The 57,671-nt window shown below is 40.5% G+C and carries 61 protein-coding genes (2 of these 61 cut by a window edge); 50 read left to right on the forward strand and 11 right to left on the reverse strand.

The window, feature by feature from the left end:
* The 24 genes from IF202_RS02085 to IF202_RS02200 all read left to right on the forward strand — a co-directional run.
* Nucleotides 1–1,766, forward strand: the 3' portion of a protein-coding gene (locus tag IF202_RS02085; RefSeq protein ID WP_191593210.1) for a hypothetical protein. 103 nt of this gene lie to the left of the window's left edge; the window shows 1,766 of its 1,869 coding nt (coding positions 104–1,869); the start codon falls outside the window, past its left edge; the stop codon is at nt 1,764–1,766.
* A 267-nt stretch (nt 1,767–2,033) separates the two neighbouring features.
* Complete coding sequence (locus IF202_RS02090) at nt 2,034–3,743, forward strand: SpoIIE family protein phosphatase (RefSeq protein WP_191593211.1); 1,710 nt, start codon at nt 2,034–2,036, stop codon at nt 3,741–3,743.
* 45 nt (nt 3,744–3,788) lie between these two features.
* Nucleotides 3,789–5,579, forward strand: a complete 1,791-nt coding sequence (locus IF202_RS02095) for a flagellar hook-length control protein FliK (protein ID WP_191593212.1) — start codon at nt 3,789–3,791, stop codon at nt 5,577–5,579.
* A gap of 116 nt (nt 5,580–5,695) precedes the next feature.
* Nucleotides 5,696–6,202 carry a flagellar basal body-associated FliL family protein gene (locus tag IF202_RS02100; protein WP_191593213.1) on the forward strand — a complete coding sequence of 169 codons (507 nt, stop codon included), beginning with the start codon at nt 5,696–5,698 and terminating at the stop codon, nt 6,200–6,202.
* 5 nt (nt 6,203–6,207) lie between these two features.
* A complete protein-coding gene (gene fliM, locus IF202_RS02105; protein WP_191593214.1) occupies nt 6,208–7,185 on the forward strand; it encodes a flagellar motor switch protein FliM in 978 nt (325 codons plus the stop codon).
* A gap of 1 nt (nt 7,186) precedes the next feature.
* Nucleotides 7,187–7,651: a flagellar motor switch protein FliN gene (fliN, locus tag IF202_RS02110; protein ID WP_191593215.1), complete on the forward strand. Its 465-nt coding sequence runs from the start codon at nt 7,187–7,189 to the stop codon at nt 7,649–7,651.
* 54 nt (nt 7,652–7,705) lie between these two features.
* A complete protein-coding gene (gene fliO, locus IF202_RS02115) occupies nt 7,706–8,080 on the forward strand; it encodes a flagellar biosynthetic protein FliO (RefSeq protein ID WP_206705342.1) in 375 nt (124 codons plus the stop codon).
* Complete coding sequence (gene fliP / locus IF202_RS02120) at nt 8,077–8,814, forward strand: flagellar type III secretion system pore protein FliP (protein WP_191593216.1); 738 nt, start codon at nt 8,077–8,079, stop codon at nt 8,812–8,814. Before fliO ends, fliP begins: the two co-directional genes overlap by 4 nt.
* Nucleotides 8,815–8,816: 2 nt before the next feature.
* Nucleotides 8,817–9,086, forward strand: a complete 270-nt coding sequence (gene fliQ, locus IF202_RS02125; protein WP_191593217.1) for a flagellar biosynthesis protein FliQ — start codon at nt 8,817–8,819, stop codon at nt 9,084–9,086.
* Entirely contained in the window at nt 9,086–9,868 is a 783-nt protein-coding gene (fliR, locus tag IF202_RS02130; protein WP_191593218.1) for a flagellar biosynthetic protein FliR, read from the forward strand. Before fliQ ends, fliR begins: the two co-directional genes overlap by 1 nt.
* A complete protein-coding gene (gene flhB, locus IF202_RS02135; RefSeq protein ID WP_191593219.1) occupies nt 9,861–10,997 on the forward strand; it encodes a flagellar biosynthesis protein FlhB in 1,137 nt (378 codons plus the stop codon). The genes fliR and flhB overlap by 8 nt, the downstream gene beginning before the upstream one ends.
* Nucleotides 10,998–11,029: 32 nt before the next feature.
* Nucleotides 11,030–13,147 (forward strand): flagellar biosynthesis protein FlhA, encoded by a 2,118-nt coding sequence (flhA, locus tag IF202_RS02140; protein WP_191593220.1) that lies wholly within the window; start codon nt 11,030–11,032, stop codon nt 13,145–13,147.
* 92 nt (nt 13,148–13,239) lie between these two features.
* Nucleotides 13,240–14,523: a flagellar biosynthesis protein FlhF gene (gene flhF, locus IF202_RS02145; RefSeq protein ID WP_191593221.1), complete on the forward strand. Its 1,284-nt coding sequence runs from the start codon at nt 13,240–13,242 to the stop codon at nt 14,521–14,523.
* A 96-nt stretch (nt 14,524–14,619) separates the two neighbouring features.
* The gene (locus tag IF202_RS02150; protein WP_191593222.1) at nt 14,620–15,357 is read left to right on the forward strand and encodes an RNA polymerase sigma factor FliA; all 738 of its coding nucleotides are present in this window, start codon (nt 14,620–14,622) and stop codon (nt 15,355–15,357) included.
* A gap of 55 nt (nt 15,358–15,412) precedes the next feature.
* On the forward strand, nt 15,413–15,793 hold the full coding sequence (locus IF202_RS02155) for a chemotaxis response regulator CheY (protein WP_206705343.1): 381 nt from the start codon (nt 15,413–15,415) through the stop codon (nt 15,791–15,793).
* Between the two features lie 9 nt (nt 15,794–15,802).
* Nucleotides 15,803–16,594, forward strand: coding sequence for a protein phosphatase CheZ (locus IF202_RS02160; RefSeq protein WP_191593224.1), 792 nt, complete (start codon nt 15,803–15,805; stop codon nt 16,592–16,594).
* Between the two features lie 12 nt (nt 16,595–16,606).
* The gene (locus tag IF202_RS02165; RefSeq protein ID WP_191593225.1) at nt 16,607–18,826 is read left to right on the forward strand and encodes a chemotaxis protein CheA; all 2,220 of its coding nucleotides are present in this window, start codon (nt 16,607–16,609) and stop codon (nt 18,824–18,826) included.
* A 26-nt stretch (nt 18,827–18,852) separates the two neighbouring features.
* On the forward strand, nt 18,853–19,917 hold the full coding sequence (locus IF202_RS02170; RefSeq protein WP_191593226.1) for a protein-glutamate methylesterase/protein-glutamine glutaminase: 1,065 nt from the start codon (nt 18,853–18,855) through the stop codon (nt 19,915–19,917).
* Nucleotides 19,917–20,654, forward strand: coding sequence for a flagellar motor protein (locus IF202_RS17655; protein ID WP_191593227.1), 738 nt, complete (start codon nt 19,917–19,919; stop codon nt 20,652–20,654). The genes IF202_RS02170 and IF202_RS17655 overlap by 1 nt, the downstream gene beginning before the upstream one ends.
* A complete protein-coding gene (locus IF202_RS02180) occupies nt 20,647–21,468 on the forward strand; it encodes an OmpA family protein (protein WP_191593228.1) in 822 nt (273 codons plus the stop codon). The genes IF202_RS17655 and IF202_RS02180 overlap by 8 nt, the downstream gene beginning before the upstream one ends.
* Nucleotides 21,469–21,537: 69 nt before the next feature.
* Entirely contained in the window at nt 21,538–22,311 is a 774-nt protein-coding gene (locus IF202_RS02185) for a ParA family protein (RefSeq protein WP_191593229.1), read from the forward strand.
* Between the two features lie 9 nt (nt 22,312–22,320).
* Entirely contained in the window at nt 22,321–23,193 is an 873-nt protein-coding gene (locus IF202_RS02190) for a chemotaxis protein CheW (RefSeq protein ID WP_191593230.1), read from the forward strand.
* A gap of 36 nt (nt 23,194–23,229) precedes the next feature.
* Nucleotides 23,230–23,724, forward strand: a complete 495-nt coding sequence (locus tag IF202_RS02195) for a chemotaxis protein CheW (protein WP_191593231.1) — start codon at nt 23,230–23,232, stop codon at nt 23,722–23,724.
* Nucleotides 23,725–23,745: 21 nt separating this feature from the next.
* A complete protein-coding gene (locus IF202_RS02200) occupies nt 23,746–24,150 on the forward strand; it encodes a DUF2802 domain-containing protein (protein WP_191593809.1) in 405 nt (134 codons plus the stop codon).
* On the opposite strand, the gene IF202_RS02205 is transcribed toward IF202_RS02200, so the two are convergent.
* On the reverse strand, nt 24,141–24,389 hold the full coding sequence (locus IF202_RS02205; RefSeq protein WP_191593232.1) for an EscU/YscU/HrcU family type III secretion system export apparatus switch protein: 249 nt from the start codon (nt 24,387–24,389) through the stop codon (nt 24,141–24,143). The two genes, IF202_RS02200 and IF202_RS02205, sit on opposite strands and share 10 nt — an antisense overlap.
* On the reverse strand, nt 24,389–26,257 hold the full coding sequence (locus IF202_RS02210; protein WP_191593233.1) for a flagellar hook-length control protein FliK: 1,869 nt from the start codon (nt 26,255–26,257) through the stop codon (nt 24,389–24,391). The genes IF202_RS02205 and IF202_RS02210 overlap by 1 nt, the downstream gene beginning before the upstream one ends.
* 108 nt (nt 26,258–26,365) lie before the next feature.
* Here IF202_RS02210 and ccmA point away from each other — a divergent pair, with 108 nt between their 5' ends.
* The 12 genes from ccmA to IF202_RS02270 all read left to right on the forward strand — a co-directional run bounded on the left by ccmA (nt 26,366) and on the right by IF202_RS02270 (nt 36,651).
* A complete protein-coding gene (gene ccmA, locus IF202_RS02215) occupies nt 26,366–26,980 on the forward strand; it encodes a cytochrome c biogenesis heme-transporting ATPase CcmA (RefSeq protein WP_191593234.1) in 615 nt (204 codons plus the stop codon).
* The gene (gene ccmB / locus IF202_RS02220; RefSeq protein WP_191593235.1) at nt 26,977–27,639 is read left to right on the forward strand and encodes a heme exporter protein CcmB; all 663 of its coding nucleotides are present in this window, start codon (nt 26,977–26,979) and stop codon (nt 27,637–27,639) included. The genes ccmA and ccmB overlap by 4 nt, the downstream gene beginning before the upstream one ends.
* Nucleotides 27,639–28,385 carry a heme ABC transporter permease gene (locus tag IF202_RS02225; RefSeq protein WP_191593236.1) on the forward strand — a complete coding sequence of 249 codons (747 nt, stop codon included), beginning with the start codon at nt 27,639–27,641 and terminating at the stop codon, nt 28,383–28,385. Before ccmB ends, IF202_RS02225 begins: the two co-directional genes overlap by 1 nt.
* 22 nt (nt 28,386–28,407) lie before the next feature.
* On the forward strand, nt 28,408–28,542 hold the full coding sequence (gene ccmD / locus IF202_RS02230) for a heme exporter protein CcmD (RefSeq protein WP_235963298.1): 135 nt from the start codon (nt 28,408–28,410) through the stop codon (nt 28,540–28,542).
* Nucleotides 28,543–28,550: 8 nt separating this feature from the next.
* Nucleotides 28,551–28,997, forward strand: a complete 447-nt coding sequence (ccmE, locus tag IF202_RS02235) for a cytochrome c maturation protein CcmE (protein WP_191593238.1) — start codon at nt 28,551–28,553, stop codon at nt 28,995–28,997.
* A gap of 46 nt (nt 28,998–29,043) precedes the next feature.
* Nucleotides 29,044–30,981: a heme lyase CcmF/NrfE family subunit gene (locus tag IF202_RS02240; protein WP_191593239.1), complete on the forward strand. Its 1,938-nt coding sequence runs from the start codon at nt 29,044–29,046 to the stop codon at nt 30,979–30,981.
* Nucleotides 30,982–30,983: 2 nt separating this feature from the next.
* Nucleotides 30,984–31,508 (forward strand): DsbE family thiol:disulfide interchange protein, encoded by a 525-nt coding sequence (locus tag IF202_RS02245; RefSeq protein ID WP_206705344.1) that lies wholly within the window; start codon nt 30,984–30,986, stop codon nt 31,506–31,508.
* Nucleotides 31,505–31,915, forward strand: coding sequence for a cytochrome c-type biogenesis protein (locus IF202_RS02250; protein WP_191593240.1), 411 nt, complete (start codon nt 31,505–31,507; stop codon nt 31,913–31,915). The genes IF202_RS02245 and IF202_RS02250 overlap by 4 nt, the downstream gene beginning before the upstream one ends.
* The gene (locus IF202_RS02255) at nt 31,912–33,120 is read left to right on the forward strand and encodes a tetratricopeptide repeat protein (protein ID WP_235963172.1); all 1,209 of its coding nucleotides are present in this window, start codon (nt 31,912–31,914) and stop codon (nt 33,118–33,120) included. The genes IF202_RS02250 and IF202_RS02255 overlap by 4 nt, the downstream gene beginning before the upstream one ends.
* 65 nt (nt 33,121–33,185) lie before the next feature.
* A complete protein-coding gene (gene zipA, locus IF202_RS02260; protein ID WP_191593241.1) occupies nt 33,186–34,271 on the forward strand; it encodes a cell division protein ZipA in 1,086 nt (361 codons plus the stop codon).
* Nucleotides 34,272–34,365: 94 nt separating this feature from the next.
* Nucleotides 34,366–36,414 carry an NAD-dependent DNA ligase LigA gene (gene ligA / locus IF202_RS02265; RefSeq protein ID WP_191593242.1) on the forward strand — a complete coding sequence of 683 codons (2,049 nt, stop codon included), beginning with the start codon at nt 34,366–34,368 and terminating at the stop codon, nt 36,412–36,414.
* Nucleotides 36,415–36,651: a YheU family protein gene (locus IF202_RS02270; RefSeq protein ID WP_191593243.1), complete on the forward strand. Its 237-nt coding sequence runs from the start codon at nt 36,415–36,417 to the stop codon at nt 36,649–36,651.
* 38 nt (nt 36,652–36,689) lie between these two features.
* On the opposite strand, the gene cysE is transcribed toward IF202_RS02270, so the two are convergent.
* Nucleotides 36,690–37,505 carry a serine O-acetyltransferase gene (gene cysE / locus IF202_RS02275; protein ID WP_191593244.1) on the reverse strand — a complete coding sequence of 272 codons (816 nt, stop codon included), beginning with the start codon at nt 37,503–37,505 and terminating at the stop codon, nt 36,690–36,692.
* Nucleotides 37,506–37,621: 116 nt separating this feature from the next.
* Between cysE and IF202_RS02280 the strand changes: the two genes are divergently transcribed.
* Complete coding sequence (locus IF202_RS02280) at nt 37,622–37,951, forward strand: hypothetical protein (RefSeq protein WP_191593245.1); 330 nt, start codon at nt 37,622–37,624, stop codon at nt 37,949–37,951.
* Nucleotides 37,952–38,009: 58 nt separating this feature from the next.
* Here IF202_RS02280 and mnmC read toward each other — a convergent pair whose 3' ends face one another.
* Nucleotides 38,010–40,034 (reverse strand): bifunctional tRNA (5-methylaminomethyl-2-thiouridine)(34)-methyltransferase MnmD/FAD-dependent 5-carboxymethylaminomethyl-2-thiouridine(34) oxidoreductase MnmC, encoded by a 2,025-nt coding sequence (gene mnmC, locus IF202_RS02285; RefSeq protein ID WP_191593246.1) that lies wholly within the window; start codon nt 40,032–40,034, stop codon nt 38,010–38,012.
* Nucleotides 40,024–40,575, reverse strand: coding sequence for a peptidylprolyl isomerase (locus IF202_RS02290; RefSeq protein ID WP_191593247.1), 552 nt, complete (start codon nt 40,573–40,575; stop codon nt 40,024–40,026). Before IF202_RS02290 ends, mnmC begins: the two co-directional genes overlap by 11 nt.
* Before the next feature lie 92 nt (nt 40,576–40,667).
* Here IF202_RS02290 and IF202_RS02295 point away from each other — a divergent pair, with 92 nt between their 5' ends.
* Nucleotides 40,668–40,949 (forward strand): SelT/SelW/SelH family protein, encoded by a 282-nt coding sequence (locus tag IF202_RS02295; RefSeq protein ID WP_191593248.1) that lies wholly within the window; start codon nt 40,668–40,670, stop codon nt 40,947–40,949.
* Between the two features lie 84 nt (nt 40,950–41,033).
* On the opposite strand, the gene IF202_RS02300 is transcribed toward IF202_RS02295, so the two are convergent.
* Entirely contained in the window at nt 41,034–41,336 is a 303-nt protein-coding gene (locus IF202_RS02300; RefSeq protein WP_191593249.1) for a YciI family protein, read from the reverse strand.
* A 2-nt stretch (nt 41,337–41,338) separates the two neighbouring features.
* Complete coding sequence (locus IF202_RS02305) at nt 41,339–41,875, reverse strand: septation protein A (RefSeq protein ID WP_191593250.1); 537 nt, start codon at nt 41,873–41,875, stop codon at nt 41,339–41,341.
* 66 nt (nt 41,876–41,941) lie between these two features.
* Between IF202_RS02305 and IF202_RS02310 the strand changes: the two genes are divergently transcribed.
* The 6 genes from IF202_RS02310 to IF202_RS02335 all read left to right on the forward strand — a co-directional run bounded on the left by IF202_RS02310 (nt 41,942) and on the right by IF202_RS02335 (nt 47,279).
* Entirely contained in the window at nt 41,942–42,793 is an 852-nt protein-coding gene (locus tag IF202_RS02310) for a PHP domain-containing protein (RefSeq protein ID WP_191593251.1), read from the forward strand.
* A 51-nt stretch (nt 42,794–42,844) separates the two neighbouring features.
* The gene (locus IF202_RS02315; protein WP_191593252.1) at nt 42,845–43,465 is read left to right on the forward strand and encodes an L-threonylcarbamoyladenylate synthase; all 621 of its coding nucleotides are present in this window, start codon (nt 42,845–42,847) and stop codon (nt 43,463–43,465) included.
* 117 nt (nt 43,466–43,582) lie between these two features.
* Nucleotides 43,583–44,485: a 23S rRNA pseudouridine(2605) synthase RluB gene (gene rluB / locus IF202_RS02320; protein WP_191593253.1), complete on the forward strand. Its 903-nt coding sequence runs from the start codon at nt 43,583–43,585 to the stop codon at nt 44,483–44,485.
* A gap of 30 nt (nt 44,486–44,515) precedes the next feature.
* Nucleotides 44,516–44,971 (forward strand): DUF1499 domain-containing protein, encoded by a 456-nt coding sequence (locus IF202_RS02325; RefSeq protein ID WP_191593254.1) that lies wholly within the window; start codon nt 44,516–44,518, stop codon nt 44,969–44,971.
* 64 nt (nt 44,972–45,035) lie between these two features.
* A complete protein-coding gene (locus tag IF202_RS02330) occupies nt 45,036–45,755 on the forward strand; it encodes a response regulator (protein ID WP_191593255.1) in 720 nt (239 codons plus the stop codon).
* A gap of 6 nt (nt 45,756–45,761) precedes the next feature.
* Nucleotides 45,762–47,279 (forward strand): ATP-binding protein, encoded by a 1,518-nt coding sequence (locus IF202_RS02335; RefSeq protein WP_191593256.1) that lies wholly within the window; start codon nt 45,762–45,764, stop codon nt 47,277–47,279.
* A gap of 25 nt (nt 47,280–47,304) precedes the next feature.
* Here IF202_RS02335 and IF202_RS02340 read toward each other — a convergent pair whose 3' ends face one another.
* Both IF202_RS02340 and argF read right to left on the reverse strand, forming a co-directional pair.
* On the reverse strand, nt 47,305–48,231 hold the full coding sequence (locus tag IF202_RS02340; protein WP_206705345.1) for a LysR family transcriptional regulator: 927 nt from the start codon (nt 48,229–48,231) through the stop codon (nt 47,305–47,307).
* Nucleotides 48,232–48,324: 93 nt separating this feature from the next.
* Nucleotides 48,325–49,230 carry an ornithine carbamoyltransferase gene (gene argF, locus IF202_RS02345; protein ID WP_191593257.1) on the reverse strand — a complete coding sequence of 302 codons (906 nt, stop codon included), beginning with the start codon at nt 49,228–49,230 and terminating at the stop codon, nt 48,325–48,327.
* Nucleotides 49,231–49,474: 244 nt separating this feature from the next.
* Here argF and grxD point away from each other — a divergent pair, with 244 nt between their 5' ends.
* Nucleotides 49,475–49,804 (forward strand): Grx4 family monothiol glutaredoxin, encoded by a 330-nt coding sequence (grxD, locus tag IF202_RS02350; protein ID WP_191593258.1) that lies wholly within the window; start codon nt 49,475–49,477, stop codon nt 49,802–49,804.
* Nucleotides 49,805–49,877: 73 nt separating this feature from the next.
* On the opposite strand, the gene IF202_RS02355 is transcribed toward grxD, so the two are convergent.
* Both IF202_RS02355 and IF202_RS02360 read right to left on the reverse strand, forming a co-directional pair.
* Nucleotides 49,878–50,828: a LysR family transcriptional regulator gene (locus IF202_RS02355; protein ID WP_191593259.1), complete on the reverse strand. Its 951-nt coding sequence runs from the start codon at nt 50,826–50,828 to the stop codon at nt 49,878–49,880.
* Between the two features lie 113 nt (nt 50,829–50,941).
* Complete coding sequence (locus tag IF202_RS02360; protein ID WP_191593260.1) at nt 50,942–51,820, reverse strand: LysR substrate-binding domain-containing protein; 879 nt, start codon at nt 51,818–51,820, stop codon at nt 50,942–50,944.
* A 309-nt stretch (nt 51,821–52,129) separates the two neighbouring features.
* Between IF202_RS02360 and IF202_RS02365 the strand changes: the two genes are divergently transcribed.
* The 5 genes from IF202_RS02365 to IF202_RS02385 form a co-directional block, all read left to right on the forward strand.
* Nucleotides 52,130–52,732 (forward strand): YitT family protein, encoded by a 603-nt coding sequence (locus tag IF202_RS02365; protein WP_191593261.1) that lies wholly within the window; start codon nt 52,130–52,132, stop codon nt 52,730–52,732.
* 151 nt (nt 52,733–52,883) lie between these two features.
* Nucleotides 52,884–54,659 (forward strand): ATP-binding protein, encoded by a 1,776-nt coding sequence (locus IF202_RS02370; protein WP_191593262.1) that lies wholly within the window; start codon nt 52,884–52,886, stop codon nt 54,657–54,659.
* Nucleotides 54,656–56,050, forward strand: coding sequence for a cobyrinate a,c-diamide synthase (locus tag IF202_RS02375; protein ID WP_191593263.1), 1,395 nt, complete (start codon nt 54,656–54,658; stop codon nt 56,048–56,050). Before IF202_RS02370 ends, IF202_RS02375 begins: the two co-directional genes overlap by 4 nt.
* 2 nt (nt 56,051–56,052) lie before the next feature.
* On the forward strand, nt 56,053–57,195 hold the full coding sequence (locus IF202_RS02380; RefSeq protein WP_191593264.1) for a cobalt-precorrin-5B (C(1))-methyltransferase: 1,143 nt from the start codon (nt 56,053–56,055) through the stop codon (nt 57,193–57,195).
* Nucleotides 57,192–57,671: the 5' portion of a precorrin-6A/cobalt-precorrin-6A reductase gene (locus IF202_RS02385; protein WP_191593265.1), read on the forward strand. It continues 327 nt past the right edge of the window; the window shows 480 of its 807 coding nt (coding positions 1–480); its start codon is at nt 57,192–57,194; its stop codon lies off the right edge, out of view. The genes IF202_RS02380 and IF202_RS02385 overlap by 4 nt, the downstream gene beginning before the upstream one ends.

The raw sequence follows: 57,671 nt of genomic DNA on the forward strand, positions 1-57,671 counted from the left end.
TTGTTGGCTTGTATATGTTGATAAGTATGAATCTTGAGAAGCAGAATTTACAGAAAGAAGAGCTCAGTGAGTTAATAGGGGTTGTCCATGATGCCGAAGAGCATTGGTTGGGGTGGTTGTTGATAGAGGAAAAAAACCTATATAACGACACTGTTTCGACTCCTACGTATTACCACCATGTATTAGTGAGTGAATATGGATTAATAGAGCAAAAACTCGATGGTTTTGATGTGTTGTTTGATATTTCACGACCGCTAGCTTTGCTCGAGTTACTTGGTCAAAGAGAGTTGGATATTTACTCTTTAGCAAGGGAAGAGCGAGAGACTATACACTTACTATTTTCAATATTAGAGAATTTAGAAAATGACCTTGTGAAAATTGGTGTCGATTTGGACTACGAACGTCAATTATTTATTGATCAATTAGTGTGGGCTCCTGTGGTTGTCCTATTGTTACTTGCCCTTATGATTATTGTAATGACCATTAAGTTTAGTCGACAATTGAGTTCAGGTTTCTCTAGTTTGCATTACATATTGGTTCATCATAAGCATGGGCATGCGCTATTGGTCCCTTCTCGTAAAGTGGCTGATGAATTTACGGATTTAGTCCACTTTATGGATAATGAACTGGCGTCTCGAAACTTTGACCTCAAGCAAAAAGATGAAAGTTTTGACTTGATTGAAAAGTCTTTAACTAAAGTAAGTGAGCCTTTTTTTATTGCTAATAATGAGGGCGACATAGTATGGATGAGCGCAGGTGCCGAAAGACTTTGGTTTAAAAATACAGAGCTATTCGAGACTCTGTTTGGTATTGATTCAGGCCTAGATGATCCCATTGGTGAACGTATAATTGAATCTTTTTTTACTCATGACGAAGAATTAACTTTGAAGTTATCTGACGGGGTTTATTGTTTACAGGTTCACCGTTTAGCGCTTGAGCTAGAAAGTGAAAGTGGAAACTTAGAGTGCTTCATTTCTATTAAATTAAAGTCAGAGGTAGCAGAGCTTCAAATTTTGCATCATAGTTTGAAATTGATGGGGCAAGATGTCTGGGATGTGCCTATTCGCATGCTAAGGAGTGAGTCGCCTTATGAAAGTTTTGCTGTATCTCTAGAGGTCGTGCGACGACGTGTCATTGAGCTTTTCGGTCTAATAAATGAAAGCAATGAACAGACGCCTATATTTGAGAAGATTACTAAACTACAACAAATCGCATCTCTAATTGACGAAAAACCCAACCAAAATGGTGCATTATCAAGTAATGTTGTTATTGCCCCCGAATCTTCTGGTGATGATGTTGAGCTTAGTGAAGTTATCTGCTTGTCTGAGCAGATACGAGATTCGTTGTTGTTAGGTTATGAATTGGTCTTACAGAGGTTGGCGTTAATTGAGAAAGACTTATCATCCGATGTTTTTTTATTAGAAAATGTTGAGCGTTGTCTTAATGAGGTTCGGGCAGGTGTTCTTTCTAGCCTTTCTGCCGCAGAGGGGCAAAGTGATAAGGTTAGGCGTCGTTTTTCCATCGACATAGAGCATGATATTAGCAAGGTTCAAAATCAGATTGAAGGTATGAGAAGTATGGCGGCCTCTACACTGACACTACTTGAGTCGGATAGAAGTGTTGGTTTATCTAGATTGAATCGGGCTAGCTCATCTATTGATGAGATTGTTGAGAAAGTTCATAAGCTAATGGGGCCTAATTTCTCAATTAATAATGAGGCTGGCGGCATCACTAAAACAACTAATAATGCGAGTGATAATTTTTAATTTTGCAGTTATTGTTTTAGGTATGAATAGTGGCTAAACCTTTTTTTGGTGAGAAAATTAGTAGCCTGACCATTCAAGTTGAAGGGTACTTCAATTGCAGTTGTTAAAAAGCGTTTAAAGCAGGTCTTTACTACGAGCCATATTCTACGCTCACATGAAGCTTGATTTGACAGATGTGATTTATCTGGATAGCTCAGTATTAGGTACGTTGTTGCTTGGATATTATGCTGACAGTGGTTATGAAGTGATATTACTGAGTAGGTTTACATGGAACAAGTCTTAACAATATTGATAGCAGATGATAACTTTTCTGATAGAAGTTTATTAAAGTCTATACTTGCTCAGTTTGGGCATAATGTAATCTGTGCTATTGATGGGCAAGATGCTGTTGATAAGTTTGATCCTAAGACAATTCAACTTGTTTGCTTGGATGTCAAAATGCCTCGTAAAGACGGTTGGGAGGCAGCATTAGAAATTCAAAAAAACGCTGGTAGTTTATTTATTCCTATTGTTTTTCTCTCTGGTGTCACTGATCCTATTGCATTGTCTAAATGCCTGCATGTTGGTGGTGCTGATTTCATATCTAAACCTTATAACCCTGCCCTTATTACTGCGAAATTGAATGCTATTGTTCGCCTTTTAGTTATGCAGAAAACGCTTGAAGATCAGCGTGATAAAATGGCTTTGTATAATGAAAAACTACTTCATGAACAAGAAATTGCAAAAGTTGTCTATGAAAATATTACTCATTCAAATTGTTTAAAAGATGCAGCTTTGTCCACGTTCCATTATGGAACTGACACGTTTAACGGTGATGTTATTTTAGCTGCATATAAACCGAATGGTGGAATGCATATTTTGCTTGGAGACTTCACTGGTCATGGTTTGTCAGCTGCAATTGGTGCTTTGCCTCTTGCTGATATCTTCTTTGAATGGACGCGCAAAGGTTTCTTGATGCGACAAATAATTCCTGAAATTAATGCTCGTCTAAAAGGTGTTCTGCCTCCAGATATGTTTTGTAGTGCGGCTTTTATTGATATTAAAGTGAATAATAAAAGCATCGAAGTATGGAATGGTGGACTACCTGATTTACTGTTTTATTCTAAAAATACCAATGTACCAGTTAAATTAGTTTCTAAAAATTTACCCTTAGGTGTTTTATTCCCTGATGCGTTTGAGTGCAAAATTGATACTCTCTCTTTTGTTTCTGGAGATCGTTTGATTGCATTTTCAGATGGCATCTATGAGGCGTTAAGCTTATCCGGGGAAAAGTTTTGCCATTCAATACTGGAATCGCTTTATAGTGGCAAAGTAAAGGCTGCTGAGTCGGTTGGATGGCTGGCTGATCAATTGAAAAACGAAGGGGTTTTGGATAATCCACATGATGATATATCCTGTCTTGGTGTTTGTTTGGACACTAATATTGGTATTGACTCCTCTGAATATGAAGTATCTAGAGGGCATGATGAGGCACCTGCAGACTTTTCTTTTGAATATGTTCTTAATGCAGATTCACTCCGTAATACGGATCCCTTGCCTTATGTTTTACAAATCCTGACTACCGTTCCGGGTTTGAGTAGCTTTTCTAGTCAAATTTTTATGATTCTATCTGAGTTATATTCAAATGCGCTGGAGCACGGTGTATTAAAATTGAGCTCGAATAAGAAAAAATCTAGTGATGGTTTCTCACTTTATTATGAGGAGCGTGAGCGTAATTTGGCTAATCTGATAGAGGGGTATGTCAAAATTTCAGTTCGAGTAACTTCTGATGGTGATGATCGTATTCTTATCTTATATGTCGAGGATAGTGGGGCGGGGTTTGATTTTCAGAGTATTAATTATGATATAGCTAATACTGAACTTTTGTATAATCGTGGTTTAGCTTTACTAGATCAGCTTTGTGATAAACTTGAATTTTCAAAAGGCGGGAGTGCTGCGACCGCCTATTATAGCTGGAGTTTAGGGGGGGAGATTTAGATTGGCCTTGCAATTGCATAGTGTTCTCTATCGTTGGAGGAAATTATGCGAACAGATTCAAATACCGTGCTGTCTTTATCTTCAGGTGTACCGCCTAAAGCTTCGAAACCACCTAAAGCCCCTCAGGAAAATGAGGCGTCTTTTGATCGTGATTTTAATAATGCCAAAGAAATACTTGCTCCCAAACCTGCACCAGAGAAGGCTTTGCGAAAGGCCGATTCAACTGCACCAACACCTCTAGTCGCTACTGAGGGTGTATCGTCTAAAATTCATCAAGGTGATGTGGAGGAAGGTGATCATATCTCCGAGGTCGTAGGTGTCAAATCCTCAGATGCGACTGAAATTGCTACAGAGTTAAGTGATGAAGGTGGCAATGTCTTGCAGTTTGAAGGCGATAAATTACCTAAACCTGTTCCTGTGGCAGTAATTGAAGAAGATACTTTTTTACCTGCTTCTGATTTACAAAGTAATGTATTTCAACCATCAATTTTTTTTGATAAAAAGGAACAGAGTCAGCCTACTGAGATTAAGTTGGATGCTGGATTTTCTAGCTTTGATGGTTCTTTAGTTGCTTTAAGCGCAGATAAATCATCCGCTGATTTGGGTGAGTTTTCAGGGAATTTAGCGGATGATGGATTTTTAGTTGATTCAAGTGTAGATAAATCTTTAGTTAATTTAAATACAGATAAATCTTTAGTCAATTTAGATATTGATGAGTCTTTAGTTAATCTAGGTGCAGATGCCCCTTTGGTTAATGGTGAAAAGGTTAACAGAAGTGGACAATTCAATTCTGACTACTTTAATAGTATTGACTCTAAATCTAGCGTGACTGAAGAGGTTGAGTCTAACGTATTACCTTTGACATTGTCGTCTCTGGTGGTAGAACCATTAAAAGCAAATTCTTTATCGCCAGAAGCGCCTTTTATTGAAACTCAGAATGAAGATGAATTGTCTTGGGTGTTATCTCAAATGGATGGGTCTAATTCTAAGTTGGCACCTACTAATTTAGAGTTTGCTATTAGTCCCGATAAAGCGAAAAGGGATAAGGAATACGGCGTTACTTTATTGGCTGGTGATATTGTTAAAAGTAATCGAGCAGAACCTACTTTATCTTCTTTTTCTATGGGAGGGACAGTTTCTCCTGCTATCGCTGATGCAAGTTTAAATGAAAAACTACTCGATTCTTTTGATGTTGAAGAAATGATCTTCATTGATGAGCCAATTGAATTACGTAAAAAAGAACAAGAGACTTTGATGAGTCGTATGTCTGTACCGATTGATGGTAAAGTGGGTGATGAGGGTTCCACTGGAGGGCTGAATAGTTCGTTACTTAATAATAGTGGTGTTGCACGTCCTGCTTTTAATTTAGCAACAGCGACTAATGGACCTCCGGTCAATTTAGCAATGAATTTACCGCCAAGTCATCCTGGTTGGGCTGGCGAAATAAGTCAAAAAGTGTCTTGGGTTGCTCGCGATGGTGGGCATACGGCTCATATTCGATTAGATCCACCGGAACTCGGGAGTTTAACGGTTAAGATTTCGGTAGATAATGACTCAAATACACAAGTAAGCTTTATGGCTGCTACACCTCAGGCAAGAGACCTGCTTGAAGGGCAAATGAGTAGGCTTCGTGATATGTTAGCTCAACAAGGTATGGACTTGAGTCGTGCAGATGTCGATGTGTCCCAGCAAGATGCTTCTAGTATGCAAAGAGGTATGGAACAAAATAACCGATCTAATCGTGGAGATATTGCATCTCAAGATGAATTAGATGAAGATTTGATATCAAGTAATGTATCCTATGTTTCTGCGACAGGGGTCGATTACTACGCCTAACGTCAAAAAAGATTGATGGTGTGCTGTATTTGATTTTTTGTTGAATGGATAACTCACAGTGTGTAAGCGCGTAAATTACGCTTTATAGAAGAATTTTTTATATCTAAGGTTTTAAGATGGCTGATGAAGACAGTTTAGATATCGGTGAAGACGGTGAGAAATCTGGCGGAAAGAAAAAGCTTATTATTATCATTGCACTTGTTCTAGTTTTATTAGGTGGTGGTGCAGCGGCTTATTTTTTCTTGTTTAGTGGTGCAGATAGTGGTGACTCTGTAGAGACAGAGCAAGAAAAATTGGCTGGTGCTCCGTCTATATATTTAGCGCTAGAGCCCGCTTTTACAGTTGATTTCTTGGTTGATGGTAAGCAGCGTTATGTGCAACTAAGTATGACTGTTAAATCAAAAAGCGCAGAGCAAATCAACGCTGTAACACTTCATATGCCTTTAATTCGAAACAGTTTAGTATTGCTTTTCTCTAGTCAGTCATTTGTAGAGTTACAGACCGGAGAAGGGAAGGTCGCTTTGAAGCAAGCCTCAGTTGATGCGATTAATGGCATTCTTAAGCAAGAAACTGGTCTAGGTGGTGTTGATAGTGTGTTGTTTACCAATTTTGTGATGCAGTAAGTATTATGTCAGCTCAAGATTTATTATCGCAAGATGAGATTGATGCGCTCTTACACGGTGCCGATGAAAAGCCTGTAGAAGAAGACAATAGAGATGCCAATGGCGTGGCATCCTATGATATTACAAGTCAAGAACGGATTGTACGTGGGCGCATGCCTACCTTGGAAATGATTAATGAGCGCTTTGCTCGTTATACTCGTATTAGTCTATTTAACATGCTTCGTCGAACTGCTGATGTATCATCTGGTGGCCTTCAAGTTATGAAGTTTGGCGAGTATGTGCATACACTTTATGTGCCTACCAGCTTGAATCTAGTTAAATTTAGGCCGCTAAGAAGTACTGCTCTTTTTATACTTGATGCTAAATTAGTGTTTAAACTTGTAGATAATTTTTTTGGTGGGGATGGTCGACACGCAAAAATTGAAGGTCGAGAATTTACACCAACAGAAATTCGTATTGTTCAGCTAATGTTGGAGCAAGTCTTTGTTGATTTAACAGAAGCTTGGGCCCCAGTGCTGAAGCTCGAGTTGGAATATATTAGCTCAGAAGTAAACCCTGCGATGGCAAATATAGTAAGCCCTAGTGAGGTTGTAATTGTCTCTACTTTTCATATAGAACTTGATGGCGGAGGGGGAGAGCTACACATCACCTTACCTTACTCTATGATTGAGCCTGTGCGTGAATTGCTTGATGCAGGTGTTCAAAGTGATGTAGATGAAAAAGATGACCGCTGGGGGAAATCACTCGAACAAGATGTAAAAGATATTAACGTTCAGTTATCTGTAAATGTAGTGAACCGAAAAATTTCGTTGGGTGAAGTGATGAAGTTTAAAGCGGGTGATGTAATACCTATAGAGATGCCAGAATTTGTAACGGTTCGAGCAAATAATGTCCCAACGTTTAAAGGTAAGTTGGGTGTTAGTAATGAATGCTATTCAGTGCAAATGGTTGAAAGTCTAAAAACAACTAAGGTAACGAAGTAACATGGCAGAAAATGAATCTCCAGATCAAGAAGGAATGGATGAAGGTCTAGCTGACGAATGGGCAGCGGCCATGAACGAAGCTGGTGAGACTGGTGACGACGAAGGTCTGGAAGATGAGTGGGCAGCCGCTATGACCGAGCAAGATGTTGTTGAGCCCATTAAATTAGAAGAACTGACAGCGCCAGCTGTTCCAGGTGGCGCTGTTGGTTCTGATCTTGATTTGATCATGGATATTCCTGTTACCCTTGCTATGGAATTAGGAAGTACAGAAATAGCTATTCGCACTTTAATGCAACTAACGCAAGGATCTGTTGTGGAACTTGATCGTTTTGCTGGTGAGCCGTTGGATGTTCTAGTAAATGGTACATTAATCGCGCATGGTGAAGTGGTTGTAGTGAATGACAGGTATGGTATCCGTTTGACGGATGTTGTAAGTCCTAGTGAGCGAATTAGACGACTGAAGTAAAGCCAATTGATTTTTTCTTTTTTAAATAGATATATTTTTACAGCCATATTTTGTATGGCTGCTCCTTTTTCGTATTCTGTTGAGATACAGGGCGTATCTGCCGCGTCTTCCATATGGAAGATAGTTATTTCTCTTCTTTTTATTATTGCCTTTATACCTGCTTGCCTTTGGTTAATGAAGCGCTTTCAGTTGGCTCAAATGAAGTTGGGTCAATCGGATATTAAAATTGTTAATGTTCAATCCCTAGGGGCAAAAGAAAAGCTGATGTTAGTGGAGGTCGAGGGCGAGCGTATGCTCATTGGAGTGACTTCTCATACAATTTCTCACTTGAAGAGCTTTTCATCGGGGAGCCATTCATTTGCCTCTGTAATGGAAGATGTAGGTCGAGAAAGTGCAAGCGACTCTAAAAGTGGTGGTAATATTAAGTGATTCGTTTTGTTCTTCTTTTTATATTGCTTGTGCCTAGTCTTTCTTGGGCAGAGGTTGGTTTGCCTGCGGTAAAAGTTATTACCAATGCTGACGGTAGTCAGGATTATACCGTTTCCTTGCAGATACTCTTTATCATGACGGCTCTGACGCTTTTGCCGGCGGCGCTAATGATGATGACCTCTTTTACTCGAATTGTTATCGTTCTTGCGATCTTGCGTCAAGCCATAGGGCTTCAGCAAACGCCTTCTAATCAGATTATGTTAGGCATGGCTCTGTTCCTGACTCTGTTTATAATGACGCCAACTTTAGATAAGGTAAATGCAATAGCATTACAGCCTTATTTAAACGAAGAAATGACATCAGTTCAGGCTGTTGAGGCGGCATCGATGCCTATGCGAGATTTTATGTTGGCACAAACGCGAGAAGATGATATTGCTCTTTTTGTTAAGTTGGCTGGGCGGGAAGGAACGATTGAGTCGATGGAAGCTCTACCGTTTACGATTTTAATGCCTGCTTTTGTAACGAGTGAGCTAAAAACGGCATTTCAAATTGGTTTTATGATTTTTATCCCCTTTTTGATTGTAGACATGGTAGTTGCCAGTGTTTTGATGGCGATGGGTATGATGATGTTGTCACCTGTTATTATCTCTTTGCCGTTTAAAATAATGCTTTTTGTCATGGTGGATGGCTGGGCTATGATTATGGCGACATTAGCAGCAAGTTTTGGGATTTAATTATGAATCCTCAGGTGGTATTGGATTTATACGGTCAAGGATTTTACTTAATCGTTTTAATCGTTGGTGCGGTGATGGTGCCGAGTTTATTGGTTGGTTTGATTGTGAGTATCTTTCAAGCCGCAACGCAAATAAACGAACAAACCCTTTCTTTTTTACCTAGGTTAATTGTAACTATTCTGGTTATTATGCAGTTGGGGCCGTGGATATTGACTAAGCTAATGGATTTTACAACTGGGCTATTTATTAATATTCCTATGATTATAGGCTGATGCTAGAGCTTAATCCTGATCAGTTATTGAATTTGACCATTAGCTTCCTCCTGCCTTTTTTTCGTATTGGTGCTTTTTTTATGGCACTGCCATTATTCGGTAGTCGTTTGGTTAATGCGAGAGTTCGTATTAGCTTTTCTTTTCTTGTTGCTGTTATTGTTACTCCTTTTGTTGACATTCCTAACCATGATCCTATATCGCCAGCGTATATCGTTTTAATTGCTGAGCAGTTAGTTATTGGCTTTGTATTAGGCTTTGTTATTACTATTTTCTTTCAGCTTTTTTCTCTTGCAGGGCAATTGGCTGCTATGGCTGCGGGTCTTGGTTTTGCTATGTCTAATGATCCAGCTAACGGGATTTCAGTTGCAACTTTAGGGCAATATTATCTGTCTATGGTGGCATTGGCTTTTCTTGGTACTGATAGTCATTTGGTAATGATAGAGTATTTGGCAGAAAGTTTTAACTACTGGCCTATAGGTGCAGGTTTTGATAGTCAAAGGTATTGGCAGTTGATTCTACTTGGCGGGTGGATGTTTGAGAAAGCGTTGCTTATTGTGCTGCCCTTGGCGATTGCTGTTCTGGTAATTAACTTGTCTTTTGGTGTTGTTGCTAAAGCATCTCCTCAGTTGAATATTTTTGCGCTGGGGTTCCCGATTATTATGTTATTTTCTCTGTTCTTCTTTTGGATTATGTTAGACGACTTTTTAGATATTTATTTTGTCTTTTTCAAAGAGATTATGGACTGGATGAAATTTACTTGGGGGATTGAGCTAAATGGCTGAGAATGAAGACGGTAGTGAAAAAACCGAAGGTGCCAGTAGTAAAAAATTACAAGATGCCCGTAACAAAGGTAATTTACCTCGCTCTAAGGATTTAAGTTCTGCTCTTTTGTTAATCGTGGCTGCAGCTACTATTTATGGAACAGGGACCTTGTTAGTTCGTGATTTAGCAGATTTGTTTGATTTTAACTTTAGTATTGAGCGAAGGGATTTATTTGATCTAAGCCGTATGATTTTTCACCTGTATGGTTCGGTTGTTGCGATGATGGACTCAATGGTGTTGCTTATGTGTGTTTTAGCGGCAGCCGGCGTTGTTGGAAGTATCGCTCTTGGTGGTTTTAATTTTTCCTGGGAGCCTTTGACGCCTAAGTTAAGTAAGTTGAACCCTATTGCTGGACTGAAAAGAATGTTTTCTGTTCAGTCTTTAGTTGAGCTTCTAAAGTCAATTGCTAAAGTGTCGCTGGTGGGGGTGATTGCTTTTGTGGTGCTGAGCTATTTCTTACCTGAAACCTTAGGTTTAACCTTTCAATCTATTCAGTTGGCTATTGCTCATGGTATCGATATTGTTATTTGGTCTTTTGTTTTTGTTACTCTTGCTTTGGCTTTTATTGCGGCGATCGATGTGCCTTTCCAGGTATGGTCGCACAAAGAGAAGCTTAAAATGACTAAGCAAGAAGTGAAGGATGAGTTTAAGCAGCAAGACGGTGACCCTTTAGTTAAAGGGCGAATTCGTCAAATGCAACGGCAGGCTGCGATGAATAGAATGATGTCTGATGTTCCGCAGGCAGATGTTATTATTACCAATCCGACACATTTTTCTGTTGCTTTGAAGTATGACCAGATTGGTGGTTCGGCCCCTGTATTGCTGGCAAAGGGAGGCGATTTTATCGCATTGAAAATTCGAGAGGTTGGCAATCACTATGATATCCCTGTGATACAATCTCCAGAATTGGCGCGTGCAGTGTATCACCATACCGAAGTGGGTGATGAAATCCCGCAAGGCTTGTTTAAAGTAGTAGCTCAATTGTTGGCTTATGTTTACCAGTTGCGAAATGCTCGTCAAGGGGCTCAAAGACCTGATGTTATGCCAAATTTGGATGTGCCTGATGAGTTTCAGTGGAATGGTGATTAGTCGTGCCTTGTCTTTTTCTATAGGGATTTTTTGTGAATTTTGACCGTGGTCGTCTTGCAGGGCAAGTTCAGGGTGCTTTTAGTGGGAATCTAGGTATTCCTATTTTGTTATTGTCGCTATTGGCGATGATGATTTTACCTATTCCTGCTTTTTTACTCGATGTGCTTTTTACCTTTAATATTGCTTTGGCTATCGTTGTATTACTTGTTGCAATTTACTCTTTACGTCCCCTAGATTTTGCTGTCTTCCCTACTGTGTTGCTTGTCTCAACTTTAATGCGTTTGGCGCTTAATGTTGCTTCTACCCGTGTAGTTTTGCTCAATGGGCATGAGGGCGGCGATGCTGCAGGTAAGGTTATTCAAGCCTTTGGTGAAGTGGTTATTGGTGGTAATTACGTTGTCGGTTTTGTTGTTTTTGCTATTTTGATGATTATTAATTTTGCAGTAGTGACAAAGGGCGCGGGTCGAATTTCTGAAGTAAGTGCCCGCTTTACCTTAGACGCAATGCCAGGTAAACAGATGGCAATTGATGCTGATTTAAATGCAGGGATGATAGATGCAGAGCAAGCAAAAACACGTCGTGTGGAGATTGCTTCAGAAGCTGAGTTCTACGGTTCAATGGATGGTGCTTCTAAATTTGTAAAAGGGGATGCGATTGCTGGTCTATTGATTTTAGGGATTAATATTATTGGCGGTCTATCTATTGGAATGGCACAGCATGACCTTTCCTTTACCGAAGCAATTGAGCGTTATTCTCTACTAACTATTGGTGATGGCCTTGTTGCTCAGCTGCCTTCGCTTATGTTGTCTACAGCAGCTGCGATTATGGTAACTCGAGTGAATGAAACCGGTGACATGGGTTCGCAAATTATGCGGCAAATGTTTGGTTCCTCAAAAGCTTTGTACGTTGCTGCTGGGGTGATGGTTATCATGGGGATCGTTCCTGGTATGCCTCATTTCTCGTTCTTGTCGTTGGCTGCTTGTTTGGGTGGTCTTGCATATTTTCTTGATTACCGTAAAAAGCAAAAGCCTAAGCAAAAACAAACTAGTTCGAAGAAGGCTGTCTCTGAAGATGGTGCGCCTGCAGAAGTTAAAGATCTTAGTTGGGATGATGTGGCTCCAGTAGATATGCTGGGTTTGGAGGTTGGTTATCGCTTAATACCTCTTGTGGATAAGACTCAAGGTGGGGAGTTGCTTGCAAGAATAAAAGGCGTGCGTAGAAAGCTTTCTCAAGATTTGGGTTTTCTAGTGCCAAGTGTGCATATTCGAGATAATTTAGATTTAATGCCGAATGCTTATCGAGTGACTTTGATGGGTGTTAGTTTGGCTGAGGCTGAAGTGCACCCTGATAAAGATTTAGCAATTGACCCAGGGCAGGTGTTCGGTACTATTGAAGGTGTGGCAGGCAAAGATCCATCATTTGGATTGGACGCGGTGTGGATTGATCCTAAAAAAAGAGATCAGGCGCAAACCTTTGGCTACACTGTTGTTGATGTGAGTACTGTGGTTGCAACTCATATAAATCAAATTATGCACAAGCATGCTTATGAATTGATTGGGCACGATGAGGTCCAGCAGTTATTGAGTTTATTGAAGCAGTACAATCCTAAGTTAGCTGAAGAGTTAGTGCCAAATACGGTTCCTCTTAGCGTGCTTTTGAAAGTGCTACAGAACTTATTGATAGAAGGTGTGCCCTTACGAGATATGCGAACTATTGCGGAGTCTATTATGGGGGTTCAGCCTAAAACTCAAGACCCTATGATATTGACTGCTGCGGTTCGAACTTCTTTGTCTCGATTGATTATTCAGACATTGGCTGATGGTATTGAAGAAATTCCTGTGTTGACGTTAGAGCCTCAACTAGAAAAAATGCTGATGCAGACAGTGCAGCAAAGCCAGCAATCTGGTATTAAGAATGAAGAGGCATTAATCTTAGAGCCTCAAATGGCTGAACAATTACAGAACTCTTTGAAGCAGTCAGCGGAGCAGCAAGAAGCCATGGGAAATACACCAATCCTTATTGTTTCCGCGCCTATAAGGCCAATGTTGGCACGTTTTATGCGTTATGGTATGGTCAATATGTCAGTTCTTTCGTATCAGGAGGTGCCAGATCATAAGCGGATTACAGTTGTTGGGGTGATTGGTCAATAAAATACGCATAGATTAATGCGCTGTATTTGTTTAGAATTTTCGGGTAAGCTATGGATTTTTAAGAAAAATAAACTGGAAGGATTGAGTTATTCATGCAAATTAGGCGGTTTCGAGCACCTGACATGCGGCAAGCGATACGGAAAGTTCGTGATGCGGTAGGCCCTGATGCGGTCATTTTGTCAAATCAACGCCTACCAACTGGCGAAATAGAAATAGTTGCCGCTTTAGACTACGACGGATCTTTACCTTCAGGTATGTCATCTAAGCGTTCGCCATCTCCTTCCGAGCAAGACGGTCCTAGTGCAGACTATTTAGAACGAATAGAGAGGGCTAAGCAACAAGTACCTCCTGTTGAGAATATTAAAACTCCATCTAGCACTGAACACCGTCCGACTACCCAATTTGAAATGCCTCCAATTTCTGAGGACAAAACAGACCCTAAAGTTGAAGAGGCGTTATCAATACGGAATGCTGAGAACGCAAAACAATTCAGAGACATGAAGTTAGAGCTTGAAAATGTTCGTGCTATGCTTGAACTTCGTCAGCAGGCTTCACCACAATCTGACAGCAAAGTGAATGAAATTGAGATAAGAGCGGGTGATAAGCTTAAAAGTCTAGGGTTGTCTGATTTTGTTGTTTCTAGGCTTATTGATGATATTGATTTACAAGGACGTGAAGACGATTGGAATCGTTTGCTTGCGCACTTGGCTGATTATATTCCGGTTCGCTCGGGATCATCAGAGCTTCGAGGTTGTATCGCTTTTATGGGACCTACAGGCGTAGGGAAAACAACTTCTATTGGTAAAATCGCTGCGCAACATGTTCTAAAGCACGGCTCTGATGGTGTTGTTTTAATTACAACAGATACCTATCGTATAGCGGCACATGAGCAATTACGAACGTTTGGTCGTATTTTAAATGTCCCTGTTGAAGTGGTTAATGAATACTCAGATTTAAATGATGTATTGGCTAAATATGCAGATTACTCATTAGTGCTTGTAGATACTGCAGGGATGAATCCAAGAGATTCAAACCTTGAACGTCAGCTTTTAATGATTAAGCGGGCGCGAGGAAATCTTAAAAAATTATTAGTGTTACCTTGCACTAGTCAAAGGCAAGTTTTAAAAACAGTCATCGATGTTTACTCTCAAGTGCAATTAGATGGTTGTGTATTAAGTAAGCTAGATGAATCTGCTTCACTTGGTGAGGCAATTAGTGTAGTTATTGAAGAAGGGTTGCCTGTTGTATATATAGCAGACGGCCAACGTATACCTGATGATATTGAACCAGCCCGAGCACATAACTTAATTAGTCGAGCTGTATATACAGCGGAACATTATAGTCAGCTCTATGGGTCACTAAAGTATGGTAGTTAGTAAAGATATGTTATTACTGAAAGCGTTGCGCCTAACTATGTAGTACAGTTAATTGGTGCAACTAACTTAAATAGTAAAGGTTGCTTAGAATATTTTATGCAGACCAAGAATGGATATAATACATACTCAAAAAAAGCAGTACAGTCGATTGACTCGATTGTTGAGCAATATGGGTATTTAGTAAAAAAAATTGCCTATCACCTATTGGCTCGTTTGCCGGATAGTGTTGATGTTGATGATTTAACTCAGGCTGGCATGATGGGATTGATTGAGGCGTACAAACGCTTTGAATCGACCAAGGGTGCTAGTTTCGAGACGTATGCCGGTATTCGTATTCGTGGCTCCATGATGGATGAAGTGCGAAAAACAGACTGGGCGCCTCGCTCTGTTCGTCGAAATGGTAGGGCGGTTGCTAATGCGATTAAAGAATTAGAGTCTAAATTCGGACGCGAGGCTTCCGATATGGAAGTGTCAGCTCATATGGGTATTGGATTGGATGAATATCATGAAATGATACACTCTTCTATGTCTACCCAATTATTTAGCTATGAGGAAATGCTGGATTCTGATACTAATAGTTTAGATGGTATCGAATCAGGAAGTGAGAACTCTCCCTATTCTTTAGTAGAAGAAGGTGATTTTCAAAGTGGATTGGCAAGTGAAATAGATAATCTGCCAGAAAGAGAAAAATTAGTATTATCTCTTTATTATAATGAGGAGTTAAACTTAAAAGAAATTGGCGCCATTTTAGGTGTTAGTGAATCAAGAGTTAGTCAAATACATAGTCAAGCGGCTATGCGCTTACGAGCTCGATTAAGTAATTGGCGAGATTAAATTATGAATTTTGGAATATTACCTTTGGGGTGTGGAGGTTGCATTGGATAAAAACATGAAAATCCTGATTGTTGATGATTTCTCGACAATGAGACGAATCATTAAAAATTTACTGCGGGATTTGGGTTTTACCAATACTGTTGAAGCGGATGATGGAACGACTGCATTGCCAATACTTCAGGCTGGGTCGATCGATTTTCTTGTGACGGATTGGAATATGCCTGGCATGACTGGCATAGAATTACTTCGTGCTGTTCGAGCTGACGATAAACTGAAAACCATTCCTGTTCTTATGGTAACGGCTGAAGCAAAACGTGATCAAATTATATCTGCGGCTCAGGCCGGAGTGAATGGTTATGTTGTAAAACCGTTTACCGCAGTGGCTCTCAAGGAAAAAATTGAGAAAATATTCGAACGAATAGACGCTGCTAAATAGGGAAGCTTGATGTCAAAAGTATTGGAAACTGGGCTAGTGGACTATGAGAACATAGTTAAAGATGGCACTGTAGAGCTTTTGAAGAATATTGAAGATAGCGATTTTAATAGCGCAATTCAAAAAATTCAAGAGTTGAGCGAAGCTCGACATAAGCTTTTTTACAATGAAGTGGGTCATTTAACCAGAAGTTTGCATGATGCTATTCGCGACTTCCAAGTTAGCTCTGTCGACTTGGTCAATGATGAAGGTAAAGCTGAAGTTAATAAAATTACAGATGCTTCTGATCGATTAAATTATGTTATCGAAACGACTAGCGCAGCAGCCAATAAAACAATGGATATGGTTGATAGTAGTGTTCCTGTAGCCAGTGAGCTTCAAAATCAGGCTAGAGGTTTACGGAAAGATTGGAGTCGCTTGATTCAAAGAGATTTATCACCTCAAGAGTTTCGAGACTTATACAAACGAATTGACATTTTTTTAGGTTATACAGACGAAAGTGCGACTACCTTGCATTCAAACCTCAACACGATTCTTCTAGAGCAGGGTTACCAAGATCTGACAGGTCAAGTAATTGCTAGAGTGAATGATTTAATTCGGGATGTAGAAGTTAAACTTGTGCACCTCGTTGCTGTTGCTGGACGCGTTGATAGTATCTCTGGGATTGATCATAAAGAGAGTGAGAAAGAACCTGATGATGGTGATACTCGTGGGCATGGGCCGGCTATTGACAAACAAAACAACCCTGAAGTACTGGGTAGTCAAGACGAAGTAGACGACTTGCTATCAAGTCTTGGTTTCTAAAAGGAGCAGGGTATGAGTTTCGAACTCGATGAAGAAATTTTACAAGATTTTTTGGTAGAAGCTGGTGAGATTTTAGAGCAGCTTTCTGAACAATTAGTAGATTTAGAGAACAATCCTGAAGATAAGCCTTTGCTTAATGCAATATTTCGTGGCTTTCATACCGTTAAAGGTGGTGCAGGATTTTTACAGCTTACAGCTTTAGTGGATTGTTGCCATTATGCTGAGAATGTTTTTGATATTTTAAGAAATGGTCAACGCCATATAGATTCAGATTTGATGGACATCGTTTTGCAGGCGCTTGATGCTGTAAATGAGATGTTTGATGCTGTACGAGCTGGCGCTGAGCCTGAACGCGCATCTCCTGAGCTGATCGAAGCTTTGAAAGCTTATTCTACGGCACCAACAGAAGAAGAGCTGTCAGGTGGTAGTGAAGAAGCTGATGTTCCGGCAGGGCATGATGTTGATTTAGAAGAGGTTAGTGTCTCTGATTCTACAGACGCAGAGCCTGCTGACATTTCTGATGATGAATTTGAATCTTTACTAGATGCGCTAGGGGATACATCGAATGATGCTCCTAAGGTAAGTGAAGCGCCTAAATCTGATGATGACATCACAGAAGATGAGTTTGATGCGTTATTAAATCAATTGCATGGTGGTAATGCGCCGGGTATAGAAGATAAAGCAGCTGAGAAAAAAGCAACTCCACCAGAGTCTTCTGACGATATTACGGAAGACGAGTTTGAACAGCTATTAGACAAACTTCATGGAGAAGACGGCTCTACAGAGAAAAAATCTTCAGGAAAAAGTAAAGACTCAGATGGTGCTTCAGTACCGCCTCCAGGTGCTGGTGATCTGATAACAGATGATGAATTTGAGTCATTGTTAGATAGCTTGCAGGGACAAGGGGATACTAAAAAAGCTGACAGTCCATCTGTCGCTAAACCTACACCTAAAACTGAAAAACCAAAACCTGCGCCTAAACCTATACCTAAAAAAGCTCCGGTTAAAGCCGCTGAACCAGATGTAGCTGCCACTAAAGAAAAAGGGCCAAATGTACCTGTTGTGCAAGAAGCAACAGTTCGTGTTGATACTAAGCGTTTAGACGATATTATGAATATGGTTGGTGAGCTTGTACTAGTTCGAAACCGTCTTGTTCGTTTAGGTCTTCAAAGCGAAGATGAATCTATGGGTAAAGCTGTATCCAACTTAGATGTGGTTACAGGTGATTTGCAGAATGCGGTTATGAAAACGCGTATGCAACCTATTAAAAAGGTTTTTGGTCGCTTCCCACGAGTGGTACGAGATCTTGCTCGTAACATGAAGAAAGAGGTCAATCTTATTCTTCGTGGTGAAGACACAGACTTAGATAAAAACTTAGTTGAGGCATTAGCTGATCCACTAGTACATTTGGTGAGAAACTCTGTCGATCACGGTGTTGAGGGTCCTGATGCACGTGAAGCTAAAGGTAAGCCTCGAGTCGGTACGGTTATTTTATCTGCTGAACAAGAAGGTGACCATATACTATTGTCGATCGATGATGATGGTGCAGGTATGGACGCTAACCACCTTCGCGGTATTGCTGTTAACAAGGGGTTAATGGACGCTGATGCTGCAGATCGATTGTCTGATGAAGAAGCATTTAATCTGATTTTTGCACCTGGTTTTTCTACAAAAGTAGAGATTACCGATGTTTCCGGCCGTGGTGTTGGGATGGATGTGGTGAAAACCAAAATATCCCAATTAAATGGTACTCTAGAGATTAAATCGGTTCTTGGTCAAGGTTCGCGCTTTATTATTAAAGTGCCATTAACTTTGGCAATCATGCCAACTTTAATGGTTACTCTTGCAGACCAAGCTTTTGCCTTTCCTCTCGTTAGTGTTAATGAAATATTTCATCTCGACTTGAAAAAAACCAATATTGTTGATGGTCAACAAGTCGTTGTGATTCGAGGAAAAACATTACCGATATTCCACCTTAAAAGTTGGTTGGTTAAAGGAAGCAGTAAAGATGATTTACCTTCAGATGCTCATGTTGTTGTTGTTCAAGTTGGCATAAATGAAGTGGGCTTTGTTGTTGATCAATTGGTTGGCCAGGAAGAAGTGGTTATAAAACCATTAGGTAAAATGTTGCAGGGTACTGCAGGTGTGGCTGGTGCAACAATCACAGGTGATGGTCGTATTGCATTGATTCTGGATGTTCCTAGTATGCTTAAAACTTATGCATCAAGGTAATACGGTTTTCGTTTAGGGGATTTGCTATGCCTGTAAAGGTACTGGTTGTCGATGATTCGGGTTTTTTCCGTCGTCGTCTTGTTGAAATATTTGAAGCGGATCCAAGACTTACTGTAATTGGTACAGCCAATAATGGGCAAGAGGCGATTGATAAGGTTCAATCATTATCGCCTGATGTTGTTACTATGGATTATGAGATGCCAGTGTTAAATGGCATCGATGCCGTAGCTAACATCATGAAAGTTAAGCCTACGCCAGTTCTAATGTTTTCTTCATTAACTCATGAAGGAGCAAAAGTTACTCTAGATGCTTTAGAAGCTGGTGCAGTTGATTTTATGCCAAAGAATTTTGAGGATATTTCTCGTGATTCTGCGGTAGTAAAACGTGCATTGGTTGATCGAGTCTTGGCTGTATCAAGAACTCGTCTTGCAGGTAGTCGTGGCCCTGTAGAGGCCCTTGCTCCGCGAGTTGCACCTAAACCGATTGTTACTGCGCAAGGGGTTATTATTCCTCGCGTAAGAAAGCGAGTTAGTCTTATTGCTATTGGTACCTCTACTGGTGGTCCAATGGCCCTTCAAACTGTATTAAGTAAGTTGCCAGCCAGCTTTTCAGTGCCACTTGTGCTTGTTCAGCATATGCCAGCAGCTTTTACTGGTGCTTTTGCTGAGCGTTTAAATAATATTTGTCAAATTACAGTAAAAGAAGCCCAAGATGGTGATCGCTTACAAGCTGGTGTTGCTTTATTAGCTCCAGGCGGTAAACAGATGATGATAGATCCCCGAAACGGTGGTTGTGTTCGCATACTAGATGGCGATGAGCGCCTGAACTATAAACCATCTGTTGATGTGACATTTGGTTCTGCATCCAAATGTTATCCTGGTAAAGTCTTATCGGTAGTGATGACTGGGATGGGTGTTGATGGACGTGAAGGTGCTCGTATGCTTAAAGGCTCCGGTTCTCGAGTTTGGATTCAAAGTGAAGAATCATGTGTTATTTACGGTATGCCTATGGCCGTAGAAAAAGCAGGTTTATCTGATGATGTTATTGACTTAGAGCATATTGGTGAGCGTATTGCACGTGAGGTGAATTAGTGGACTTTGTTACTTTAGCTGGTCTTCTTATTGCCTTTAGTTCGGTGTTTTTAGCGAACTGGTTAGGAGGAGGGGAAGTTATTCTCCTCCTCAACCTACCCTCTGCAATTATTGTTATCTTAGGTAGTCTTGGGGCCACATTAATTCAAAGTAGTATACAAGAAGCCATTCGAGCTCTTGTCCTTTTAAAATGGAGTTTATTTCCTCCAATTTATGATTTTAATTCTTCTAAAGCAATTCTAAATAATCTTGCTCTTAAAGCCAGGCGTCTTTCATTGCTTGCATTAGAATCCGATGTAAATGCTTTTGGTAATCATTTTTCCAGTCGTGCATTACAAATGGCTATAGATGGAACTGATCCCGATTTATTGGAGGATAGGCTTCACGACGACGCGATTCGAATTTACGATAAACGAATGAAAAGTGTGGCTTTCATAGAGTCAATAGGAGGGTATGCTCCAACTTTGGGTATTATGGGGTCGGTGCTTGGTTTGATCCAAGCTATGGCTAACTTAGATAGTCCTGAAGCCTTAGGGCAGGGTATTGCTGTTGCATTTGTATCAACACTTTATGGCCAAGGTTTTGCTAATTTAGTTGTCTTTCCTATTGCTAAAAAACTTTCTGGCTATGTTGATAGAGAGCTTCTTTATCATCAATTCATCATTGATGGTGTATGTGGTATTGCTGTAGGTAAACATCCATATCGATTAGAGTTAGAGCTTAATACCTATGAGTGATAATCCTACTCGTACTTCTAAGCGTCGGAGAATTACTAAAAAAAAATCTTCTTCTTCTGACGCTCAAGGTCGAGATCGTTGGATATTGTCCTATGCGGATTTTATGACACTATTATTCGCTTTTTTCGTCGCTCTTTATGCATTATCGGAAAAAAACTCAGGTGATGAACGTCGTTTAAAAGAAACTCTAAATGGCGTTTTTGACGCGGTTCAAAAGTCTATTAGGCCTATTAATGTCGGAGACCCTATTGTTGGGGAGCCGAAAGATATTGATGTTGTTGAGTCGAAATCTATTCCAGTTGTTTCTCCAATAATTGAAGATAGTCACTCATCGGCCATTTACTCTTTATTAAGTCAAATCGTTGAGAAACAATTTTCTGGATTGCATCAATCAGGGCAAATCTCCGTCTCTGAATCTGCAGAGTGGGTCAGTTTAGAGCTGAAGTCTGGTCTGTTATTTAGTCAAGGTGAATATGATTTAACAAATGAAGCAGTGGCTTTGTTAATTTTAGTCGCTGATATTTTAAAGATGCATCCATCCGTCGTATTGATTGAAGGTAATACAGATGATACGGCAGTTAATTCTAGAAATTTAGTGTCGAATTGGCATTTATCTAGTTTACGGGCTTCGTCTGTGGTTGATGAATTAGTTTATAGAGGTGTGGATCCAAAAATGATCGCACCTATTGGTTTCTCTAGTGAGCATCCAAAGGTAAAGAATACCAGTGACTACGCTCGTCAGCAAAACCGTCGCGTGATTATGAGAATCAGTAAGCGCGAAGCGGAAAATGTCTATGATTACTTGTTTAAGTAGCGCGTTACTGTATATGATTACAGGGAATTGGTAAGAATAATAATAGCATAGGATACTAGGGGAGTCGGTGTGCACATTTGGGCAGTAGCAAATCAGAAAGGTGGGGTAGGTAAAACAACAACAGTTGTTTCCTTGGCAGGTTTGTTAGCAGACGCTGGACACCGAGTGTTGATGCTTGACCTTGACCCACATGGGTCATTAACCAGTTATTTTCGTTTTGACCCAGATACTATTGAACTGAGTGCTTATAACCTCTTCAAAGTTACAGGTAAAATACCTGAAGACCTACCTGCTTCATTGATTCTTGAAACGGGTCATCCAAATTTATCCTTGTTGCCTGCATCAACTGCGTTGGCGACATTGGAGCGACATGCGCAAGCACAAGGGGGAATGGGCCTTGTGATTTCTAAAATGTTAACCATTTTATGGGATGACTATGATTATGTTTTGATTGATAGCCCTCCAGTACTAGGTGTTCTTATGATAAATGCCTTAGCCGCTTGCCAGCAATTAATCATTCCAGTACAAACAGAGTTTCTAGCCATGAAAGGCTTAGAAAGAATGGTTCGGACATTGACTATGATTAATCGGGCGAGAAAACGACCTGTTCCTTATTTAATCGTTCCAACTTTATTTGATCGACGTACACAGGCTTCAAATAAAAGTTTGCGTGATTTACAAGATACTTATGAAGAATTAGTTTGGCATTCAGTTATTCCGATCGATACAAAATTAAGAGATGCAAGTACGGCAGGAATTGCTCCATCAGCATTAGATCCTAATGGTCGGGGGATTAAAGCCTACACAAGTCTGGTGGATTCTTTAATGAATCCAGTGGGATAGTAACTACTTATGAAAAATGTAAAGAATAAAGAGCCTACATTAATTGGGCCTCAAGCAGCGGTCCAACGTTATCTTGATGATTTATTACAAGAAGCGACCAATAAGCCACTAGTAGAAAGTGATGAGACTCTTGAGCAAGAATTAAGCGGGGAAAACTCCGAAGTCCAAAAGCAAGAAGAGTCGACTTTTAGTAAAGATGAACTATCTTCATTAGATGCTTCTTTTAAAGAGTTTGAAGACGCTATTTCAATTGATGAAAGTGATTCTTTTAATAATAATGTTATTGAGCCAGAGCCAGAGCCAGAGCCAGAGCCAGAGCCAGAGCCAGAGCCAGAGCCAGAGCCAGAGCCAGAGCCAGAGCCAGAGCCAGAGCCAGAGCCAGAGCCAATAATTCGAGCTTCAAAAACAGACCCTTTACCTTGGGCTGTTGGACGATTTGAATGTTTGCTTTTTTATGTTGGTGGTTTAAAAATGGCTGTGCCTCTTATTGAATTAGGCGGCATTTTCCAAAGTGAAAAAGAGAAGCTTACTTCTCTTTTTGGGCAGCCGGATTGGTTCATGGGAATTGCCAATGTTGGAGACTTTAACCTCCGAACAGTGGATACTGCACTTTGGGTTATGCCTAATCATTATGAAGGCGAATTAAAAGAAAATTTCAAATTTGTGATACAGCTTGATAGATCTGATTGGGGTGTTGCCTGTGATCATGTTGCAGAAGCAATCACCTTAGAACCATCTCAAGTTAAATGGCGAAATGATAGAAGCAAGAGGCCTTGGCTGGCAGGTACGGTTATTGATCATATGTGTGCCATACTGGATGTACAGGGTTTTATAGAATTGTTAGATGATCCAATAAATGGATTTAAGAACACACTTAAATAATTGTAATGATCATGTTTTGGTCTTGGGAGATTTATAATGGCAACGACTAGCTTAGCGATAAAAAGTGAAAAACAATCAGAAGATCCGATGTTGCAATGGGTCACATTTCGCTTAGAAAATGAAATCTATGGCGTTAATGTTATGCAAGTCAAAGAGGTTCTTCGTTATTCAGAGATAGCGCCTGTTCCTGGTGCGCCGAATTTTGTTTTGGGTATTATTCATTTACGTGGAACCGTTGTTACAGTAATTGATACTTGCTTACGTTTTGATTTGCCTTCTGGTGAAATCACTGATTCAACTCGTATCATGATTTTAGAAGTAGATGGTTATGTGATTGGTATTCTTGTGGATGCTGTTTCCGAGGTTGTTTACCTTCGACAGTCTGAAATTGAAGTGTCTCCAAACGTAGGTAATGATGAGTCTTCTAAGTTTATTCAAGGAGTTTGCCATAAGAATGATGTTTTATTGATTCTGGTTGATCTTGATAAACTATTATCTGAAGATGAATGGTCAGAAGTAGGTTCAATGTAAGTAATAGGGCAGTTGTACTTGATGGAATCTCAATGGTTATTTAACCTATTATTGACACTTCAGTTCGTAATTATCGTTGCGCTCGTTGTGTCTGCTTTTCGTTTTTCAAAACGTTTGAAGAACATGAAGCAACAACACCTAGAAACTGAAATAAACCAGAAAAAGCAAGTGCAAGTGCTTGCTTCTGGTTCTATAGGTATGGGCAGACGATTGGTCGCTATTGAAAAAAAATTGAATCTAGCTGTGGAAAAACAATCTGAAATTCTATCTAAAGAAGGCGGTGTTTCTTATAACCGTGCAATGGAACTTTTAGAAATGGGCGCAACGATTGATGATCTTGTTTCTAAATGTGGCCTTATACGAGCAGAAGCTGAATTAATTAGCTTATTAAAAAAAGAGTCTCATAGAAACTCTGATTACCATTGATGATCTTTGACTTGATGGGCGAAGGCTATTATTTCTGCCACTGCTAGATATAACGCTTCGGGTATTTCTTCTCCTAACTCCAAGGTACTCAGCATCTCTACTAGTTCAGGGCTTTGGTGTAGCATTACATCATTCTCCTTTGCGACCTCCATTATTTTCTCTGCTAACGCGCCACTCCCTTTTGCGGTAACAACTGGAGCGGTGTTGTAATCGTATTTGAGTGCAATGGCTTTTTGCATTAAGTTCTCACGTCAATTAAAGGCTTGTTTTGAATTTGGTTACTTGTTTCTTTTTGAATTAGTTTGGCTTGGAAGGTATCTAGCCTTTCTACATCGATATCTTTATCTGTTAGTTGTTTTTTTAATATAGGTATATTTTGCTGTAGCTTTTGTAAGGTTTCTTTGTCTTCTGCTACAAAAATAATACTTACTTTGTTAGCTTGAATACTAGTTCTTGCTTCAAATTTTCCTGTCTCTTCAAAATCAAATTTTAGCTTTACTAACCAACGCCTGTCTTGCTTTTTATCTGAATCAGAGTTTGCGTCTTTATTTATTTCTATCTGAACTAGGCTGTGCGTTGTTGCGTCTCTGATAGGCAGTTCAATATGTAGTGGATAAGAGGCTGTGCTTATTTGGTTCGTTTCAGAAAAATGACGTAATTGACTTGTTGTTATACGTTCAACTGCATTGCCAATCTGTTCAGTTGGAATACTTCCCAAACGTAATGCTCCTGTCATTTCTTGAGTTTCTTTCAGTCTACTTAGGTTTAATTTCAAATCTTCAGGGAGCTGAGTTTTATTATCCTGTAATAAAAGGGATTCTGAAAAAATACCACTGGTTTGTATGGCTTGTTTCATTGCTTCTGGTGATGTCGTTAAATAGTTAAGGTTTGGCATTCCCTGCATAAGTTGCTTGAGAGCTTGTTGTGTTTGAAGCGGCAAGGTTGAAGGTGTGGATTCATTAGCAGTATGTAACTGTTTAATTAACTGAGACATATCGCTGAAGGACAGCTGTTTAGGCAAGCTTTGTTTTAGCGCTTCTGTATGTGATGAAGCCGAAGCAGGTACTGTTTTAGGTGGTAGTGCTTGCATGTCATTATTCATATCAACAAGCACACGAACGACATCGCCTCTTTTCAATTCTGTTTGACTCAATATTGGAAATTCTGCTTTTCCATCGGTTACGGTTGCAATATATGGTGTGTTTTGTCGTATCGAATTAGCAGGTGTCGAATTAGTGGGTATCGAATTGGCAGGTGTCGAATTAGTGGGTATCGAATTAGCAGATGTCGAATTAGCAGGTGTCGAATTATTAGCAGGTGTCGAATTATTAGCAGGTGTCGAATTATTAGCAGGTGTCGAATTAGCAGAGGTCGAATTAGCAGGTGTCGAATTAGTGGGTGTCGAATTAACAGGTGTCGAATTAACAGGTGTCGAATTAATAGATATCGAATTAGTAGGTGTGTTACTGGTATTTATTTGTGTTGCACTAGGCTGAGTTGTATCAGGTTGAACTGAAGGTTGAGCAGTACTGATTTGTGTTGTACCTGTTTGTATAAGGTTGGCAGGCGTTGTTTTTATTTGATATGTAACTGTTTGTGTTGTATTTGCTTGGACTGTATTGACTGGCAAGTGTGCTAGTGCTGTTTGTTGAGGTGTTGTGCTTGCCGAGTTATTTGTAGGAAGAGGAGTCGATATGACCGTTAAATTTAAGACGCGAGAGGCTAATATTAAATTATCCGCACGACTAACTTGAGGCGAAGTGTTGCCTTGTATTGTTTGACTCGGCAATTTTTCTTTGGTTGTTGTTAATGTTGCCTGAAGTGGGTTTGTTTTATTGAGTTGAGCACTTTTTAGGTCATTTATATCAACCGGAGCACCTGTGTTGATAATTGTGAAGGGTTGTTGACCGCTAAGGGCATGTAATAGCTGCGCTGGTCTGCCTTGATGGTTGAGTGTTTCGCTACCTTGTATTTTTATTAGACTCAGGTTTTCTATAAATTTTATTTCACTGATCAACTTAGTGAGTGTGGCGGTATTGTTCAAGACAGGGCCGTTATTTTGTTTGTTAGATGTTTGGTTAAGCGTAGAACGAATATCGGATATCATGTAGCTTGCCTATCAGTTCGTTATTTAAGAAAGAATCTCATATAATGTGCGAGCTTTACTGTGTAATGCCTATCTAGATTATTGTATCGGCCTGAATGGATAAATCTTTTGCAATCACCTGCTTTTTTAACAATATCAGATCTTTGGATCGAACGTGGAGAAAGGGTCCTTTGTAAAGGTCTTAACTTTAATGTTTCCGTAGGGGAGATTGTTCGTGTTTTAGGTGACAATGGCGCAGGTAAAAGTTCACTGCTTAAAGTGATTGCCGGAGTTATTCCGTCATTGGAGGGCTGTATATATTATTTCGGGCAAGACATCACCCAAGACCATAGTAGATTACAACAAGATACACTTTATATAGGACATTTGTCAGGCGTAAAAAACATGTTAACCGTAGAAGAAAATCTGCGCTGGCATTGCCCAGATGTTACGACAGATAAGCTTCATTCTACTTTGTCGATTTTAGGTCTTTTGCCTTTATTAAGTACTTCGATAAAATCCTTATCAGCAGGGCAAGTTCGCCGTGTTGCCTTATCTCGTTTATGGATACAGAGAAAAAAACTATGGTTGCTAGATGAACCTTTTGTCTCTTTGGATGCCGAAGGCGTGGCTATTTTAGAAAGTCATATGAAACAACATGTGGTGGCAGGTGGTGTTGTGATTTTGACAACGCATCAAGCTTTAACCTCTATTCATTCTCGCGATATTGATTTGCTATCATGACGTATACTTCTTTTTTAAAATCTGAATGTTTAGTTTTATGGCGGCGTAAGTACGACATATTTAATGCATTGTTATTTTTTATTATGGTTGTTGTTTTATTTCCACTAGGGGTGAATGCGTCACCAGAATTTTTGGCCCCAGCAGCTGGCGGTATTATTTGGTGTGCTGCTGTATTAGCTATTTTAATGTCTATTGAAAGTATGTTTAAAGAAGATTACAGCGATGGCTCTTTAGAGCAATTGGTTGTTAGTGGCTTGTCTCTACCTTTATTGGTACTAATTAAAATTAGCCTGCAATGGGTTGCGGTTATATTTCCTTTACTCGTTATGATGCCTTTATTAAGTGAAATGCTTTATTTGTCAAGTGGCATTTTTTGGGTGTTGGTGGTGACCTTAATAATTGGTACACCCAGTTTGTTTTTAATCGGTGCTATAGGTTCGGCTTTAACGGTTTCTATAAAACAAGGAGGGGTGTTGCTGATGCTTTTGATTTTACCGTTTTATTTGCCCGTGATTATTTTTGCAACGTCCGCCATACAGACCGCACAATCGGGTTTACCCTATTCTGGACTATTGGCTCTGCTATTAGCTATTTCCTTATTATTTTTGGTCGTGTCTCCTTTCATGACGGCTATTTCTATAAAAGCGAGTGTAAACTAATGAACTGGACGTGGTTTCATAAGCTGGGATCCCCTAAATGGTTTTTTCTTTGGTCTAAATCGTATGCTTTACCGCTGTTTTTCTTAGGTAGTGTTGCGCTTGTTGTTGGCCTTATTTGGGGACTTGCTTTTACCCCAGCAGATTATTTGCAAGGTAATAGCTTTCGTATCATCTATATTCATGTGCCTGTGGCAATACTTGCGCAATCTTGTTATCTCGGGCTTGGATTTTCTGGTCTTATTTTTCTTATCTGGCAAATGAAAATAGCACCTATTTTTATCCAGTCTATCGCACCTATTGGTGCGGTAATGGCACTGATTGCTTTAGTGTCGGGAGCTGTTTGGGGAAAGCCAACATGGGGAACATGGTGGGTTTGGGATGCTAGGTTAACATCTGTACTAGTGTTGTTTTTACTCTATATGGGTATTATCGGACTGAAAAATGCATTGGACGATGTTGCTTTAGCAAATAAATCTGTCGCTGTGATTGGTGCGGTAGGCTTGATAAATTTACCCATAATTAAATATTCTGTGATCTGGTGGAATACCTTGCATCAAGGTGCAACTTTTACTCTTACTGAAAAGCCTGCCATGGCGGCTGAAATGTGGATTCCTTTGTTAATCTCCGTGATCGGGATGTATTGTCTGGTCGCGAGTCTTGTTCTCTGGCGAATGCAGTCCATTATATTAGAGCGGGAGCATAGGTCTAATTGGGTGAAGCAAGAGGTGATGAATAATGGCTTTTGATACTTTTACGGATTTTCTTACCATGGGAAAGCACGGTGCCTATGTATGGTCTGTTTATGGTTTTAGTTTTCTTGCCTTGCTAATATTGATTTGGAATACTCTGTCGAGGCGAAATAAGGTGCGACAAAAGTTACGCCGTCGCTTTCTAAGGGATTAAATACTCTAATGCACCCAGTAAGAAAAAAACGTCTATTTGTTATTATGATAATTGCTATTATTTTAAGTACGGCAATTGGTTTGGTTATGTACGCTTTACAGCAAAATATTAATCTTTTTTACTCTCCTTCTCAAATAGCTTTAGGAGAGGCTCCTCGAAATGCCAGTATACGTGCTGGTGGTATGGTGGTAAAAGACAGTGTAAAGCGCCACTCAGAAAACTTGTCTGTTTCTTTTGATGTGACAGACTTTCAACACAAAGTAACCATTAATTACAGAGGGATCTTGCCTGATTTATTTAGAGAAGGGCAAGGTGTGGTAGCTCAAGGTAAATTAAATGATGAAGGTGTTTTTGAAGCCTCACAAGTGCTAGCGAAGCATGATGAAAAATACATGCCACCAGAAGTGACTGAAGCATTGAAGAATGCTAACGGTATAGTCAAAAAAAGGCCGTAGTGGCTTCACATATTTACTTTTTATTTTGTAGGTTTTTAGGCTTTTTATGCTTCCTGAAATTGGTCAGTTCTCACTGATATTATCGCTTTTTTTTGCTATTTCTTTAGCACTGGTTCCATTGCTCGGTTATTGGAAAAACAATCAACTTTTGTTAGCAACGGCTCGGCCACTAACGTTTATTATGTCGACCTTAGTCTTGATGAGCTTTATTGTGCTTAGCCTGTCTTTTTTGATGGATGACTTCTCTGTTTTATATGTAAGCCAAACATCAAACAGCCAATTACCTATCTATTATAAATTCAGTGCATTATGGGGTGGACATGAAGGTTCATTATTACTTTGGGTGCTTGTTCTATGTGGTTGGAGCTCTGCTGTAGCGCTTAAAATAAGAAACTTGCCAGAAGATATTGGCCCCGTTGTATTAGCTATATTAGGAATGGTGTGTTCAGGCTTTTTATCCTTTTTGATCTTCACGTCTTCTCCTTTTATTCGTTTGTTACCTGACTCTCCTATTGATGGAGGTGATTTAAATCCATTGCTGCAAGATTTCGGTTTAATTGTCCATCCACCTGTCTTATATATGGGGTATGTCGGTTTTTCTGTGGCATTTGCATTCGCTGTAGCCGCTTTGATTACAGGTAATTTAAATGCAGCCTGGGCTCGATGGGCACGTCCTTGGACAACAGCTTCATGGGCATTTTTAACCTTGGGAATAACATTAGGAAGCTGGTGGGCTTATTACGAATTAGGCTGGGGCGGTTGGTGGTTTTGGGACCCTGTAGAAAATGCTTCTTTTATGCCTTGGTTGGCAGGAACCGCATTATTGCATTCACTAGCAGTTACAGAGAAGCGGGGCGTGTTTAAAAGCTGGACAGTGTTATTGGCTATTTTTACGTTTAGCTTATCTCTGCTCGGTGCCTTTTTAGTTCGTTCTGGTGTACTCACATCTGTACATTCTTTTGCTGCCGATTCCACTCGTGGGATTTTTATACTTGTCTTACTTTTAATTTTTGTAGGTGGTAGCTTGTTGTTGTACGCCATTCGAGCGGTACAAGTTCGATCTAGCGTTTCATTTGGTGTGACAGGCCGGGAAGCATGGTTGTTACTTAATAATATTCTTTTAACTGTGCTAACTCTCACTGTGTTGTTAGGAACACTTTACCCTTTATTGTTTGATGCTTTGGGGTTAGGGAAAATTTCAGTAGGGGCTCCTTATTTTAATAGTGTCTTTACACCAATTGCTTTGTTGTTGATTGTTTTTATGGGGGTCGGTCCCTTGTCAAAATGGCACAACACTAAATTAAATGTATTTTTACTACCTTGTATTATATCGATGGTAGTGTCGGTGTTAATCTCAGGTTCATTGGTTTACGCCTACGATTTAGGGTTGTTAGCTTGGCTGAGCTTATCAATTGCGTTCTGGGTTGTGTGTTTATCTTTCTCTGATTGGTTTAGTAAGGTTTCTGTTGGTACCAAAGGTATTATTCCGCGAGCTCGCCAGTTACCTAGAAATTATTACGGTATGTTACTAGCACATCTTGGTATTGTGGTTAGCTTGGTAGGCGTGGTATTGGTTAGCATAAACAGTCAAGAATCTATGGTGCGGCTTTCACCGGGAGAGCAGACTAGTGTGGCTGGCTATGAGTTTAGGTTCGATAGATTGGAGCAAGTCCAAGGGCCTAATTATGTTTCAGATAAGGCGCAGTTTACCGCTTATAAAAATGGCCAAGTTGTGGCATTGCTTTACCCTGAAAAACGTTTATTCAACGCTCGTCAGCAAGTGATGACTGAAGCTGCATTGGATGCAGGGTTTACCCGTGACTTGTATATTTCTTTAGGGGAAAAACTAGACGGTGATTCTTGGGGGGTGAGAGTGTATGTGAAATCGTTTGTGCGTTGGATATGGCTTGGCGGTTTGTTGATGATGGTTGGCGGATTATTGGCAACATTGGATAAACGATATCAGCGAAGAGCCGGGGTGTGACAATGAGACATCGATTGATTAAAAAAGCTCTGTTGTTTATACCGCTCGTGTTGTTCTTGATATTGGGTATAGCTTTTTACTCTCAGCTTGGGAAAAACACACAATACATGCCTTCCGCATTGATTGGTCAAAAAGTACCTGCGTTTAACTTAATTTCATTAAACTCAGATCAAATTATAACTCAGGACGATCTACCTAATACGCCTTACTTGATCAACTTTTGGGGAACTTGGTGTCCTGCTTGTCATGTAGAGCATCCTTTTCTAACAACCTTAGCGGATGATGGCGTTGTTATTGTAGGCATAGATTATAAAGATGAAAAAGCTTTAGCTAAGCAGTGGTTGGAAGAAAAAGGTGACCCTTATCTAATGGTGTTGATGGATGAAATTGGTCATTTTGGTGTAGATATGGGCATTACGGGAGCACCAGAAACCTTTGTTGTTAATAGCTCCGGAGCTATTGTTTATAGACTTCAAGGAGTGGTAAGCGAAAGTAATTGGTCAACAATACAGGGCTACCTAAAATGATAACTGCTCGAATAGTATTTTGTTGGGTTGTGTTATTTTTCGCTCTTCCTGGAATAGCTCAAGAATTACTGACATTTAGCTCTACACTCAATCAAACTAGGTATCAAAATTTGATTGAAGAATTACGTTGTCCTAAGTGTCAAAATCAAAATTTAGCCGATTCAGCTTCTGGTATTGCGGTTGATTTGCGAGAGCAAGTTCATCAAATGATAGAGGCAAATAAATCTGATCAAGAAATTGTAGACTACATGGTTGCGCGCTATGGCGAGTTTGTTTTATACCGTCCTATTCATTCGTCTGCGACTTTTTTACTTTGGTATGGGCCGTTTATTTTACTGGGAATCGGCTTATTCACTTTTGTATTAGTGGTCATGGCAAATCGCAAAAAACGTGGAGCGAAATTATGATCTTTGCGTATCTGATTATGGTGTCCATGATTACGTTAAGTATTTTTTATCTTTATAGGTCAGTGTTCCAGCATCTTAATCAATCCTTTGATTCTGATGAGATACAGGCTTTTTTGAATATTCGACGTACTGAAATTAATGAAGAGCAAGAAGCTGGACGGCTAACGTCAAATGAGTCCTTACAGCTATTATTAGATGTTGATCATGAAGCCAATTTATTGAGTTTAAATTCCGAGTATTCTCCTTTGTTGCATAGACGGTTTAATATGGAACTCGATGTTCACTTGGCTCGTTGGGTGATGCTTGGGGTTATAGTCGTTACTGTTTTAGGAAGTGTGAGTCTTTATTACAAGATAGGTTATTCAACTGAGGTTTCTTTTACACAAGATTTGCAAAGGCAAGAATTAACGCCGCAAAAGGTGAGTGAGTTTCTTCATTATCGTAGTCAGCGATATGACCGAATAGAGGATTGGTATTATGAAGCGACCGATTCTCTTCGTGCTGGCAAGTATCAAGATGCAGTTGTCGCATTTGAAACTGCGATTAGCAAAATACCAGATGGTGCTGAAAACAGAGTGAGTTTATTGGTGGAATATGCCCAAGCAATTTTTTATGCGAACGGTAACCAGAGTTCAGAAACGATGCTTCGCGTTGTAAATGATATTCTTCGGGACTCACCTACTCAAGCAATTGCATTAGGCCTCAAAGGTGTCGCAGAATTTGACCATAAAAATTACTTAGGAGCTGTACTTGCTTGGCAAGAAGCAATTCGCTACAACCCTAATTCGACTGAGCGAATTGCATTATTATCAGCTATCAATAAAGCTCGTGATGCGGGAGGTATTGATTATAAAAAAATCGCTCCGATCATTACTCACCAACTAGCTATTCAAATTGAATGGGATACAAATAATATTCAGTGGCAATCAAATGATGTTCTGTTGGTCTATGCATTAGCAAAAGGTGAAAAGATGCCTGTTGCAATTCAAAGAGTTCATCCAGAGGATTTAAAAAAGCCTATTTTACTGACGAATCTTGATGCCTTGATGCCAACGATGACATTAGCAGAAATCGAGAAAGTAGATCTTGTCGTGAAATTATCGAATATTAATGACAATGATCTGACAAAAGGCCAAATTATCGGTATAAAAGAAGGCTTATTTGTAAATAGTAAAGAGATTATCGGAATCAAGGTGTCCTTGTAATTGAATCCTAAGGCGCTTCGTTTGATAATAACGTCAACTTTAATAGATGTAATACGGAATGTGTAATGGAATTTAGCTTGCGTGAGTGGCTAATCTTGATTGGGGTCGTCATTATTGTCGCTATCCTCATAGATGGATTTCGTCGATATAAGAAAGGGCAAGCATTTGCTCAACTAGATGATGAATTTGACGAGTTTGATAGTTCAGATGATAGCGAGATAGTGCAAAAAGATACTATCTCAGCGTATCGTAAAAATCCCTCAAGAGAGAGGGGTAGTGTTGCACAGGAGCCTACTGCGAATGCGTTTGAAAATGCACGAAAGACCGCAAAATCACCTTTAGCAGAAGTTCCTCATACGGTTGATTCTGGACCAGAGCTTGATCGGGGTGAAGAAATGCATCTTGATGAGCTGGCTTCCTTAGTGCCTGATAGAGCCTATGGAGACTCTGCAATCTCTGAACAAAATTATTCAGATGATGGCTTTTACGAACAAGATGAGCTTGATTTAGATTTTGGGGCAGAGACAGATAGTAGAGAAGGTAATACTAGAGAAGAAGACTTTACGAGTGAGTCAGAAGAGCCTGATGTTTTAGATACTCATGATAATGAAGATTATGAGCGAAGCTATTCAGAAGTTGATATTGGTCAAGTCACTCCTCAAGGTATTGTTGACGATATAGACGATGACTTTGAAGATGACGATAATGTTGCTGAGATTGAAGAAGTTATTGTTATTAATATTTTGGCACCAGAAGATCAAAATTTCTCTGGAATGGAACTTCTTCAACTTATTTTAAATTGTGGTATGCGTTACGGTGAAATGGATATTTTCCATCGTCATGAAGACGGATTTGACCGCGGTCGAGTGCAATTTAGTATGGCTAATGCTATTGAACCCGGAACATTTGACCTAGATACCATGGGGGAAGGTGAGTGTCCTGGTGTGAGTTTTTTCATGGGATTACCTGGCCCTAAAAATAGCATGAAAGCGTTTGATTTTATGCTTGAAACATCACAAACATTAGTACGTAATCTAGGTGGCGAATTACGTGATGAGCGTCGAACACCAATGAGTGATCAAACAATTGCCCATTGCCGTCAGCGAATACGTGATTTTGAACGCCGACGTTTAATGCGAACCAAACAGTAGAAAACTAGATTTAAGCATAAACAATCAGGGCCCTAACGGGCCTTGATTGTTTATGCTTGATACAAGCCTGCAGAAAATTTGAGTTTATTCCTATATGAGTCAAGAGAGCCAAGAAACAAATATTACACATCAGCAAATGCTGGATCTGATTCAACAACTTAATGATTACAGTTATGCTTATCATGTAAAAGACACCCCCATCGTCCCTGATGCGGAATACGATCGTCTTTACCGTCAGCTGCAAACAATAGAAGCAGATCACTCAGATTGGATTCAAGCGGATTCACCGACTCAACGTGTCGGTGAAAAGCCAGATAATGGTTTTGCTAATGTGGCTCATACGGTTCCTATGTTGTCTCTAGATAATGCTTTTGATAATGAATCTTTAGCCGATTTTGATCAGCGTATTCGTAAATTACTTGGTGCTGATGGTCAAATTACTTATTGCTGTGAACCAAAATTAGATGGCTTGGCGATAAGTCTACGTTATGAAGAGGGGCGTTTAGTCCGGGGTGTGACTCGAGGTGACGGTTTGTCTGGTGAAGATATTACCTCTAATATAAAAACCCTTTATTCAATTCCTTTAACATTACGTACGCAAACACCGCCAACCGTCTTGGAAGTCCGTGGCGAAATTTATATGCCGAAAGATGGTTTTGAAAAACTGAATAAACTGGCAGTAGAAAAGGGCGATAAAGCCTTTGTTAATCCTCGAAATGCAGCCGCAGGAAGTTTACGCCAATTAGACCCTAAGATTACCGCGTCTCGTCCTCTGGTTATGTGTGCTTACTCGATTGGTTATGTAGAAGGTTGGGAACAACCTGAAAGCCACTATAGTGGCTTATTGCAATTGAGTGAATGGGGATTCCGTACCAATGATCTTATGCAAAAAGTTGAAGGTGCAGAAGGCTGTATTGAGTATTATGAAATGCTTAATAAGCAGCGTGCTGACTTGTCTTACGATATTGATGGCATCGTTTATAAAGTTGATCGAATTTCTCTACAAAATCAACTGGGTTTTATTGCGCGTGCACCACGTTGGGCGATTGCCAGAAAGTTTCCTGCTCAAGAAGAAATGACACAAGTATTAGGTATCGATTTTCAAGTCGGCCGTACCGGAGCTATTACGCCTGTAGCAAGGCTTGAGCCTGTCTTTGTTGGAGGTGTTACGGTTTCGAATGCCACGTTACACAATAAAGACGAAATTGCCCGTCTAGGTGTTCGGGTGAACGACTATGTAATCATTCATCGTGCTGGTGACGTAATTCCGAAGGTCGTTCAAGTTGTTGTTGAAAAGCGCCCAGAGAATGCTTTTGAAGTTGTGTTTCCAAGTACTTGCCCTATTTGTAATTCAGATGTGGAGCAAGTAGAGGGTGAAGCGATTATTCGCTGTACCGGTGGCTTGGTCTGTGGTGCTCAGTTAAAAGAATCCTTGAAACATTTTGTTTCACGTAAAGCCATGGACATTGATGGACTTGGAGATAAATTGATCGAACAACTGGTGGATCTGGAAATGGTCAAAACACCAGTCGATATTTTTACCTTACATGAGAAGAAAAAAGCCCTTTTAGAAATGGAGCGTATGGGGCAAAAGTCAGTAGAAAAACTACTAAGCTCAATTGAAAATGCGAAAAAAACGCAATTTAATCGCTTCATATATGCTTTAGGAATTCGTGAAGTGGGTGAAGCAACGGCTCGTGCATTAACCAGTTATTTTAACGAGCTAGAAGACCTGATGGTAGCGAATCAAGAAACCTTAATAGAAGTGGAGGATGTCGGTCCGATTGTTGCGCAGCACGTTAGAATGTTTTTCGATCAAGAAGCCAATCGAGAGACTGTTGATGGATTGCTTTCTGTTGGTGTCATCTGGGAAAGAAATCAACAGGCATCTCTAGATGAGCTTCCGTTATCTGGAAAAGTCTATGTGGTGACCGGATCGTTGAATCAGTTCAGTCGAGATCAAGTAAAAGACAAGCTATTGGCACTAGGCGCTAAAGTGAGTAGTTCTGTGTCAACTAAAACAGATTGTTTGGTCGCTGGTGAAAAGGCTGGGTCAAAGCTCACTAAAGCCCAGTCTCTTAATATACAAATCATTGATGAAGCCGGTGTAATTTCTTTGTTTCATCAACATGGAGCACTTTAATTGGACACATTAATTCCTTATGATTCATTGTCCCCTGAAACTTTAGAAACCATTTTAGATGATATCGTATCACGTGATGGAACCGATTATGGAGAATACGATTTATCCGTTGCGCAAAAACGTCAACAAGCGTTGAAGGCATTGGGGAAAAGGGAGGCTGTATTATTATTTGATACAGAGAGCGAAACCATCAAAATGATTCCTAAAGACACATTGAGCAATTACGACCTTATTTAAGGTCGTTGTTGCTCAATAACTTTACATTTTTCAGTTCACTACTCGGCACAATCTCGAAGACAATGGTTGATGTTATGATCCATTTCCAGAGCTGGTTCCCCTTCGGTATTACGGCCAACCACTTTGGCAGGTACGCCGGCTACAGTCGTATGATTTTCAACGGCTTCTAGTACAACACTACCGGCACCAATTTTAGCACCGACACCAATTTCGATATTGCCTAAAATTTTCGCCCCTGCACCAATTAAGACACCAGAACGAATTTTAGGATGACGGTCGCCATGTTCTTTTCCTGTACCACCAAGCGTTACGGATTGTAGGATGGATACATTGTCTTCGATTATGCAGGTTTCGCCGACAACAAGACCTGTCGCATGATCTAACATGACGCCACAGCCAATAGTGGCTGCTGGGTGAATATCGACACTGAATACCATCGACATTTGGCCCTGTAAATACAAAGCTAAGCTCTTTCTGTTATTTTTCCATAGCCAGTTTGCAACACGGTAAGTTTGCAATGCATGGAAGCCCTTAAAAAATAACAAAGGTGTTGTTAAAGTATCGCAAGCCGCGTCTCTGTCTTTTATTGCTAAAATATCTTGCTCGATGCATCTGACAATGCCAGAGTGGGAGTCAGCCATGGCTTCTTCGAATACTTCTCGTAATACCATGGCAGGAATTGATATACTGTCCAGTTTACTGGCCAGTAAAAAGCTTAATGCTGAGCACAATGTTTCATGACGTAAAATGGTAGTATTGAAATAACTGGCTAAAATGGGTTCGTCTGTTGCAAGCTTTTCAGCTTCTGCTTGTAAGGATTGCCATAGGTTGTCATTAGTTACGTCATTTTTCATTGTTGTGCTCAAAGGGTATTCACCTATATTTATTCATGTGTAGAATGTAGGTTATAAGTTTAGGGTTAAACATTACAAGGGGCAATGCGAAGTTTGCTCAAAAAGATGGAGATAATATGTCTAAAAAAAATGTTGCAGATGCACTACATATCTTTTACGAGCTAAATGAGTGTTTTTCTGATGCTTATTGGGAAACTAATGACATTAACCAAAAAGATAGTTTCTTTGCGATGAAGTCTATTCTACAAGATGAGTTAGATGAGCTACACAAACTTAGCTTACAGGATCACGCTTATCCTTATGAACCAATGAATCCTAGTTTGTTGAAATTAAGCGGAAAATTACGCGCTTTATTACCAGAGCTTAATCGACACGTTTATCGTCAAAAAACAGAAGATCGTTTTGTTGAGCTGATTCCAGATGCTTGTGAATTGTTCGAGTCATAATATAAAGAACAATATAAAAACGCCGTTAAATTTCAGTAATTTAACGGCGTTTTTATATCTAAATACCTTGGCTGCGTTTTAAATTGCGAATAATAAAGCGACTAGGGTGAAGTGAATAACTGATTTCTTGTTCTAAAGGCGAAGGCGTATTGGTAATCAGGCTAGCAATATATTGGCCGCTTAAAGGTGTAGAAATCAGCCCTCTCGAACCATGCCCAATGTTTATATAAAGCTGACTTATCGGTTCTTCTATAGTGTTGGTTTTCCATTTTGCATTTTTAGTAAGTGCTGAATAGGCTGTTTGATATATTTGGTCTGACTGAGCTGGCCCTACTATTGGTGAATGATCTACAACGGTGCAGCGAAATGAGACTCGTCCAGAGCAGTCTTTGCTCTCGAATACTCCGTCTGATAAATCCAGTAGGCCTCTTAAAATAGTGAGGTTTTTTTGATGATCTGATTCACGCACTTCTTGATCGTCATCTTCAAAATTATAAGTCGATCCAAAGTGTATCTGTCCATCAATCGGTGGCGACACATAACCAAATTCACACAGTACTTTTTCAATATCTATTTTTTCAGCGGGTTCATCTTGTGATAAACAGTTTTTTCTTGCTGTTTCCACATCAAGATAAGAAACCTGACCGCGTACTGGGATAGTGGGTGTTTTGGTTGTGATATTAAGATTGTCGGTCTGATTTGCGGTACAAAGTACAACGTGAGAGAAAAAATGCTCTTGTAAACCTGTAGTCGCTTTCCAGTGATTTTTTGATTCGTCACTTTCTGATGTGATTTCTGGGTCAATAGACTCAAGGCTACTTAATAAAGTATTGAGTTGAACGCTTATGTTTGGGTGAGACAAAAGAGTCTCACAAAGTTTTTTAGGTGCAACCCAACCAGATAAAGGTAGAAGGATACTACCGTTTTTGTCTGTAGAAGCTTGGAGGACCGCTTCTGGGTACAATTGTTCGTCTAATAATTTTTGGAAACGCAGTGCTTCTTTCTCATTTTTTGGAATTTGTATTAGTCCACATTGATCCCAAAAAACTTGTTTTTGATCCAGCTTAGAAAACAAACGTGTGGCGTACAGATAAGCAGCAAGGTAAAAGCGATTCACTTCAGAATCCTGCGCTGTAAATTTTGGATACAGCATCCCTTGAGGGTTGCCTGACGCTTCACAAGCAATCGTTTTGCCTTGTTCCCAAACGGTTACTGAAACGCCTTGTGCTGCTAATGCATAGGCCGTATTTGCGCCTGCTAAGCCAGAGCCAACAACCAAAACTTTTTTAATAGGCACAGATATTTTTTGACGTAAATTGAACCAAGCTTGACCTTGGGACATTCGTTCAGGAAACGAAGTGGTTAGCTGATTAAGTTGACCGACCGCCATTTCTCTTTTTTGCCCAAACCCTTTAACTTTTTGAACATCAAAGCCAACGGCCTGCAACCCACGACGAACAATACCTGCCGCGGTGAACGTTGAAAAAGTTGTGCCTTGATGACTAAGGCGGTGAATATGCTGAAAGAGCTTCTCTGTCCACATTTCTGGATTTTTACTTGGTGCAAAACCATCTAAAAACCAAGCGTCGATGTTGGCATTTAACGCAGCGAATCCTTCTTCGGCTTCGCCAAACCAAAGTGTCAGTTGAATACGACCTTGTGCTAGTTCAATACGGTGCAGTCCATGACACACAGTAGGGTAGGCCTCGATAAGTTCTTTGCTATAAGCGGCAAGCGAGGGCCACATATTTAAGGCGGCTGTTAACATGTCTTTAGTAAGAGGGTATTTTTCAACTGAGATAAAATGCAGTTGCTTGTCGTCAGAGGCCTCGCTGTCTAAAAATGCTTGCCAAGCACATAGGAAGTTTAACCCTGTCCCAAAACCTGTTTCTGCGATAACAAAAACATTTTTCTGGAGCGCTTTCCAGCGTTCAAGGAGCTTGTTGTGTTGTAAAAAGACGTAGCGTGTTTCTTCTAAACCAGACTCTTTATCAAAGTAAACATCATCGAACTGTGAGGAGTGTGGCGCGCCATCTTCCCCCCAGTTCAAATCAGGGCGTTCTAATTTGTAACTAGTTAACACGAGTGATGCTCTGGATAATCATAGGTGTCTCAGGTACATTTTGATAAGGGCCAACAGATGTAGTTGGACTTGCGGCTATTGTGTCTACCACTTCCATACCAGATACAACTTCGCCAAAAACCGTATAACCTGCGCTGCCGCGAGCGCCATCGTTCAAAAAAGCATTATCGACGTGGTTAATGAAAAACTGTGACGTTGCGCTGTTTGGATCTTGCGTCCGTGCCATTGCCAATGTTCCACGATTGTTTGCTAAGCCGTTATCGCCTTCGTAAGCGACCGCTTTATGGGTGCTTTTACGTTCTAAGTCTTCTGTGAAACCTCCACCTTGCACCATGAAACCACGAATTACGCGGTGGAAAATTGTATCGTTATAAAAACCTTCATCAGCGTAACGTAGAAAATTCTCTACGGTTTTTGGAGCTGCTTTTTCATTCAAGTCAACTCGAATCGTACCCTGGCTTGTTAAAATATCCACTTCAGTTGCATTCACTTGTGAACAAAGAGTGAGTAGGGCAAGAGCGGTCATGATAGGTTTACGCATAGAACGGTTTCCTTATGTATTTTGTACCCCAATAATAGGGCGTGTGTAATAGGGTGCCAAGACGTTTTGTTAATATATTAGGGAGTAAGTAAATGAGAATGGCGAATGTAGAGATCGAATACTGTACTTTATGTGGTTGGATGTTACGAGCGACTTGGTTGTCTCAGGAGCTATTAACGACTTTTACAGACGATATTAAAAGCGTGACCTTGCTGCCGACGCAAGGTGGCATTTTTAAAGTGAGAGTGAACGGTCAAGAAATTTGGTGTCGTAAGGCTGAAGAAGGCTTTCCTGAAGCTAAAGTGTTGAAGCAACGAATGCGTGATGTGATTGATCCCGAGCGAGATCTTGGGCATTCCGATGTTAAACCCTAACAAACTAGAAGATTGGGAGTTCTTGGATTCAGATAAAATACCGTAAGAGTGATTACCTCCTACGGCATTCTCAATTTTTCTAGATTAGTTCGGAAAAACTTGTTTAAAAGGCTGAACGGTAACGTTTTTATAAACGCCAGCCGCCACATATGGATCTGCTTCAGCCCAAGATTTTGCTGCTTCAAGACTAATAAATTCGGCGACAATTACACTGCCTGTAAACCCTGCATCACCGGGGTTATCAGAATCAATCGCAGGGTTTGGCCCTGCTAAAACTAATCGGCCTTCGTTTTGTAACGCTTGTAAGCGAGCCAAGTGCTCTGGACGAGCTGATTGACGTGCTGATAGGCTATTTTTAATGTCTTCGCCGACAATTGAGTAAAGCATGCTTATTCCTTATTTTGTATGTGAGATGAAAGATAAATACCTTGTAACAGAATAAAGACAACCGTCATGCCTAATAATCCGAAAAGCTTAAAGTTTACCCATACATCTTCACTGTAAGAAAATGCGACATAAAGGTTTGTCGCACCAGAAACTATAAAGAAACACACCCAAGCTAGATTCAAAGAACGCCAGACTTTAAAAGGCAGTTCTAATTTATCGCCCATCATGCGTTGGATAATATTTTTGTCACCAATAAATTGGCTGCCTAAAAAGGCGATAGCGAATAAACCATTTACGATAGTTGGCTTCCATTTTATGAAATCACCGTCACCTAGAAGAACCGTAGTGCCGCCTAATAAAACCACTAAAGCCAAAGAAATAATGTGCATTTTCTCGATAGTTTTGTGTTTAAACCAGGTGTAGCCAACTTGAATAAGAGTTGCTGGAATTAAAACAGCCGTTGCCGTAATAATATCTCCTGTCATTTTATAGGCAGTAAAAAAAACAATGATAGGAAGAAAGTCGAATAGTATTTTCATATAAAAACCAATTTATGTATGCTGGTCTCATGATAACCATCATTCCTTTTAAAGAACAGTCTATCTATGCCTGAAGCTGCGAGTTACCGTAAAGTCGATTTACATACACATTCTACCCGTTCAGACGGGCGTCTTTCGCCCACTGAATTAGTTGACCTTGCAGTGGAGCAAAATGTATCTCTGTTTGCTCTTACTGACCATGACACCTTAGACGGTATTGAGGAGGCAAGCCAAAGAGCCTCAGAGTACGGACTTAGTTTTGTTAATGGTATAGAGCTATCTACTCAATGGAATGGTATTCCTTTGCATATGGTTGCGTTGCATTTTGAACGAGATAATTCAGCGCTTTTGTCTATCGTGGCAAAAAATCAAGCAATACGGCTTGATCGAGCGCGACGCATTGCAGATCTATTGGTAAGACAGGGATTGCCTGATTTATTTGATGAAGCGGTTGCCCTTGCTGGAGAGAGCCAGCTTGGTCGACCTCATTTTGCGACCTTGTTAGTCGAAAAAGGGTTGGTAAAAGACTCGAATAAAGCGTTTGATCGTTATTTGGGTAATAAACGTTTGGGGCAGTTGCGCGATGTTTGGCCAGAATTGGAAGATGTTTTAACCGATCTTTCTGGCGAAAATGTAGAATTAATACTAGCTCATCCAAAGCGTTATCCACTTACCGTAACCAAGTTAAAACGCTTATTGAGTGATTTTAAAAAATGGGGTGGCACAGGTATTGAAATTGCTTCTGGTAATGAGCGTCCGGACAGTGTGCGATTATTAGAAAGGTTATCTCAAGAGTTTGGGCTAAAAGCTTCCGTAGGAAGTGATTATCACGGCCCTTTCGGGCCTTGGATGCAAGTGGGTAAGTTCACACAAATACAGGAAAGCAAAGTAGATTTAGTCTGGCAAAATTGGGCCTAATTTTTTATTGATATACTTTTTTTTATTTGAGTATTATTAACGGAGTTCATGTTGAGTCAATTTTTCCAGATACATCCAGAAAATCCGCAGGCTCGTTTGATAAAACAAGCAGCAGATGTAATTCGCAGTGGTGGTGTTATAGCCTATCCAACTGATTGTGGGTATTCGCTTGGTTGCCATCTAGGAGATAAAGCGGCACTTGATAGAATTCGAGCGATTCGTCGTTTAGATGATAAGCATAACTTTACTCTGGTATGCCGAGATTTATCCGAAATATCAACATATGCACGGTTTGATAATCGCTTGTATCGACTTTTAAAACAAAATACGCCTGGGCCTTACACTTTTATTTTTGGGGCTACATCAGAAGTGCCAAGAAGATTATTGCATCCAAAAAGAAAAACAATTGGTATTCGTATTCCTAATAATAAGGTTGTGGCGGCTTTGCTTGAAGAGCTAGGCGAACCTATTATGAGTGTTTCTCTTATATTGCCAGGAGAAACTGATCCATTAACGGATCCTTATGATATTCGTGATACATTGGAACATACGTTAGATTTAGTTATTGATGGTGGTTTTTGTGGGTTATTACCGACCACTGTTGTTCAAATGGATGCGGACAAAATAGAAGTTATTCGAGTTGGTGCTGGTGATCCAGCCCCATTTTCGTAAAATGTTTAATATTCAGCTGTCAAGGCCGACACTGAGTGGCTTATAATACGAAACACTATAGATTTATATTATTTTTAAAAAATGGGTTGCTGAGAAGCATTCCCCTAAGAGGTCGTAATGGACGAGAAGTTACAAAAAGTATTGGCAAGAGCAGGTCAGGGTTCACGTCGCGAGATGGAGAATCGTATCCGAGAAGGCCGAGTCTTAGTCAATGGTGAAGTTGCAACATTAGGTGACCGTGTCAGTTTAACTGATGCTATTACAATAGATGGTTATGCCATTGTCGTAACAGAAGCTGGCGAAAATCGTCGAGTAATTATTTATAACAAACCAGAGGGCGAGGTATGTACTCGTAAAGACCCTGAAGGTCGTCCTACTGTGTTTGATAAGCTACCTAAATTGCGTGGCGAGCGTTGGATTGCAGTTGGTCGTTTAGACATTAATACGTCAGGTTTACTACTTTTTACAACGGACGGTGAATTAGCTAACAGATTAATGCACCCATCTACTGAAATAGACCGTGAATACCTTGTGCGAGTTATGGGTGAAGTAACTGAAGAAAATATTGCGACACTGAAAAAAGGCGTTAATTTAGAAGATGGTGTTGCTAAGTTTACAGATGTAGTTGATGGCGGTGGTGAAGGTATTAACCGTTGGTTTTATGTTTGTGTAATGGAAGGTCGTAATCGTGAGGTTCGCCGTCTCTGGGAGTCACAAGGCGTAAAAGTGAACCGTTTGAAACGTGTACGTTTTGGCCCAATATTTTTACCTTCAAAAGCCAAAGTTGGTCGTTGGGTTGAAATGGAAGATACAGATGTGAGTTCTCTGTGTAAAATGGTAGATCTTAAAATTGCGGACATGAAGCCTAAAACACAACAAGAAAAACTTGAATTGAAGCGTCATAAAAACAAAGCAACAGCGGGTGGTGCACGACGCGCTGCAGCGAAAAGCTTTGACTGGCAGAGTTCTGATAAACAAGAATTTAAGCCTAAAAAAGCAGGTAAAAGATCGTTTCGATAAAATAAAAAATAGGTTGGGAGTTGTAGAAGCATGGTTCGCTGGATAATCGCAGTAATAGTTGTCTTGATCATAGGCCTTTGTGTTTATGTTAGCTTTAGTAATAAGTTACCTGATGGGCTTGGCGTTACAGATGGCTTATTAAAAGCTTGTCCTGCTTCTCCTAATTGTATCTCTACTCAAGCAGAGCCTAGTGATACTATTCATTATATTGAACCAATTGTATTTACAGGCGAATCTAAAGACGCACAGCTATTGATAGAATCTTATATGCTTGCTAAGGAGCACGGTCGTCTTGTAACGAGTTCTTTTGGTTATGTGCATTTTGAAGTGAAAAGTCAGTTAATTGGCTATATCGATGACGTAGAGTTTTATTTTCCAGAAGCAGACAGTGTTGTACATGTGCGTTCTGCTTCGCGTGTAGGTTATTCAGATATGGGCGTTAATCGTAACAGGGTTAGACAAATACAAAACCTTTTAGTAAATTAATTTTTAGTATATCGATTCTTAACCATTAAAATTTCAAATGATAATTTCTGGACGAGGACTGTTCATGAACATAGATGATAACCAAACTATTTTGATTGTTGAGGATGATGAGCGTTTAGCGCTTCTAACCCAAGAATATTTACAAAAAAATGGGTTTAAAGTAGATATTGAAGGGGATGGTCGCAAGGCTATTTCTCGTATTATCACTGAACAGCCTTCACTTGTTATTCTCGATCTCATGTTACCTGGTGCTGACGGCTTTACTGTATGTCGAAATGTCCGCAGTGAGTACAAAGGGCCTATTTTGATGCTTACCGCTCGCAGTGATGATGTTGATCAGATTTTAGGCTTGGAAATAGGGGCTGATGATTACGTATCAAAACCAGCTAAACCTAGAGTGCTATTGGCTCGAGTTCAATCTTTGTTGCGCCGCAGTACGCAAGATGTTGATTTATCAGCTTCTTCGTCTAAAGAAGAGCAAAATTTAACATTTGGGCCTTTGGCGATTGATAACTCTCGCCGTGAGGCTTGGTTGTTGGAAGAAGAAGTTGAGCTTACCAGCGCTGAATTTGACTTGTTGTGGCTATTGTCGAGTAATGCTGGCCGTATTTTAAGTCGAGAAGAGATCTTTGGTGAATTACGTGGTATTGAATATGACGGTCAAGATCGTTCTGTTGATGTCAGAATTTCTCGTATTCGCTCAAAAATAGGTGATGACCCTATACATCCTCGTCGAATTAAAACGATTCGAAGTAAAGGCTACTTGTTCGTTAAAGAAGTATAAAGCCTAATGCGTGAAGAAATGTGGCGCTTATATCGACACCTCATTATTTGGGGTGTCGGAGTTATTGTATGTTGTTACGCTGTCATGGAATTCACTCAAGTTAGGTTTGATACTGAGAAAAAAAAACAATTACTTTGTATAGATGCTGAGATTAGCTCGGCTCTATTATTATCTGGTGCTGCTCAGCAGCTCCCAGAATCCCAATTTAATTGGACGCTCCCACCTTCTGATGCTTTACCTGTTGCCGCTATTTCTTCCTTTATAGCGAAAAAGAAATGGCTTCAGCTCCCTGATGACAGTTATCAATTAACGCTTGGAGAGACTGATCAAGCTTTGTTAATTGGACATGTACCTGATAACCCTCCATTTTTTATATTTGAATCTTTGCTTAGCCGTTTCTTATTAAGTGATCAAATTAGCTATTCAGATAAAATGTTTTTGATCGAAAATATGTCTTGTCTTTCAGTCAAACGGGTAGCTTTAGCAGTAATGTCCCCGTTAACAAGTGTTTCACTTGTTCATGGTGCTCATTATGAATATGCTTTCTTATGGAAAGATGAGAGTGCTGAAAAGGCTATCTTGCTATCCGTTGTTCATGAAAATCATACTTCTTTTACATTAGTTGTTGTTTTGACCGTGGCTATTGGAGTTGGCATTATGCTTCTGCTTATTTGGCGGGAGCTAGTTGCCCTAGATGTGAAGCGAAAAACCTTCGAAAGCATTACTCGACAAATAGCTCGTGGCCGAAGTGGTGGTTTATCTAAAGACATTCCAGACAGTAATGGTACGTTGAAAGAGTTGGCTTATTCTTTTGATTCTATGTCTTCTCATATTGAGCGCTTGTTAAAAGTTCAACGTGAAATGACAAATGCTATTTCTCATGAGTTGAGAACACCGATTGCACGCCTTCGCTTTGGTCTTGAAGTTATGAAGGACGAGGTGGATGAATCTGCAGCAGCGACCATTGAGGCATTGGAAGGTGACGTTGAAGAGCTTAATACACTGGTTGATGAGGTATTAACCTATGGCAAGCTTGAAGCCGGTTCAATGGAGCTCAACTTCAGCGATTTGTCTATTTATCAGTTAGTTGATGGAATTTTACAACATAACCACTTGTTACTTCAGCATTTAACGGTGAATTTGAATATTGATGAAACCTGTATTGTTTCGGCGGATGAGCATCATTTAAGTCGAGCGTTGCAGAACCTTATTTTGAACGCATCAAAGTATGCGACAAGTAGCATTACTATCTCATTCTCTCATGATGAAGACCGCTGGCAGTTAGACATCGAAGATGATGGGCCCGGTATCGCGTTTGAAGACAGAGATAAAGTTTTTATCCCATTCCAGCGACTAGATAACAGCCGAACACGTGCCTCAGGTGGCTATGGTTTAGGTTTGGCTATCGTTCAGCGTATTGCCTTCTGGCATGGCGGGGCGGTTCTAATCGATGCAAGTGAGTCGGGTGGGGCTAAGTTTAGTTTAATTTGGTCACGTAACCAGCGTCAGAAAACCTTAGCCTGATGCTGGTGTAGGATTGTTATGCAGCCTAAAGTTCTGGCGACAAAATTCCTTTTAAGTTTTTAAAACAGGTTTTTGATGCTGTAGAAATAAGGTCTTCCATATAAGCATTGTTCCGTTGATCCTTCCGAATCGCCAAATACAGTTTGCACCAAATACCTTCTTCTCCTAACGATTTAGTAATCACATATTGTCGATTTGTATATTCCGTAAGAGCCCAGTTAGGCAGGCAGCAAACACCGCGACCGCTTGCGACCAACTGCATCATCATCAGAGTTAATTCGCTATGACGTATCTTAGCTGGCGACACATCTGCTGGATTTAAGAAGTGCTTAAATATATCCAAACGTTCGGTTTCAACAGGGTAAATAATGAGCGTTTCTTTTTTAAAATCATCTGGTGTTAAAAATTCTTTCTTTGCTAAATGATGATGTCGAGATAAAGCTACTTGAGATTCATATTGGAATAAGGGAATGTATTCAATGTTTGGAATATCTTGTGGGTCTGAAGTAACGACAAGGTCTAAATCCCCACGGGCTAGTGCTGGTAAAGGCATAAAGCCAAAAGCAGTAGAGAGATCTAGTTCAACGTCTGGCCAATGTTCACGGAAATGATCAATGGTTGGCATCAACCATTCATAACAGCTGTGGCATTCGATAGCGATGTGCAGTCGACCGCTTTCCCCTTCAGCGAAGCGTTGTATGTCTCTTTGTGCAGACCGAAACGAAAGAAGCACATCATCTGCGAGTTGCAATAATCGTAGTCCTGCACTGGTGAAGCGAACTGGCTTAGTTTTTCGAATAAAAAGAAGGCATCCTAGCTTTTCTTCAAGGTCTTTTAGCTGATGAGATAGTGCGGATTGGGTTAGATGAACTCGTTCTGCAGCTTCAACCAGACTGCCTGTTTCTCTTAGGGCAGACAGTGTTTTTAAATGTCTAACTTCAATTATACTCATGATATTTCACATTAAATGAATGGTTTTCAACGACTTGAGTGTAAAAAAGGCCTATTGGAGAAATACTCAAAACAGGCCTAATCACTTGTTGTATCAATTACACAGCAAAAACTCTAGTAATGCTTTTTGTGCATGTAAACGGTTTTCCGCTTCATCCCAAACAACAGAATCTGCTTTATCCATTACATTAGCAGAGACTTCCTCGCCACGGTGGGCTGGAAGGCAATGCATAAATAATGCGTCGGAATTCGCTTCTGCCATTAATGCTGTATTTACTTGAAATCCATCAAAATCCTTTACGCGTTGATCTTGCTCGTCTTCTTGTCCCATGGAAGCAAATACATCGGTAACAATTAAATCGGCATTTTTCGCAGCTTCATGAGCATCGTGTAAGACAGTAACACGATCTTTATGTTCTGCAACGAGCTCTGCGTTCGGCTCGTAACCAACAGGGCAAGCTACAACAAGTTGAAAATCGAGTAGTGCAGCTGCATTGATATAGGAGTTGCACATGTTATTGCCATCACCAACCCAAACGACTTTTTTACCTTCAATAGAGCCGCGATGCTCTTGAAAAGTTTGCATGTCAGCAAGTAATTGGCATGGATGGTAATCATCTGTTAATGCATTAATCACAGGTACAGAAGAATATTTAGCGAAAGTCTCAACGGTTTCATGATCAAATGTTCGGATCATTACGGCATCAACCATACTAGATATAACGCGAGCGCTATCCTCTACAGGTTCGCCGCGGCCAAGTTGAGTGTCGCGAGAAGAAAGAAAAAGTGCGTGACCACCAAATTGAGCCATGCCCGCTTCAAAAGAAACGCGAGTACGTGTCGATGACTTTTCAAAAATCATCGCTAAAACACGTCCGGTTAACGGTTGAAATAGTGTGCCTTCTCGATGAATTTTCTTAAGCTCAGACGCTCGTATTAATAACTGTTTTAACTCATCGGAAGATAGATCTTTCAGAGTAAGAAAATGTCTTGGCGACACGCTAGAGCTCCTTAATTGTCTTTTGAAAAGGGAATCGACCAATTTAATACACTCAGGTAAGCGAGTAAAGGGTAATTAACAATAGAAAGAGCAAAGGAAAGCGTCTTTTTGGGGTTGTAAATGCACCACCAGACCCAATAAACTGATGCAAGTTTAATGAATTTAATAGTCGTGAGTTTTATGGTGGCGTTGTTGACGCACTTTTTACGATAGTCGGCGCAATCCAATAACGAGGTTTTTTAACATGAGTAATACAATCGAAACAATTAAAGAACAAATTAATAGCAACGATATTTTGCTTTATATGAAGGGTAATCCTCGTGCGCCACAGTGTGGTTTTTCCTCTCAAGCGGTTCAGGCTCTTATGGCCTGTGGAGAGCGCTTCGCTTTCGTTAATATTTTGGACAACCCAGATATTCGTGCCGAGCTACCTAAATTTGCTAACTGGCCAACTTTTCCCCAGCTTTGGATCAAAGGCGAGTTAGTAGGTGGTTGCGATATTATTGTTGAGATGGCGGGTAATGGCGAGCTACAAACGTTAATTACAGCCGCTGTTGGAACGACAGAAGAATAAGTTTTATAATTTAATTTATAGAGCATTAGCTTTTAAAAAACGCGTATTACCTAATAGTAATACGCGTTTTTTGTTATTTACTTTTAGTCGCAAGCTCATTGGCCACATCAATTACCTGTCTTCTAAACCAGATATGACTCGCATCATGATGAAGTAATGGACTCCAAATCATTTTTAGCTCAATTTCGGGAATATTAAATGGTGGGTCTAAAATAACAAGATCAGGATCTCTTTTGTTTATCATGGCGACTTTTTTGGGCAAAGTAGCAATAAGGTCCTGTTCAAGCGCCAAATGCATCGCGGTATGATAGCTGCGTGTAAATACCCGGATACTGCGTTTGTGCTCAAGAGCTTGAAGGGCTTCATCTACCCATCCTAATTTTTGTACATCATTTGGGTCCATACCGACGCCAATACCAAAACCAGTTTTGCTGACCCAAATATGCTGAGCCTTTAGGTAAGCATCAATGTCGAAATGGTTTTTGATTGGGTTTTTGGCGCTCATTACACAAACAAATGTATCGAACCAAACGCTTTTCTGGTGAAAGGATTGTGGAAGTTCTTCAAAGCGATTAATGGCCATATCAATCTTACCCGCTTCCACATCATGAAAAGTCACGTCGCTTGGGGTCATTATATCTAGGGTAATGCCTGGGGCCTGCTCACGTAGTCGATTCAATAATTTTGGAATGACAGTTGAAGTGGCGTAGTCACTAGCCATTATTCTGAAAACACGAGTACTGGTAGTTTCGTTGAAGTCAGCTTCTGGTTGTAATGCTTCTTCTAACTCAAGTAATACTTTTCGAACAATAGGCTGTAAACGAAGAGCTTTTTCTGTTGGTTTCATGCCTTCGCTGGTGCGAACGAGCAGTGGATCGCTTAATAAATCTCGTAATCTTTTTAGTCCATTACTCATAGCGGGTTGAGTAATATTAAGTTTGTTTGCAGAGCGAGTTACATTACATTCTCTCAATAAAACATCGAGATAGATAAGAAGGTTAAGGTCAATTTTATTTATATTCATGTTTGATGAGATTCACACTGTTTATGAATGAATTGTATTTACCCTTCTTTAAAGTATAACGCTTACACTACCAATTCTATAGTGCATAAAAAGTGTACCTGTGTTTGATATTTTTAACCAACGGGTACTGCACGGCACAAGTCGATAAAGTGCTGAGCGTTTTGTGTTAAAGCTGTGTTTTTAGGGGTTACAATCAACAAATTTCGATTTAGCTCAAGGGGCGTTTTATAAAGTCGGATCAAGCCTGAACTAAGTTCTTGAGATATTGCCATTCTAGACAAACAACCTAAGCCCATTTGATGAATCACAGCCTGCTTAACCGCTTCCATATGAGCAAGTGAAAGAGCCACGTTAAGTTGAGGTATTCGTGCTGCGGTTGCTTGCTCTAAAATATTACGAGTGCCAGAGCCAGCTTCACGCATTACCCAGTTGGCTTGTTGCAAGTCTTCCCAAGATAAGTCTTCTGGACGCTCTTCTTCAGTGGAGCCAAACACGACAAGTTCATCTTTTAGCCACACTTGAGTCATCAGCTCTGCGTGCTGGCAATAACCTTCAATGAAGCCGACTTCAGCTTTACCTGTCAATAATTGTTGGATAACACTTTGTGTATTACCTATGTCTAAATTAAAGCGAATATTAGGATGCTGGCGTTTAAAAGTAGACATTTGTTTTGGCAGTAAATAGTTGCCCACACTAACGCTAGCGGCTAAGTGTAAAGATCCACTTAACTCGTTTTCATTCCCCATGCTCTCTATTTGTTCAATCTGACTCAGAACTGCACGAGCTTGGGGCAAAAGGTTTCTGGCTTGGGGTGTTATTTGTAAGCGCTTACCATGACGGCGAAAAAGTGGCCGCCCAAGTAAGGCTTCCAATTCTCGTAAGGCTTGGCTGGCTGCTGGTTGGCTAATAGAAACCATTTCTGCGGCAGCAGTAACCGAACCCGTATGCACAACAGCTTCGAAGATTTGTAATTGTCTAAGTGTAATTCTCATTTGTTCATTGTAGCGCCGTTTTTGTTTTTAGGAGTAGCGTTAATGCTCGCTGAAACCAAAAATAACGGAAGACAAAAACGAAATCTAAGAAAATAGAATAAGAAAAAACATTATGAGTTAGTTTTTGGTTCTTCTGGTACGAAAAATGCTTTAAATTTATCGAGAAACACCGTATAAGGTGCTATCTGTTCGTACGACATACTAGTGCAATTTGTACTATACTGTTCGCACATCGGCTTCCACAAGAAGCGAATGATACAACCTCTGTTATTAACCAAAAGTTAAAACAGCTCTTGTTAAGGACTTATTATGAAAACTACCCATCGTTGGCTTTCTATTGTTGAGGGCTGCTTGCTCGTTGCTTTAGGGTTACATATCTTGAACTCTGCTGGACTACTTATTAGTGGAACTGCGGGTGTTGGTATGATACTCCTCAGAGTCACAGACTTGTCTTTCGGACAGTTATTTTTTCTATTAAATATTCCCTTTTATATATTGGCTTGGTACACGCTAGGTCGAGATTTTACCTTCCGTACTTTTTTCAGTATCAGTTTGTTATCTGCATTATCTGAGTTGATGAATCATTATGTGTCCTTGTCTATTAACCCTATTTTAGCCGCCACGCTAGGCGGTTTGTTAGTTGGCTTTGGGTTGATTATCTTATTTCGTCATAACTCCTCTTTGGGGGGGGTAAACATTCTAGCGGTTTATTTAGAGCGTCGGTTTGATATTCATGCGAGCAAAACCACATTGATTGCGGATATTTGTGTGCTAATTGCTGCCGTCGTGTTTCTTGAGCTGAGTAGTTTGATGTATTCGTTATTTGCCTTCTTACTTTTAAGCTCGGTGGTTGGGCGTTATCACCGTCCACCAAAATGGGCGCAAATACCTGTTATAGAAATAAAGCGCTAATATTGGTTTTATTCAACATTACCTGAGTCCTTTGCGTTTGACACTGTAATGGGGCAAGGATAAGGTCAAACAAGACAAAACATAGGGAGAACGCCTACAATAGAAGGCTCGTTTTCCCTTTTTGACCTTAACATATGACACAGGTAGTTTCATGACTCGTCTCGCCCATAACAACTTTCCTTTTACTGCGGTAGCTGGGCAAGACACGCTTAAATTAGCACTAATTCTATGTGCAATTAATCCACATATTGGCGGTGTTCTTATTAGTGGCCCGCGAGGGTCTGCTAAATCTACTTTGGCTCGTGGCTTATCTGGTGTTATGCCAGCGCTAGACAATGAAAAACTGGCTCCTTTTGCGACACTACCTCTTGGCGCGAGTGAAGACCGTCTAATTGGCGCGTTGGATCTAGAACAAGTATTACAAGACAAGAGTGTCGCGTTTAAGCCCGGTTTATTGGATAAAGCTCATGGTGGCGTATTGTATGTAGATGAAGTGAATTTACTCTCTGATCACCTTGTCGATAAGCTATTAGACGTAGCTGCTAGTGGTGTTAACCGTATTGAGCGTGATGGCATTAGCCACGAACATGAGTCTCGTTTTTTATTGATTGGTACCATGAACCCAGATGAAGGGGAGTTGCGTCCGCAGTTACAAGATCGTTTTGGCCTAATGGTCGAATTAGGTAATCAATACAGCCTTGAGGAACGCGTACAAATAGTAAGACTTAGAGACGAATTCGATCAAGATTCAAAATCCTTTTGTGATGCCTTCAAGTATAAACAACGTAATCTAAAAAATAGTATTCGATTAGCTCGTCAAGGGTTGAGCAAGGTGCGTTGTTCTGATGAACTAAGAATGGAGGTCGCGAGACATTGTCAACAAGCCAATGTTGACGGTGTGCGAGGTGATATTGTTTGGGTTCGTGCTGCAATGGCGCATGCTGCTTGGCGAGGTGTTGAACACGTAACATTAGAAGATATCAATGCGGTTGCAGAGCTTGTATTAGCACATCGTCGACAAGCGCCATCTGCTAACTCACAGCAACCTGAACAGCTGCCTTCGCGTCGTCCCCAAGAACCAAATCAAGATAATCACAATCAGCCAGATACTAAACCTGACAATAACACTCCGTCAGAAAGTGGAAAAAAGCAAAGTAGTGATGGCGATTGGGGAAGCATGACACCGCAAACTCAACCCAACAGCGCACCAATAGAAATATCTATCCAAAGTAAGATAAACCAAAATAGCCCCCCAGCGTCATCAGCTGAGGGAATCAGCGAGGTGGCGCCGGGAAAGTCTAAAGGTAAGCACCGGGATGGCTATCGACCTGATGCTAATCAAACTGGAAACGGCATAGACTGGTTTCGAAGTATCACACGTCAGCCACAAGAGTGGCCGCCGAAAGAACTCACTCACAAAATGGAAAAGACAGGTCAAGCGGCATTGCATTTGGTGTTGCTAGATACGTCGGCATCGACACTTAGCCAAGGCGTTTTCGTGAAAGCCAAAGGCGTGATTTTAGACATTGCTCATCGTGCGTATTTAGCTCGTGAACAAATCGCTATTTTGGGTTTTGGGCAAGATGGAGTCTCGTCTATTCTACCTAGAGTTCGTGCTCCGAAAGAAATTGCGCAGCTATTAGGAAATCTAGGTGCGGGTGGTGGAACACCTTTTCGAATTGCGATTGAAAACGCAGGTCAATATTTGATGCAACAACATCAAGTGAATCATGGTTTATACAGCCAAACTTACATATTGACCGATGGCCGCACGCAAGCCGATGTGTCGGGCCTTTCTCTACAAGGTAATACGGTATTGATTGACACAGAAAATTCACAAGTTAAACGTGGCCGAGGCCAGAGTATTGCCCAAGATTTAGGGGCTCAATACGTATTATTGAATTCTATTTTAGAGACTGCTTTATGACTACTTCTGCTGCTTATAGTCCTGTTAGCTGCCCCGCTTTATTTTTGACGGCTCCAGCGTCAAATCAAGGAAAAACAACCATAACGGCTGCCTTAGCGCGTTACTTCACCAATCAAGGTAAAGTCGTTCGAGTATTTAAAACGGGCCCAGACTACCTTGACCCTCAAATTCTTGCTCAAGCATCTAAACAGCCCGTTGAACAGTTAGATATTTGGATGGCAGGTGAAGACTATTGCCAAGACAAGCTTTATCAAGCCGCACAAGACGCTGATTTAATCTTAGTTGAAGGGGCAATGGGCATGTTTGATGGTGATCCATCCAGCGCCGATTTAGCCGCACGCTTTGGCATCCCAATGGCGATTGTCATGGACGTAAAAGGTATGGCGCAGACTGCTGCCGCATTGGCGACAGGATTAGCGAACTTTCGAGAGGATGTAACGGTTTCAGGCCTGATTGCAAACCGTTGTGGCAGTGAGCGACATGCAGAATTGATTCGTGATGCGTTGCCTGAAAGCCTACCTTTACTTGCCACGCTAAAACGTGATGAAGGTATTACCTTGCCAGAACGTCACTTAGGTCTGGTACAAGCGAATGAAGTAAAAGATGAACTTGAAGTACGCTTTGAAGCCGCCGTTGAATGGTTAAAAGAAACAAAGGACAAAGGTTTATTGAGTTTGCCTGACGCAGTTCCTTTTTATCCAGTTGAGTCTTCTGTTATAAACGTCGAAGAAAAAGCGACGGCGTCACTTTTAAAAGGCAAAACGATTGCCATTGCTCAAGATGCGGCGTTTAGTTTTATCTACGATGCCAATATTAAAGCATTAACAAAAATGGGAGCAAAGGTTGTATTTTTCTCACCCTTAAAAGACACCGTTTTGCCATTTGCTGATGCACTTTGGCTTCCAGGTGGTTATCCCGAACTACACGCAAAAGCGCTGTCAGACAACTTGCCAATGCGAGAAGCGATTCAAGCTTTCTACCAAACAGGTAAAGCTATTCTGGCTGAGTGTGGCGGTATGCTTTACAGCTTGGGAGATTTAACCGATTTGAATGACGCTTGTTATCCCATGTTAGGTATTTTAGAAGGTCAGGGCACAATGCGTGGTAAACGTGGTTGCCAAGGTATGCAAACGGTAGTAATTCCTCAAGGAGAAATTCGCGGTCACGCTCATCATCGTTCACGGAGTGCGAATACCCCTGAGCCTGTTGGACATGGCCGCCGTCAGCGTCACCCCGCTCCTGGCGAGGCTATCTATCAACAGAAAGGCTTAACTGCGAGCTACCTGCATTTGTTCTTTCCATCTAACTTAGAAGCCACTGCCAAGCTTTTTTTAGGCAAAAACAACTCTTCTTTAGACGGAAATGTCACTCATTTGAGTTCGAGTAAATAGCCATGTGGCCAGAAAGTACTGAATCACCGGCACCATTACGGTCAGGGCTAACTACCGGAACCTGCGCAACGGCTTGTTGCGTGGCGGCGGCTCAAGTACTTTTTACTCAGAAACAAGATGACACTGTTAGCGTTACTTTACCGAAAGGCAAGGTAGTCGATTTACCCATTATCGAATACAGCATAATTCTAAATGGAATTAGAACCGCGACCATAAAGGACGCAGGTGATGACCCTGATGCAACCCACGGCGCGACTTTATTTGTCGAGTTGCGATTAACGTCAGAAAAAGGGGTTCGCTTTCATGCGGCACAAGGCGTTGGTGTGGTTACTCGAACTGGGTTGTTGCTTGATGTTGGTGAGCCTGCTATTAACCCTGTACCACGTAAAATGATGACAGAACATTTAGAAGGGTTCGCGAAAACGTACGATTACTACGGCGGTTTTGAGGTATCTGTTGGTGTAATAAACGGCGAACAGATTGCGCTAAAAACCATGAACCCTCGTTTGGGTATTCTAGGCGGTTTATCGATTCTAGGAACGACTGGCATAGTTCGTCCGTTTTCTTGTGCGGCTTACATAGCTTCGATACATCAAGGTATCGATGTAGCACGTGCTAATGGCATCACACACATTGCCGCAACGACAGGCAATAGCAGCGAAGATGCAATAAAAAAACATTATGAATTAGACGATATTGCATTGATTGAAATGGGTGACTTTGTTGGTGCCGTTTTGAAGCACGTTAAAAAAGTAGGGCAAACCGATTCGCCTAAACTGATGAAACTTAGTATTTGTGGTGGCTTTGGGAAAATCAGTAAATTGTCTCAAGGTAATATGGATTTAAACAGTCGAGCATCCAGTATTGATCTAAATGCGTTGGCGAAACTCGCTGGCTTGTTAGGCGCGAATGATGAATTACAAGATGAAATGACCAATGCTAATACCAGTGTTGAAGCCTTATCATTTGCTCAGCAGCAGAATATTGAATTGGCGGATGCAGTTTGCCAACAAGCTTTAAATTTTGCCAGACAGTACATTCCAAATCATATTGAACTAGAAGTTTGGGCGATTGATCGTAAAGGGTCATTTGTCGGTAAAGCGCTTGATAAAGTACTAAGTAAACCAAAAGGTAACGATTTATGAAAGTGCTCTTGTTAGGCGGAACCGCTGATGCACGACGTTTAGCGGATGCTCTTCATCAAGCGGGTTCTTTTCAGAATAATGTGAGGGTGGTTTACAGCTTGGCGGGTTTAGTTCGTGTGCCAAAAGTAGATTGTGAACTTGTAGTTGGCGGCTTTACTCAATTTGGCGGATTGACCCAGTATTTAAGTGAGAATGGCATTGATGCCATTCTTGATGTGACACACCCTTACGCGCAAACCATGAGCACAAAAGCCGTGCAAGCAAGTAAAGACGTTGGTATTCCATGCTGGCGTTTTCATCGGCCTGCTTGGCAACAAGAATCAGGCGATAATTGGTTAACATATCAAACCGATAATGAATTACTGACAGAACTTGCCAACTATCGTGTGCCGTTATTAAGTGCAGGTCAAATGAGCGAAGCGCTCCTTGAGCTGATTGTAAATTTGCCGAATATAGAACGTGTTGTTTGGCGAACA

The sequence above is a fragment of the Marinomonas colpomeniae genome (assembly GCF_014803385.1).
Classification (GTDB): domain Bacteria; phylum Pseudomonadota; class Gammaproteobacteria; order Pseudomonadales; family Marinomonadaceae; genus Marinomonas; species Marinomonas colpomeniae.

Bases quoted from the DNA above. Each gene is read 5' to 3' on its own strand.
- IF202_RS02090 (WP_191593211.1), top strand. From the start codon at position 2,034: ATGGAACAAGTCTTAACAATATTGATAGCAGATGATAACTTTTCTGAT.
- IF202_RS02095 (WP_191593212.1), top strand. From the start codon at position 3,789: ATGCGAACAGATTCAAATACCGTGCTGTCTTTATCTTCAGGTGTACCG.
- IF202_RS02100 (WP_191593213.1), top strand. From the start codon at position 5,696: ATGGCTGATGAAGACAGTTTAGATATCGGTGAAGACGGTGAGAAATCT.
- fliM (WP_191593214.1), top strand. From the start codon at position 6,208: ATGTCAGCTCAAGATTTATTATCGCAAGATGAGATTGATGCGCTCTTA.
- fliN (WP_191593215.1), top strand. From the start codon at position 7,187: ATGGCAGAAAATGAATCTCCAGATCAAGAAGGAATGGATGAAGGTCTA.
- fliO (WP_206705342.1), top strand. From the start codon at position 7,706: ATGGCTGCTCCTTTTTCGTATTCTGTTGAGATACAGGGCGTATCTGCC.
- fliQ (WP_191593217.1), top strand. From the start codon at position 8,817: ATGAATCCTCAGGTGGTATTGGATTTATACGGTCAAGGATTTTACTTA.
- fliR (WP_191593218.1), top strand. From the start codon at position 9,086: ATGCTAGAGCTTAATCCTGATCAGTTATTGAATTTGACCATTAGCTTC.
- flhB (WP_191593219.1), top strand. From the start codon at position 9,861: ATGGCTGAGAATGAAGACGGTAGTGAAAAAACCGAAGGTGCCAGTAGT.
- flhF (WP_191593221.1), top strand. From the start codon at position 13,240: ATGCAAATTAGGCGGTTTCGAGCACCTGACATGCGGCAAGCGATACGG.
- IF202_RS02150 (WP_191593222.1), top strand. From the start codon at position 14,620: ATGCAGACCAAGAATGGATATAATACATACTCAAAAAAAGCAGTACAG.
- IF202_RS02155 (WP_206705343.1), top strand. From the start codon at position 15,413: ATGAAAATCCTGATTGTTGATGATTTCTCGACAATGAGACGAATCATT.
- IF202_RS02160 (WP_191593224.1), top strand. From the start codon at position 15,803: ATGTCAAAAGTATTGGAAACTGGGCTAGTGGACTATGAGAACATAGTT.
- IF202_RS02165 (WP_191593225.1), top strand. From the start codon at position 16,607: ATGAGTTTCGAACTCGATGAAGAAATTTTACAAGATTTTTTGGTAGAA.
- IF202_RS02170 (WP_191593226.1), top strand. From the start codon at position 18,853: ATGCCTGTAAAGGTACTGGTTGTCGATGATTCGGGTTTTTTCCGTCGT.
- IF202_RS02180 (WP_191593228.1), top strand. From the start codon at position 20,647: ATGAGTGATAATCCTACTCGTACTTCTAAGCGTCGGAGAATTACTAAA.
- IF202_RS02190 (WP_191593230.1), top strand. From the start codon at position 22,321: ATGAAAAATGTAAAGAATAAAGAGCCTACATTAATTGGGCCTCAAGCA.
- IF202_RS02195 (WP_191593231.1), top strand. From the start codon at position 23,230: ATGGCAACGACTAGCTTAGCGATAAAAAGTGAAAAACAATCAGAAGAT.
- IF202_RS02200 (WP_191593809.1), top strand. From the start codon at position 23,746: ATGGAATCTCAATGGTTATTTAACCTATTATTGACACTTCAGTTCGTA.
- IF202_RS02205 (WP_191593232.1), bottom strand. From the start codon at position 24,389: ATGCAAAAAGCCATTGCACTCAAATACGATTACAACACCGCTCCAGTT.
- IF202_RS02210 (WP_191593233.1), bottom strand. From the start codon at position 26,257: ATGATATCCGATATTCGTTCTACGCTTAACCAAACATCTAACAAACAA.
- ccmB (WP_191593235.1), top strand. From the start codon at position 26,977: ATGACGTATACTTCTTTTTTAAAATCTGAATGTTTAGTTTTATGGCGG.
- IF202_RS02225 (WP_191593236.1), top strand. From the start codon at position 27,639: ATGAACTGGACGTGGTTTCATAAGCTGGGATCCCCTAAATGGTTTTTT.
- ccmD (WP_235963298.1), top strand. From the start codon at position 28,408: ATGGGAAAGCACGGTGCCTATGTATGGTCTGTTTATGGTTTTAGTTTT.
- ccmE (WP_191593238.1), top strand. From the start codon at position 28,551: ATGCACCCAGTAAGAAAAAAACGTCTATTTGTTATTATGATAATTGCT.
- IF202_RS02240 (WP_191593239.1), top strand. From the start codon at position 29,044: ATGCTTCCTGAAATTGGTCAGTTCTCACTGATATTATCGCTTTTTTTT.
- IF202_RS02245 (WP_206705344.1), top strand. From the start codon at position 30,984: ATGAGACATCGATTGATTAAAAAAGCTCTGTTGTTTATACCGCTCGTG.
- IF202_RS02250 (WP_191593240.1), top strand. From the start codon at position 31,505: ATGATAACTGCTCGAATAGTATTTTGTTGGGTTGTGTTATTTTTCGCT.
- IF202_RS02255 (WP_235963172.1), top strand. From the start codon at position 31,912: ATGATCTTTGCGTATCTGATTATGGTGTCCATGATTACGTTAAGTATT.
- zipA (WP_191593241.1), top strand. From the start codon at position 33,186: ATGGAATTTAGCTTGCGTGAGTGGCTAATCTTGATTGGGGTCGTCATT.
- ligA (WP_191593242.1), top strand. From the start codon at position 34,366: ATGAGTCAAGAGAGCCAAGAAACAAATATTACACATCAGCAAATGCTG.
- cysE (WP_191593244.1), bottom strand. From the start codon at position 37,505: ATGAAAAATGACGTAACTAATGACAACCTATGGCAATCCTTACAAGCA.
- IF202_RS02280 (WP_191593245.1), top strand. From the start codon at position 37,622: ATGTCTAAAAAAAATGTTGCAGATGCACTACATATCTTTTACGAGCTA.
- IF202_RS02290 (WP_191593247.1), bottom strand. From the start codon at position 40,575: ATGCGTAAACCTATCATGACCGCTCTTGCCCTACTCACTCTTTGTTCA.
- IF202_RS02295 (WP_191593248.1), top strand. From the start codon at position 40,668: ATGAGAATGGCGAATGTAGAGATCGAATACTGTACTTTATGTGGTTGG.
- IF202_RS02300 (WP_191593249.1), bottom strand. From the start codon at position 41,336: ATGCTTTACTCAATTGTCGGCGAAGACATTAAAAATAGCCTATCAGCA.
- IF202_RS02305 (WP_191593250.1), bottom strand. From the start codon at position 41,875: ATGAAAATACTATTCGACTTTCTTCCTATCATTGTTTTTTTTACTGCC.
- IF202_RS02310 (WP_191593251.1), top strand. From the start codon at position 41,942: ATGCCTGAAGCTGCGAGTTACCGTAAAGTCGATTTACATACACATTCT.
- rluB (WP_191593253.1), top strand. From the start codon at position 43,583: ATGGACGAGAAGTTACAAAAAGTATTGGCAAGAGCAGGTCAGGGTTCA.
- IF202_RS02325 (WP_191593254.1), top strand. From the start codon at position 44,516: ATGGTTCGCTGGATAATCGCAGTAATAGTTGTCTTGATCATAGGCCTT.
- IF202_RS02330 (WP_191593255.1), top strand. From the start codon at position 45,036: ATGAACATAGATGATAACCAAACTATTTTGATTGTTGAGGATGATGAG.
- IF202_RS02335 (WP_191593256.1), top strand. From the start codon at position 45,762: ATGCGTGAAGAAATGTGGCGCTTATATCGACACCTCATTATTTGGGGT.
- IF202_RS02340 (WP_206705345.1), bottom strand. From the start codon at position 48,231: ATGAGTATAATTGAAGTTAGACATTTAAAAACACTGTCTGCCCTAAGA.
- grxD (WP_191593258.1), top strand. From the start codon at position 49,475: ATGAGTAATACAATCGAAACAATTAAAGAACAAATTAATAGCAACGAT.
- IF202_RS02355 (WP_191593259.1), bottom strand. From the start codon at position 50,828: ATGAATATAAATAAAATTGACCTTAACCTTCTTATCTATCTCGATGTT.
- IF202_RS02360 (WP_191593260.1), bottom strand. From the start codon at position 51,820: ATGAGAATTACACTTAGACAATTACAAATCTTCGAAGCTGTTGTGCAT.
- IF202_RS02365 (WP_191593261.1), top strand. From the start codon at position 52,130: ATGAAAACTACCCATCGTTGGCTTTCTATTGTTGAGGGCTGCTTGCTC.
- IF202_RS02370 (WP_191593262.1), top strand. From the start codon at position 52,884: ATGACTCGTCTCGCCCATAACAACTTTCCTTTTACTGCGGTAGCTGGG.
- IF202_RS02375 (WP_191593263.1), top strand. From the start codon at position 54,656: ATGACTACTTCTGCTGCTTATAGTCCTGTTAGCTGCCCCGCTTTATTT.
- IF202_RS02380 (WP_191593264.1), top strand. From the start codon at position 56,053: ATGTGGCCAGAAAGTACTGAATCACCGGCACCATTACGGTCAGGGCTA.